The 57,671-nt window shown below is 63.4% G+C and carries 43 protein-coding genes (2 of these 43 running past the window's edge); 27 read left to right on the forward strand and 16 right to left on the reverse strand.

What is annotated here, in order from left to right; genetic code table 11:
- The 6 genes from JAO73_RS06805 to JAO73_RS06830 all read right to left on the reverse strand — a co-directional run.
- Nucleotides 1-853 carry the start of a SusC/RagA family TonB-linked outer membrane protein gene (locus JAO73_RS06805; protein ID WP_198976341.1) on the reverse strand. The gene continues 2,390 nt to the left of window position 1, outside the view, so 853 of the gene's 3,243 nt are visible here — the first part of the coding sequence; its start codon is at nt 851-853; its stop codon lies off the left edge, out of view.
- 683 nt (nt 854-1,536) lie between these two features.
- The gene (locus JAO73_RS06810) at nt 1,537-3,174 is read right to left on the reverse strand and encodes a glycosyl hydrolase family 28-related protein (protein ID WP_198976342.1); all 1,638 of its coding nucleotides are present in this window, start codon (nt 3,172-3,174) and stop codon (nt 1,537-1,539) included.
- Nucleotides 3,175-3,195: 21 nt separating this feature from the next.
- Nucleotides 3,196-4,272, reverse strand: a complete 1,077-nt coding sequence (locus tag JAO73_RS06815; protein WP_233168725.1) for a glycoside hydrolase family 88/105 protein — start codon at nt 4,270-4,272, stop codon at nt 3,196-3,198.
- 76 nt (nt 4,273-4,348) lie between these two features.
- The gene (locus JAO73_RS06820) at nt 4,349-5,395 is read right to left on the reverse strand and encodes a hypothetical protein (RefSeq protein ID WP_198976344.1); all 1,047 of its coding nucleotides are present in this window, start codon (nt 5,393-5,395) and stop codon (nt 4,349-4,351) included.
- 262 nt (nt 5,396-5,657) lie between these two features.
- Nucleotides 5,658-6,554, reverse strand: a complete 897-nt coding sequence (locus tag JAO73_RS06825) for a polysaccharide lyase (protein WP_198976345.1) — start codon at nt 6,552-6,554, stop codon at nt 5,658-5,660.
- A 116-nt stretch (nt 6,555-6,670) separates the two neighbouring features.
- Nucleotides 6,671-11,392: a DUF8693 domain-containing protein gene (locus JAO73_RS06830; protein ID WP_198976346.1), complete on the reverse strand. Its 4,722-nt coding sequence runs from the start codon at nt 11,390-11,392 to the stop codon at nt 6,671-6,673.
- A gap of 751 nt (nt 11,393-12,143) precedes the next feature.
- Between JAO73_RS06830 and JAO73_RS06835 the strand changes: the two genes are divergently transcribed.
- The 5 genes from JAO73_RS06835 (at nt 12,144) to JAO73_RS06855 (ending at nt 19,567) form a co-directional block, all read left to right on the forward strand.
- A complete protein-coding gene (locus JAO73_RS06835; RefSeq protein ID WP_198976347.1) occupies nt 12,144-13,388 on the forward strand; it encodes a BT3233 family polysaccharide utilization protein in 1,245 nt (414 codons plus the stop codon).
- Nucleotides 13,389-13,425: 37 nt separating this feature from the next.
- Entirely contained in the window at nt 13,426-15,705 is a 2,280-nt protein-coding gene (locus JAO73_RS06840; protein ID WP_198976348.1) for a glycoside hydrolase family 3 C-terminal domain-containing protein, read from the forward strand.
- Between the two features lie 64 nt (nt 15,706-15,769).
- Entirely contained in the window at nt 15,770-16,534 is a 765-nt protein-coding gene (locus JAO73_RS06845) for an SDR family NAD(P)-dependent oxidoreductase (protein ID WP_198976349.1), read from the forward strand.
- 87 nt (nt 16,535-16,621) lie between these two features.
- Complete coding sequence (kduI, locus tag JAO73_RS06850) at nt 16,622-17,452, forward strand: 5-dehydro-4-deoxy-D-glucuronate isomerase (protein WP_198976350.1); 831 nt, start codon at nt 16,622-16,624, stop codon at nt 17,450-17,452.
- A gap of 87 nt (nt 17,453-17,539) precedes the next feature.
- Nucleotides 17,540-19,567: a polysaccharide lyase family 8 super-sandwich domain-containing protein gene (locus tag JAO73_RS06855; protein WP_198976351.1), complete on the forward strand. Its 2,028-nt coding sequence runs from the start codon at nt 17,540-17,542 to the stop codon at nt 19,565-19,567.
- Between the two features lie 147 nt (nt 19,568-19,714).
- On the opposite strand, the gene JAO73_RS06860 is transcribed toward JAO73_RS06855, so the two are convergent.
- Nucleotides 19,715-20,947: an NADP-dependent isocitrate dehydrogenase gene (locus JAO73_RS06860; protein WP_198976352.1), complete on the reverse strand. Its 1,233-nt coding sequence runs from the start codon at nt 20,945-20,947 to the stop codon at nt 19,715-19,717.
- Nucleotides 20,948-21,191: 244 nt separating this feature from the next.
- Here JAO73_RS06860 and JAO73_RS06865 point away from each other — a divergent pair, with 244 nt between their 5' ends.
- Nucleotides 21,192-22,097 (forward strand): histone deacetylase family protein, encoded by a 906-nt coding sequence (locus JAO73_RS06865; protein ID WP_198976435.1) that lies wholly within the window; start codon nt 21,192-21,194, stop codon nt 22,095-22,097.
- 20 nt (nt 22,098-22,117) lie between these two features.
- Here JAO73_RS06865 and JAO73_RS06870 read toward each other — a convergent pair whose 3' ends face one another.
- The 3 genes from JAO73_RS06870 to JAO73_RS06880 form a co-directional block, all read right to left on the reverse strand.
- Nucleotides 22,118-22,819: a methyltransferase domain-containing protein gene (locus JAO73_RS06870; RefSeq protein WP_198976353.1), complete on the reverse strand. Its 702-nt coding sequence runs from the start codon at nt 22,817-22,819 to the stop codon at nt 22,118-22,120.
- Nucleotides 22,820-22,839: 20 nt separating this feature from the next.
- The gene (locus JAO73_RS06875) at nt 22,840-24,054 is read right to left on the reverse strand and encodes a type III polyketide synthase (RefSeq protein WP_198976354.1); all 1,215 of its coding nucleotides are present in this window, start codon (nt 24,052-24,054) and stop codon (nt 22,840-22,842) included.
- Nucleotides 24,055-24,207: 153 nt separating this feature from the next.
- Nucleotides 24,208-25,326: an NAD(P)/FAD-dependent oxidoreductase gene (locus tag JAO73_RS06880; RefSeq protein ID WP_198976355.1), complete on the reverse strand. Its 1,119-nt coding sequence runs from the start codon at nt 25,324-25,326 to the stop codon at nt 24,208-24,210.
- Nucleotides 25,327-25,533: 207 nt separating this feature from the next.
- Here JAO73_RS06880 and JAO73_RS06885 point away from each other — a divergent pair, with 207 nt between their 5' ends.
- Nucleotides 25,534-25,887, forward strand: a complete 354-nt coding sequence (locus tag JAO73_RS06885) for a T9SS type A sorting domain-containing protein (protein WP_198976356.1) — start codon at nt 25,534-25,536, stop codon at nt 25,885-25,887.
- Nucleotides 25,888-26,182: 295 nt separating this feature from the next.
- Here the strand turns inward: JAO73_RS06885 and JAO73_RS06890 are convergent, their stop codons facing one another.
- Nucleotides 26,183-29,065: a PAS domain S-box protein gene (locus tag JAO73_RS06890; protein ID WP_198976357.1), complete on the reverse strand. Its 2,883-nt coding sequence runs from the start codon at nt 29,063-29,065 to the stop codon at nt 26,183-26,185.
- Nucleotides 29,066-29,131: 66 nt separating this feature from the next.
- Nucleotides 29,132-30,493 (reverse strand): sigma-54-dependent transcriptional regulator, encoded by a 1,362-nt coding sequence (locus tag JAO73_RS06895; RefSeq protein ID WP_198976358.1) that lies wholly within the window; start codon nt 30,491-30,493, stop codon nt 29,132-29,134.
- A gap of 542 nt (nt 30,494-31,035) precedes the next feature.
- Between JAO73_RS06895 and JAO73_RS23335 the strand changes: the two genes are divergently transcribed.
- Nucleotides 31,036-33,081: a T9SS type A sorting domain-containing protein gene (locus JAO73_RS23335; protein WP_198976359.1), complete on the forward strand. Its 2,046-nt coding sequence runs from the start codon at nt 31,036-31,038 to the stop codon at nt 33,079-33,081.
- 81 nt (nt 33,082-33,162) lie between these two features.
- Here JAO73_RS23335 and JAO73_RS06905 read toward each other — a convergent pair whose 3' ends face one another.
- Complete coding sequence (locus JAO73_RS06905; RefSeq protein WP_198976360.1) at nt 33,163-34,767, reverse strand: hypothetical protein; 1,605 nt, start codon at nt 34,765-34,767, stop codon at nt 33,163-33,165.
- A gap of 276 nt (nt 34,768-35,043) precedes the next feature.
- Between JAO73_RS06905 and JAO73_RS06910 the strand changes: the two genes are divergently transcribed.
- The 13 genes from JAO73_RS06910 (at nt 35,044) to JAO73_RS06970 (ending at nt 50,347) form a co-directional block, all read left to right on the forward strand.
- Nucleotides 35,044-35,931: a DNA/RNA non-specific endonuclease gene (locus JAO73_RS06910; protein ID WP_198976361.1), complete on the forward strand. Its 888-nt coding sequence runs from the start codon at nt 35,044-35,046 to the stop codon at nt 35,929-35,931.
- A gap of 654 nt (nt 35,932-36,585) precedes the next feature.
- Nucleotides 36,586-37,434: a dihydroorotate dehydrogenase gene (locus JAO73_RS06915; protein ID WP_190928069.1), complete on the forward strand. Its 849-nt coding sequence runs from the start codon at nt 36,586-36,588 to the stop codon at nt 37,432-37,434.
- Nucleotides 37,435-37,483: 49 nt separating this feature from the next.
- Complete coding sequence (gene pyrF, locus JAO73_RS06920) at nt 37,484-38,263, forward strand: orotidine-5'-phosphate decarboxylase (protein WP_198976362.1); 780 nt, start codon at nt 37,484-37,486, stop codon at nt 38,261-38,263.
- A gap of 52 nt (nt 38,264-38,315) precedes the next feature.
- Nucleotides 38,316-38,945: an orotate phosphoribosyltransferase gene (gene pyrE / locus JAO73_RS06925; RefSeq protein ID WP_198976363.1), complete on the forward strand. Its 630-nt coding sequence runs from the start codon at nt 38,316-38,318 to the stop codon at nt 38,943-38,945.
- Between the two features lie 153 nt (nt 38,946-39,098).
- A complete protein-coding gene (locus JAO73_RS06930; RefSeq protein WP_198976364.1) occupies nt 39,099-42,164 on the forward strand; it encodes an AIR synthase-related protein in 3,066 nt (1,021 codons plus the stop codon).
- Between the two features lie 41 nt (nt 42,165-42,205).
- Nucleotides 42,206-43,141: a phosphoribosylformylglycinamidine synthase subunit PurQ gene (locus tag JAO73_RS06935; protein ID WP_198976365.1), complete on the forward strand. Its 936-nt coding sequence runs from the start codon at nt 42,206-42,208 to the stop codon at nt 43,139-43,141.
- Between the two features lie 43 nt (nt 43,142-43,184).
- The gene (locus tag JAO73_RS06940) at nt 43,185-44,591 is read left to right on the forward strand and encodes a phosphoribosylaminoimidazolesuccinocarboxamide synthase (protein ID WP_198976366.1); all 1,407 of its coding nucleotides are present in this window, start codon (nt 43,185-43,187) and stop codon (nt 44,589-44,591) included.
- 15 nt (nt 44,592-44,606) lie between these two features.
- The gene (locus JAO73_RS06945) at nt 44,607-44,990 is read left to right on the forward strand and encodes a nuclear transport factor 2 family protein (protein ID WP_198976367.1); all 384 of its coding nucleotides are present in this window, start codon (nt 44,607-44,609) and stop codon (nt 44,988-44,990) included.
- Between the two features lie 18 nt (nt 44,991-45,008).
- The gene (gene purD, locus JAO73_RS06950; RefSeq protein WP_198976368.1) at nt 45,009-46,301 is read left to right on the forward strand and encodes a phosphoribosylamine--glycine ligase; all 1,293 of its coding nucleotides are present in this window, start codon (nt 45,009-45,011) and stop codon (nt 46,299-46,301) included.
- A gap of 23 nt (nt 46,302-46,324) precedes the next feature.
- Nucleotides 46,325-46,993 carry a phosphoribosylglycinamide formyltransferase gene (purN, locus tag JAO73_RS06955; RefSeq protein ID WP_198976369.1) on the forward strand — a complete coding sequence of 223 codons (669 nt, stop codon included), beginning with the start codon at nt 46,325-46,327 and terminating at the stop codon, nt 46,991-46,993.
- Nucleotides 46,994-47,004: 11 nt separating this feature from the next.
- A complete protein-coding gene (gene purF / locus JAO73_RS06960; RefSeq protein ID WP_198976370.1) occupies nt 47,005-48,501 on the forward strand; it encodes an amidophosphoribosyltransferase in 1,497 nt (498 codons plus the stop codon).
- Nucleotides 48,502-48,646: 145 nt separating this feature from the next.
- On the forward strand, nt 48,647-49,744 hold the full coding sequence (locus JAO73_RS06965; RefSeq protein WP_198976371.1) for an AIR synthase-related protein: 1,098 nt from the start codon (nt 48,647-48,649) through the stop codon (nt 49,742-49,744).
- A 123-nt stretch (nt 49,745-49,867) separates the two neighbouring features.
- On the forward strand, nt 49,868-50,347 hold the full coding sequence (locus JAO73_RS06970) for a hypothetical protein (RefSeq protein ID WP_198976372.1): 480 nt from the start codon (nt 49,868-49,870) through the stop codon (nt 50,345-50,347).
- Between the two features lie 35 nt (nt 50,348-50,382).
- Here JAO73_RS06970 and JAO73_RS06975 read toward each other — a convergent pair whose 3' ends face one another.
- Entirely contained in the window at nt 50,383-51,873 is a 1,491-nt protein-coding gene (locus tag JAO73_RS06975; protein WP_198976373.1) for a nicotinate phosphoribosyltransferase, read from the reverse strand.
- An 82-nt stretch (nt 51,874-51,955) separates the two neighbouring features.
- On the opposite strand from JAO73_RS06975, the gene JAO73_RS06980 reads away from it, so the two are divergent.
- The gene (locus JAO73_RS06980; protein ID WP_198976374.1) at nt 51,956-52,717 is read left to right on the forward strand and encodes a DUF1345 domain-containing protein; all 762 of its coding nucleotides are present in this window, start codon (nt 51,956-51,958) and stop codon (nt 52,715-52,717) included.
- Nucleotides 52,718-52,776: 59 nt separating this feature from the next.
- Here JAO73_RS06980 and JAO73_RS06985 read toward each other — a convergent pair whose 3' ends face one another.
- Nucleotides 52,777-53,442, reverse strand: coding sequence for a response regulator (locus tag JAO73_RS06985; RefSeq protein WP_198976375.1), 666 nt, complete (start codon nt 53,440-53,442; stop codon nt 52,777-52,779).
- 254 nt (nt 53,443-53,696) lie between these two features.
- Between JAO73_RS06985 and JAO73_RS06990 the strand changes: the two genes are divergently transcribed.
- Nucleotides 53,697-54,347 (forward strand): LuxR C-terminal-related transcriptional regulator, encoded by a 651-nt coding sequence (locus tag JAO73_RS06990; protein WP_198976376.1) that lies wholly within the window; start codon nt 53,697-53,699, stop codon nt 54,345-54,347.
- A gap of 51 nt (nt 54,348-54,398) precedes the next feature.
- On the opposite strand, the gene JAO73_RS06995 is transcribed toward JAO73_RS06990, so the two are convergent.
- Nucleotides 54,399-54,902: a KdsC family phosphatase gene (locus JAO73_RS06995; protein WP_198976377.1), complete on the reverse strand. Its 504-nt coding sequence runs from the start codon at nt 54,900-54,902 to the stop codon at nt 54,399-54,401.
- A gap of 161 nt (nt 54,903-55,063) precedes the next feature.
- Between JAO73_RS06995 and JAO73_RS07000 the strand changes: the two genes are divergently transcribed.
- The 4 genes from JAO73_RS07000 to JAO73_RS07015 all read left to right on the forward strand — a co-directional run.
- Nucleotides 55,064-55,996: a DUF4440 domain-containing protein gene (locus tag JAO73_RS07000; protein ID WP_198976378.1), complete on the forward strand. Its 933-nt coding sequence runs from the start codon at nt 55,064-55,066 to the stop codon at nt 55,994-55,996.
- Between the two features lie 179 nt (nt 55,997-56,175).
- Nucleotides 56,176-56,934, forward strand: coding sequence for a DUF1223 domain-containing protein (locus JAO73_RS07005; RefSeq protein ID WP_198976379.1), 759 nt, complete (start codon nt 56,176-56,178; stop codon nt 56,932-56,934).
- A gap of 85 nt (nt 56,935-57,019) precedes the next feature.
- Nucleotides 57,020-57,598, forward strand: coding sequence for a sigma-70 family RNA polymerase sigma factor (locus tag JAO73_RS07010; RefSeq protein ID WP_198976380.1), 579 nt, complete (start codon nt 57,020-57,022; stop codon nt 57,596-57,598).
- Nucleotides 57,599-57,607: 9 nt separating this feature from the next.
- A protein-coding gene (locus tag JAO73_RS07015; protein WP_198976381.1) for an anti-sigma factor family protein crosses the window boundary here: on the forward strand, nt 57,608-57,671 show its beginning. Its footprint extends 191 nt past the window's final position; the window shows 64 of its 255 coding nt (coding positions 1-64); its start codon is at nt 57,608-57,610; the stop codon falls past the right edge of the window.

The following is a 57,671-nucleotide window of genomic DNA, read 5'->3' on the forward strand; positions in this document are numbered from 1 at the left end:
CGCGGTGTAGCACGTCCAGCTTTTTGGAAATGCGCTGAATGCCCGTGTAGCTCGACAGGGTGAACTGCGTCTTGCCCGACTTGCCGCGCTTCGTGGTCACAATCACCACCCCGTTGGCCGCCCGCGAGCCGTAGATGGCCGTCGAAGCGGCATCTTTCAGCACCGAAATGGCGTCGATGTCATTCGGGTTGATGAGGTTAAACTGCGATGCGTCCTGCAGCGGGTAGCCGTCCACTACATACAGCGGGTCGGAGGAAGTGCCCAGCGACGTTCCGCCCCGGATGACGATGGTGGGCGGCGCGCCTGGCGCCCCGCCCTGGTCCGACTGCACGGCCACGCCCGGCGCCAGCGCTGCCAGGGCCTCGCCCGGCGTGGCCACCGTTTGCCGGCCAATGGCGTCGCCGTCGATTTGCGTCACGGCCGACGTCAGCGTTTTCTGCGACTGCTCGCCGTAGGCAATCACCACCACTTCGTTGAGTTTCTGCGCGTCCTCGCGCAACGTCACGCTGATGTCGGTGCGGCCGCCCACCGGCACATCCTGCGGCGCAAAACCAATGTAGCTGATGCTCAGCACCGGGTCAGTCACGGTGCTCGGGATGGTGAGGGCAAAGGTGCCGTCGCTGTTCGTGGAGGCCCCAATGGTGGTGCCCTTTACCACCACGGTCACGCCGGGCAGGGCACTTCCTTTGTCATCTACCACGCGGCCTTTCACGGTGATGTCGGCCAGCACCGTGGCCGAGATTGGGCTGGCAGCAGGGGCCGGGCTGGCGGCCAGCGCCGCGCCCGCCACGGGCAGCAGCAGCAGCGAAGCAGCCGCCCCGCGCAAGCGGGCAGACGGTAAAAAATGATTCATAAGGGAAATGAGAATGGGTGGGATTGCAAAAAAAGACGACTGAAACCGGCACTAGCTCAACCACGAAAACCACGGTTTTCAAGACCACTGCGGCATGGGGAAACAGCTCTTGCAGTAGCTGGCTTTTCCATTTCTTCAGCTTGCCTAATGCGGAGTTAGCGTATCAAAGGTCCACGTTGAAGTTTCCATTCTCTTTCTCATTTTTAACAGATGTTGTTCATATGAAATTTATTTGTTAATTTATTGAATAACAATGTTGTGGTTACTATAAATTCGAAATGATGAGGGGTTGATTTTCATTTTTAGCACGTGTCTGTCACAATATTTTTAGAGGCAGCGCCTACTCATAATGGTACTTGTGCACTTTCCAAATGGGAAGTCGAGGAGGGGAAAAGAAGGCGGTGCCCGCGCGAGGAGCACTGAAAGCAGTGGAGCTGCCCCACCCCAAAAAAACTGAAGCATCACTGCTTCGGGGCCTTTCAGTTTTGCAGAACGGCATATTGATTTGTTCCTGCAAGACCTTCTGGCGCACCTGCCTGGTGGGCGCCGCTCTGGTGAGTGTGGGATGACCTTTGACAGGCCTGGCCGGCCAGGGTTGGCGTGCTGGGGCTGCGGGCCCGGGCAAGGTGAAGGCAAGGTCCTGGCCGGCCTTGGGCGCAAGTCAACCAGTTGAGGAGCCTACCTCATTTAAGCAACTTCAGCCTTCTTGCCAGCTGGTCTAAATAAAGGGATTTGGGTAGCAAGGATTCGCCTTTGCCGATGCCTTCCCTGAAGTCTTCAGGGGCTGAATCGTAGTTGTATTCTTTTATCTTACCAGCCGTTGGCGAGGTTTTAACGTCACTGGCCGGGCCACTGGTGCCGATAATGTAGCCCCAGCCAAATTGCTCAGAATCGATTACATAAGGAGACTTCGCCGGGTAGGCTTCCCCCACCGTGTTCCAGTACACACTTTGGGTGGTGGGGTAGCCGTGCATCTCGGGCAAGGTGCCCCAGGGCCGGAATTTGGCCTCTAGAAAATCCTTGTTCAGCGTCGTGTTGTCAAATAGGTTCGACATGCTCAGGTGCATGTGAAAGTCACTGGCCAGCGTCGAGTTTTCGCCCCGGCAGCGCAGAATGACGTTGCCGTTGCTGCGCATCGATTTGAAATCGTAATTGTGGCGGGCATACGCGGCAAAGCAGTTCCGGATAAGGCAATCATTGGAAGCCAGCGTGTACATGTAGCCATTGCCGCCTTCGCCCAGGTACTGGGCTTTCTGAAAGGAACACGCGTCCACCGTTACAAATCTGGAATTCTGCAGCAAAACCCCGCTGGAAACCAAATGGATATCGTCCTTATTCTCGGCCGGCTTGTAAGTGCTAACATTTCTAATCCAGCAATGGATGGCGCTGTTTATCATGAGTAGATGCGCGCTGTGTACTTCGTAAGCAGCGGTGCCCTTGGTGTTAAAGTCCAGCCCTCCCAAGCCCGGCAACGTTGATTGTCGGTTGGCAATGGAAAAATGCTCCATGCCAACCTCGCGCAGTACGGGCTGCACCTTATAGACCCGGGCGTTGTCTCGCTTTTTGAGAAAATACCGGGTAGGGGCGTCCATCTGCAGGGTGTTTGCCTGTGTATCTATCGCCGTGATGTAGCGGTAAAAGATGGTGCCAACCAGCGAGGTTTCCCACAGGTTGTCCATGTTGTGCTCCGTGATAAACTCTTTGGTAACATCGGTTCGCAAAACCACCCAGTCGCCCACTTTGAAATCCTGAACGGATGAAACCGGAATGGTTTGGGTAGGCAGTAACAAGTCTTCCCTTACGCTCACGGCCTTGCTTTCGGGGCTCAGCCAATTGCCTCCGGCGGTAGGCTTGGCCTGGATGACGGCGGTGTTTCGCACATCGGAGTTGTCATTAAAAATAAACGTCTTGCCAGTGCCTGCGCCCCTTAATACCACGTTGCTGTAGCTTATCGTCAGCGGGTTGGCCTTGGCTGCCGAAACGTCAATCCGATATTTTCCCGCCGGCAAATAGACCACCCCGCCGCCGCGCTGGCCCACATCATTCAGCGCTTGTTGAATCGTGGCCGTCGCATCCTCTTTCCCCGAATTGTCTGCCGCATAAGGCGCTTTGGTGACGTCTACGGTGTTCTTTTTTATATCGGGAATTGCCTGCTCACCCCGATGATAGCCGGCATAGGAGAAATCGTGCAGGAACCGGCCTTCGCTGTCCTGCATCCCCGGCTTCCAGTTTGAGGGATATAAGCGGCTTCGCCATTGCTGGGCGAAAGCCGGACCAGCAGCAAACAGGAGAACGGCCAGGAGAACGTAATGCTTATTCATGAACTCTTGTGGCTTAGAAGCTTATTTCATTTTCAGCACTTCGCTGCCCGCCAATAGAAATGCGCCCGTGCCGTAGTTCTGCCAGCTGTCAGCCGTCGCCGGGCGCGGGTCGAAGCCAATGTTTTGGACGAAGCCCACCATGCCGTCGGGTTTTTGCATTTTCAATAAGGCGGGCCAGGCTTTCGCTACCACGGGCCTGAAATCGGCCGGATTTAGCAAGCCGTTGTTGATGCCCCAGGCAATGCCGTAGGTGAAGAAGCCGCTGCCACTGGTTTCGGTGTGGTCGTACGACTCGGGGGAGAGCAGGCTGGTGGTCCACATGCCGTCGGGCTGTTGCAAGCTCTTTACTTTGGTCGCCATTTCTCGGAAGAGCTGTTCGAAAAAGGGACGGTGCGCATCGTCTTTCGGCAGGTCCTGCAGGATTAGAGCCAGGCCGCCCAATACCCAGCCGTTTCCGCGGGACCAGAATATCTTTTTGCCGTTCTTTTCTTTCTTATCCGTGCTCGCGCCCTTCCATAAAAACCGGTCGTCTCGGGCAAAAAGGTGCTCTTCTTTGTCGTAGAGCAGGTCGTAGGTTTCTTTGTAGTGCCGGTACATGTCGTCCAGCAGCGCGGGGTCGTTATTTCGTTTGGCAAGTACCGTGAAAACGGGGGGCGCCATAAAAAGCGCATCGCACCACCACCACAACGGCTTGTTGCGCTGCTGCTCTTGCTGATAAGCTAGATGCTTCTTTATGAAGTCTTCGGTCGGAATCAGGTTGGCCTCCTTGTCGCCAATGGACGCCAAGTACAGGTAAGCGTAGCTGATGGCCACATCGTCGGCGCTATTGATGCGGATATACGTTTGCCATTCATTCTTCCGGGCCATTGCTTGCAGAGCCTGCAAAAATTCAGCGTCGCCGGTGGCCTGATGAGCTTTCACAACTCCCGTGTAGTAGGCCCCGTTGGTCCAGTCTTTGGTCGACTTTTCGACAATTGGGTGTGCCTCTTGCCACGCCAGGGCTCTCAGCATCGCCTTTTTCGTGTCGGAAGCAGTTCCAACTGCGCCTGCGTTTTTAGCGGCCGTACAAGCTTGTGTGAAAAAGATAGCTGCGAACAAGGAACAGATTAGCAGGAGTCTCATTATGATTGGATTCGGCTCGGGTGGACGGGGGAGTTGGTTGGCAAGCGGTTGATTACTGCAGTCTCCCGGCGGCGTTTTCCAAGACCACATTGGAGAGAATGGCGGTATCTACTTTATCCGGAATGTGTGAGCAGAAGCCGATGCCCACGTAAAAAGGCTCCTTGAAGGTGAGCCTAATAGGGTCGCCTAATTGGTGCATGGGTTCTCCATTGAGGCTTATGAACATGGCGTAGTTTTCGCCGCGCTTTTCTAGCCCGATGCGCAGGGCGCTTTTCTCCGGAACTTTCATTTGCAACACCTTCGCGTTTTTCTCCGGTCGCCAGGCCAGGTGCATCAGGCCCGCGCCGTGACGGGCTACCATGGCTTCCTCGGAGTCATCGTCCAGGCTTTGCCGGATAATGACCACCGCCTTTCTGTCGAAAAAGCCTTCGGCATTGGGGAATTTAACATCGGCCGCTAAGGAAATATCACCCGACATTTTCTTCCACAGAAAGCGGAATTCGTCCCGGGTGTACCAAATGTTATAGCCCGCCGAATTAATGGTGTATTCCTTCGTCGTCGGCTCAAAACTGGAGGTTCCGGGCACCAGTGGTGCGCCCACGTCGCTCTGGCCATCGAAAATGCCAATGTGCCGGTTTGAGGTTTTGGTGGCTCGGTGAAAATCTGCCGGCGGCGGTACCTGCTTGTGGGTGGATGAACCCGGCAATGCCCAATCCGGCACTACCGGTTTCGTTGCTGCCACCTGGGAGTCGCTGACCTTGCATGATGCGATGCAGCCCGTCGCAATCGAAGCCAAGATGGCTAATACTGTATTTTTATTGTTATGAAGATTCAAAGCGCCGTTGCGCTTTTTTCTCAGCACATGTATTAGGGTTTTCATGCGTTGCCGATGTTCGTGTGCTGCCTTAATTGGGTGATTAAATTCTTGATTTGCTGAAGCAAATCGTTCAAAAAATAGGCGGTGGTCTAAATCAGAATGGGCTTCGCAGAAAGTTGATGGTAACGGCTCAACATGTGTGCGCCAACTGTGGCAGCGCGCGACTGCATCGCAACGGCCACGACTGTGGGCTTGCCCGCTGCCGCTGATGACGGTAGCCAAACTGGCAAAAAAAGCGCAGGGAACCAGCCCGACATTGCCGCGCCTACGGCTGAAAAAAGCGCAGCAACAGCGCTAGGAAGCCCTTGGGCTGGATAAAATGTGGACGGTTGTGGGCCGCTAAAGGCACAAAGTATGGCTGTGGTTGCCCGTCGAACGGGCCAGCCGACGCGTCGTGGCTTGGGCCTGGACAACCTCCAATTTCACATAGGTTGTAAGCACGAAAATGCTAATAAGGATTTTCGTGCTTACAACCTATGTGAAATCATGGAGCAAGCTGGTTTACTTTTACATCATCGTAAAAAATATCCCCAGCAGGGCCAGACCAACTGGTGTCATCCCCGCCTCTAAATGTATCAAACGATATTCTCGTTATTTTACGATAATTGTGGTCATTGGTCCAGCGAATGTCGGGGATGTTTGCTAACTCGGTCCAGGTGGTGGACGTACTCTTTTTGATGAGTATTTTTAAATAGCCATCCCTATTGCTGTAGGTGTTGCTTGTAACGTGGATATAAACGTTATACCACGCCCCTTTTTCCAGTCCGTCGAATTGTTTGCTTTGTGGATTGTCACCACAATGATATGCAGGGGTATTAGGCATATCATAATAATACACGTATGGCTTTATTGCATGAGTTGTAGTGGATGTTCTTTTCCACATCAGCCTCACACTAGCTCCGTGTCCTGCCGTTGGGACATTGCAGGCACTGGCTCCGTCCCCAATCTCAAATCCCCAGCCTAGTTTCCCTCCTTCCGCAAAGGTAAAGGCGGGGTCAAACTTAAAGCTGTAACTCATATCGTAATCCGTACCATCGGATACATTGTTTGAGGCTACCAACCCGTTGGTATATGAATAGCCGTCATCCAAATGGACGCGCAGGGAATTATCGATAATCCATTGTTTGCCTCCGCGCCAATTATTGGTTTTGGAATTATCCCCAAAATCTGTAGCGTATTCTGCAGCCGTATATTCATTATTTGCAGCAGTAAACGTCTTTAAAGGAATGTTGCTGAAAATAGCATTAGACCGTACGGGGTCGACTTTATAGTCCCCGTTTGTGGTCGTTTGCAGTGGATTGTCTTTTTCGCACGAGACCAGGAGGGCGGTTGCAAACAACAGGCATACAGCCCCTTTTGGGGTGAATTTAGTATGGTTCATGACGCGTTGATTTTGGTTTACGATTGAAATGGGAAAGGAGGGCCAAGCAACCGGCATTGAAGCCCGTTGATGAAGCCAGAAATTGCAAAGCAGCCCATCGGGCAGGCCCCGGCCAGCTATTCGATGAGCACGCGCTTGGTCAGCACCTGCTTATCGGCTTGCATGCGCAAGGTGTACACGCCGGCGGCTAGGCCCGAGGTGTAGAATTCGGCGGTAGCCCCGGCGGCGTTCAGGCCAATGGTGCGGACCTGCACCGTCTGGCCCAGGGCATTGAGCAGGGTGGCGCGCACCGCGTGCTGGCCCGCCAGCGGGGGCAGCAATAAGGTGAAGCGGGCGCGGGCCGGATTGGGGTATAACCTCACGGCTTCGGCGGTTAGCTCGGCACGGGTGGCCGTGACGGTGGCCGAACGGAACACGAGGCTGAAGCGCCCGTTGCCGCCCGTCAGGGTGCCCAACGCGAACGGATAGCTGCTGCCCGCCGCAAGCAGCAACTGGGTTCCGCTCAGCGCATCGCGCAAATACACCGGCGCGTTGAAATTGCTCAGCTGCGCCACCGTGAAGGTGAAAATCCCGGGCTGCGGCACGCGTAAAATGAGCGGAACTACTGCGTCGGTGGTGCCGAGCGGGGCCAAGGCGTTGATGGCCAGCGGCGCGGTGCCGGCCAGCGTGGCCAGGTCCAGCCCGGTCGGGTTGGGCAGCTTGGTGGCGTCAAATTCGGCATCGACGCCGGCCGTGGCGCCTTGCTCGAAGTACACGTAGGCGTCGTCCTGCAAGCCGGCCCCGCTCAGGGCGAGGCGCAGCAGCGGGCGGGCGTCCACGGTGCCGCGGCCGAAGGCCGGCTGCGGGCCGAAGGCGGTGACGCGGTTGGCGTTGGTCAGGTTCACGGCGCCGGGCGTGCCGGGGGCCGACACGCGGGCGAAGTAGCCCGAGCCGGCCACAACCAGCGGGGAGGCGCCCACGCCGTTGGCGTAGCTGCGGTAGGTGCCCGCGTATTGGCCGGTGCTGTGGTACACGTACATGGCGGCGTCCATGCCGGGGCGTTGGGCCGGGGCGACGGTGTTCCAGTCCAGGGGGCTGGGGTAGGGGTTGCCGAGCAACTGCCAGCCGGCGTCGGCGTCAGTGCCCCGGCTGAGCGTGCCCGAATTTTGGGCGCCGTTGTTGAAGGTGCCGGTAAAGGCGATGGGCGCGGCGGTGGCGGGCGCATTCACGGTGTAGCCGCGCGTGGGCTGCATGGTTTCGGTGGCATCGGCAGGCGAAAACCAACCTTTATCGAAAGCCGCATAATTGGAAGCCGCCGTGGCAATGCGGCTTTCATCGTAGCCAAACACCGTGGGGAAGGGCGACACCGAACCCGGTGTGGCGCTGGTGTTGTAGGCCGAATTAAACGTGGGCGCAAAGCCCGGGGTGACCAAGCTGCCAAACGTGGCCCCCGCCACCGGCGAGCTCATGTGGCGGTAGGCCGGCCCCGTCACGGCGCTGGTGATGGCTCGCTGCATGGTGCCGTTGCCGGTGATAACGCCCCCGCTGTTGTCGACCAGCGCTGTTCCATCGACCGTGGAAAGTAGCGTGAACGGCTGGCCGCCGGTGCTCAGGTTGCCGCTTTGCAGGCGGGCTACCTGCGCCACGCTCACGCCCTGGGTCAAGGTGAGGCCGGCGGGGTTGTTCACCGTGAGGCTGCGCACCTGGGCGGGCAGGCCCGAGCCCGTCACCTGGGCCGCCGTGCCGTTGTAGGTGTAGATGCCATCGGTTGAGAAGCTGCGCGTGCCCGCCAGCTGAATGGCGCCGGTGCTGCCGCTGGCCGCAATGCCGGCCGGGTCGCAGATGTGCAGCTCGGCGCCGGCTTGTAGCTCGAAGCTGCCCGCGCCGCCTATTACGGCGCAGTTGGTAACAAGCTTGCCGCCCGTGAGCACCCGTACCGTGCTGGCCACGGTGGTGGTGAGCTGCGGCAGCAGGGTGCCGCCGCTTTGCACCGTAATGCTGTTGTAGCTACCGCCGGCGGGCATGCGCTGGCCGTTGGTCACCACCAGGTCGGGGCCCGTCACGGCGCGGCGCAAGGACTGAATGTAGGTGATGTTGGGCGTGCCGAAACCGTAGCCCCAGTTCGGGGCAGTGCTTTGGGAAATAGCGGCTTTGCCGGCGCCGTTGTAGTCGGAAATGGTTTGGGTGGGGTTCAGGGGGTAATGAAACGAGCTGGGCGCGCCGCCGGCTTCGGCATCGGGCGAGGTCATCTTGTTGCCGGGCACCGACAGGTACAGCGGCGAAGTGCCCGCCGCCGCCGAGCCGGCCAGCCCCAGACGCGTCGCAAACGTGTGAATGGCCCCGGCCACGCCCGCCGGGCTCGAACCGGCCTCCTTAATCATCACCATTTCGTATTGCGTGACGTTGAAGTTGGTGGAGGTGCTGGTCAGGTAAGTGCTGTTGCCGAGCAGCATGTCCACGGTAAAATCGGAGGCGTCGTAGTCGGGCACGTAGCCGGCAGGGCCGGCCAGCTGGCGCAGCACCACGGTGGTGCCGCTGCGCATATCGGCCCAAAACGGCGTGTTGTTGAACGTATACTTGCCGCCCGCGTCGGTGGTGCTGCTGGCGTCGAAATCCTTGACAATCATGCCGCGCATGTCGAGGTGGTCCTGCACCACCAGCAGCTCCACGGCGTCGTTGGTGCCCAGCGCGTCATTCGAACCGTTGTACACGCGGTTCACCACAATGGGCGGCGGGGGCATGGCCGTAAACGTGATTTTGGAGATGTTGAAGCTGCTCGCGACCAAGTCAAACTTCAGCGTCGCGTTCGGCGAAGCATCCAGGTACACGTTGTTGACGACCACGCTCTGGTAGGTGTTGTAGCTGCCCGTGGCGGGAATGACTACCACGCCGGTTTTGTCCACGTCGTTCACACTCAGCCGCAGCGAGCCCGTCGATGTAGCCGGCGTCGACACGCGAAACGCGATGCTGTAGTAGCCACTGGTCTGGATGTTGACGGTGTATTTCAGCCATTCGCCGGCGGCCGAGTAGCCGATGTTGCCGTAGCCGGCGTCGCCGTTCTGGGTATCCACGCCCTCGTTGGGCCGGGGGGCAGTGGGGTCGGCGGTGGCGCCGCGGTTTTCCATTTCGTTGTCGTGGTAGGCCACGCCCTCGCCGCCGAAATCGTATTCGATGGACTTCACCACGCCCGGAATCAGGGCTGGCGTGCCGTTGTAAGGCGTGCGCTGGCAGGGGTTTACCTGCACGTAGGCCGGCTTGCTCACCACGATGGTTGTGTCAGGGTTCACCAGCGTCATGGTCACGTTTTTAGCGCCGGCCGTGGTGTAGGTCACGGCGAAGGGCCCGCGGCCGCTGGCCGTGGCCGGCGTGGCGCCCGCTCCAAAAGTCCAGGTGAGCGAGGTGTAGCTGCCCACCACCGCGCCCGTGTACGTCACCGCATCGGGGGCTAGGCAGGTGACGGTTTTATCGGCCGAAAAATCCGCCAGCGTCAGCGTCTGGCCGGGCAGTAGGTAGGTGGGAGGCAGGGCGCCCTGCGCGTGCTGCAGCGAGTACACAATCTTGCGCGTGAGCGCGCCCTGCGCGTCAAACAGCAGCACCAGCGTCGACTGCGCTGGAATCCGGTCGTTGTAGGCCGCATTGATGCCGGCCGGCACGTTGATTTTGAGGGCATTCGTGCCTGGCACCGCGGCCGTGTTCAGCTGCACCGTGAAGTCGTAGTCTGTCACGTCGCTTTCGTTCAGGACCATCACCGCGGTGGTGCCGTTGTCCTGGCTGCAGACTTCCTTCACCAGGCTCTGATTATCAGTCGCGTTGAGGTTGGTGCCGTGCATGTTTTCCGAAATCAGCATCTCGTGCCAGTAGCAGGAGCGGGGCTTGATGGTGGCCACCGTGGCGCCGTCGAGGTAGCCCTTGTCGCTCACGATGCGCGAGCCGTTGCTCTCGTGAATGCACCAGGGCTGCATCGATACGGCCTCGTACTTCATGCCCACGCCAAACACCTCGGCCCAAAACTGGCCGTTGATGAAGGAGTGAGCACCCAGGCCCTCCACCGTGTTCACGGCGGGGTTGGCGTAGTCGAGGTTGAATTCGGTGAGGGCCCAGCGCAGGGCGTTGGCGCCGGTGCGGTTGTTTTTGGTGTTGGCCGCGGCCATCAGGCCCAGCAGGTTGGTCACGGTGTTGGCCACGTTCTGGCCGGCGGCCACCACCTGGGCCCGCGTCTGGTTGCCCGAGAACGGGTAAGTGTGGAAGGAAATGATGTCGATGTAGTAGCGGCCGTTGGCGTCGGTGCCGGTCACGTCGTTGGCTCCCCCCAGCAGGGCGGGGTAGTAGGCGTTGTAGCCGGCGTTTTCGGGCCCCACAATCAGGATGCTGGGGTCCACGGCCTTCATGGCCGAGGCGAAGCCTTTGATGTAGGCTTCCACGCCTGCCACCGGCACCACGTTGGGTTGGGCCGCCAAATCGGGCTCGTTGCCGATAATCCAGTACTTCACGTTGCGGCCCATGGTGATGTTCACATGGTTCACCACCTGCGCCGCCTGCGTGGCCGTGAAGCGGCCCCGGCCTTCCGACACCTGCACCATGGGCTCGGCCCCGATGCGGCGAATGGAATCAATCAGGGCGATGTACTGGGCGTTGGTTATCAGATTGGTGTTGGCGCCGTTGCCGCCGATGCGAATCATCTTCACCTTCGACTGCTTCACCACCGGCCACAGCCGGTCGAGCAGGCCGCCGTAGTTCGTGGTGCCCAGGGCGGTGGGCAGCCAGGCGTTTTGGCCCGCGAGGTAGGGCGAGATGGCCTGGCCGTGGCCGGCCCCGATGGCGAGCCAGCTCAGCAACAGCAGGGATAGTAGTCTTTTCATGCGTGGGAATTTTGGGGTTGGTTCAGAAGTGACAAGCGGCGGAAACGCGGCCAAGCGGGGCAGGCGGAGTTGAGCCTAACAAGGACCATGGCGCTTCGACCAACTACCTCCGCCGCGTGACTGGTGTGCCGGGTTAGGGCCATGAGGCTGCTGGCGCTGGCAAGGGCCGCTGGCTTGGGCAACTTAGAGGCAGTGGCCCGTCCGGAGCGGCTAATGGCTGAGGGACTCTACAAATGTCTGCGGAAGCCGACACTACCACTTTCTCATTTAGAACCATCGTGGTTCATTTTGTGAATATTGTTCAAAGTATTGTTGTTCAGTGTTTTGTTAAGTCAAAAATGAAATTGTAATCAGCTGTTGTTTCATTTTTAGTACGGGACTGTCACAATCCTTTTAGTGAAAAGCGCAGTCAGCCCAACCAGCACCGCCCTTGGTGCAGCGAAGCCGGAAAAAAGCGAAAAGCCGAAAAGTTGACAGCTGAAAACGGCGTGTATATTTCCGCCGCAATCGCAACATCGGCTTCTGCCGCGGGCCTGCGAACGGGCTCATGTACTTGCACCAGCCCAGGCCGCCAGCCCTTCGTTCTGCAGGGCTGCTCACCTCACGGCTTCGGCTAATTGACCCGCCCAGGATGCGGAAATGAAGGAGTTGCGCGGCCAGCCCGCTACGATATATCCACGAAAACGCACGACTGCTGCCGCAGTCGGAGCGTCGCCTTTTTGCCACGTCACTTTTAAGCCCTTCTTTAGCAATGGCCTGTCCCTGGCTGCATTTTACCAGCGCAATAGGGGGTGCGCTGCTCTTGTCCCCGCTGGCGCTGCACCCGGTGGGAGGCAGCAGCACCGCGCCCAAGCCCCCGGCCGCGCTGGCTTTCAGCGTGCGCAACCGGCTGGCGGTGGCCCGGCCCACCGAAACGGTGAGCTTGCCAGCGGCCCGGCTATCAGGACTCATCAAGGCCTACGGTGCCGACAACCTGCTGGTGCGCAATGCGGCCGGCACGGTGCTGGTGAGCCAGGCACTCGACAACAACGCCGACGGCCAAGCCGATGAGCTGCTGTTCCAGACCGCGCTGGCCGCCAATGAAACCCGGAAATTCACCGTGGCGGGCGCACCCAACGGAGCCGCCCAGCGCCCGAAAAGCCCCTATGCGACCTTCTCCCGCTTCGTGCCCGAGCGCATTGATGATTACGCTTGGGAGAATGAGCGGGTGGCTTTCCGCACCTACGGCCCCGTGGCGCAGCAGCTCACCGAGGCGGGCCGCAAAGACGGCACCCTCACCAGCGGCATGGACTGCTGGCTGAAGCGGGTGCCTTACTCGGTCATCGACAAGTGGTACGCCAGCTACCAAACCGACCCGAGCTACTACCACCACGACCGCGGCGAGGGCTACGACCCCTACCACGTGGGCGACAGCCGCGGCTGCGGCGGCACCGGCATCTGGGACGAGGGCCGGCTGTGGGTTTCCCAAAACTTTATCAGCTACAAAACGCTGGCCATCGGCCCCATCCGCACCGTGTTTGAGCTTACCTATGCGCCCTGGCAGGCCAACGGCCGCACCATCACCGAGCGCAAGCGCATTTCGCTGGACCTGGGCAGCAACCTGACCCGCTACGAAGACTACTGCAGCAGCCCGCAGGCGCTGCCCAATTTCGTAGTCGGCATCACCCTGCACGAGAAAAAGGGGGCGGTGCAGACCGACCTAAAAGCCGGCTGGTTCCGCTACTGGGAGCCCGTTGATGACGCCGAAATCGGTACCGGCCTGGTGCTCGACCCGCGCGCTGTGACGGAAGTGCGCGACCACCGCGTGGAGCAGCCCGACCAGAGCAACCTCCTGGTGTTCATGCGTCCGGCCGCCGGGCCTTTCGCGTTCTACGCCGGCTTTGGCTGGACGAAGAGTGGCCAGTTTCGCACCGCGCAGGAATGGGATGCCTACCTGGCTCAGTTTGCTCAGCGCCTGGCTTCTCCGGTAGAAATAAGCTGGGCGAAAACCCGGTAGAAAACGACGTCATACAACCTTTTTGCTCATTCACTCTATGAATTTCGCTTCTCTACGCTTGGTGGCAGTAGCCGGCACGGCCCTCTGCGCCGCCACCGCCTTCAATCTGGCTTCACCTCCCGCCAAGCCCAAACGCGCCGCCGGCCCGCCGAACCGGCAGGCCGCCCTCATGGCCAACGAGGCGGCCGTGAATGCGCTGCTGAAACAGCTCACGCTGGAAGAAAAAATCAAGATGGTGCACGCCAATTCGGCGTTTGCCGCCGGCGGCATTTCGCGGCTCAACATTCCCGAACTGATGACTTCCGACGGCCCCCACGGCGTGCGCCCCGAGCAGGGCCGCGACTGGAAAGCCGTGAAAGACCCCAACAACGCCGGCACCTACCTGCCCACCAACAACACCCTGGCCGCCACCTGGAACCCCGAGCTGGGCTACGCCTACGGCACCGTGCTGGGCCAGGAAGCCAATTTCCGGGGCAAAGACATTATTCTGGGCCCCGGCATCAACATCATCCGGGCCCCGCTCAACGGGCGCAATTTCGAGTACCTCAGCGAAGACCCCTACCTGGTGGGGCAGATGGCGGCGGGTTACATCCGCGGGGTGCAGGACCAGGGCGTGTCGGCCTGCGTGAAGCACTACGCGGCCAACAACCAGGAATGGCAGCGCAACAAAATCGACGTGAACATGAGCGAGCGGGCGCTGCGGGAAATCTACCTGCCCGGTTTCCAGGCGGCCGTGCAACAAGGCGGCGCGCACGCCCTGATGGGCTCGTACAACAAGTTTCGGGGCCAGTTCGCCACCGAAAACGCCTACCTGATGAACGACATTCTGAAAGGCGAATGGGGCTTCAAAGGCTTGGTGATGAGCGACTGGGGCTCCAACCACAACACGATGGACGCCCTGCGCAACGGCACCGACCTGGAAATGGGCACCGACCTGGTGCTGAAGCGCAACAGCGTGGACCAAAGCGCCACCGCCAGCACCGGCGCGGCCACCCCGGCCGCGACCAAAAACATCTACGACCGTTTCTACCTGGCCGACGCAGCTTTGGAAGCCATCAAGCAGGACCCCAAGCTGGAGCCCCTGCTCGACGACAAAGTGCGCCGCATTCTGCGGGTGATGTACGCCACCAACATGCTGGACGGCAAAAAGCGGCAGCCGGGCTCGCACAACACCGCCGCGCACCAGGCCACCGCCCTCAAAGTGGCCGAGGAAGGCATGGTGCTGCTCAAAAACAACGGCCTGCTGCCGCTGAAGAAAACGGTGAAAACCGTGGCCGTCATCGGGGCCAATGCCACGCGCGAAAACGCGGGCGGCGGCGGCAGCGCACAGCTGCAGGCCAAGTACGAAATCACGCCCTTGCAGGGCATCAAGAACGAATTGGGCGATAAGGTCACCGTCACCTATGCTCCCGGCTACAAAGTTGCCAGAGGCCAACAGGCCGACCCGACCTTGATGGCCGAGGCCGTGGCCGCCGCCAAAGCCGCTGACGCGGTAGTTTATGTAGGCGGGGCCTTCCACGGGTACGACTACAGTAAATGGAGCGAAAACGCCTACGATGCCGAAGGCATCGACAAGCCCGACCTGAAAATGCCCTTCGGCCAGGATGAGCTGGTGAAGGCCGTGCTGGCCGCCAACCCCAACACCGTGGTGGTGCTGCTGGGCGGCGGGCCCATCGAAGTGGCGCCCTGGGTGGGCCAGGCCAATGCGCTGGTGGAAGCCTGGTACCCCGGCATGGAAGGCGGCAACGCGCTGGCCCACATCCTGTTCGGCGACGTGAATCCCTCGGGCAAGCTGCCCTTCACGTTTCCGGTGAAGCTGGAAGACGCACCGGCGCACAAGCTGGGGGAGTACCCCAGCACGCCCGGCGACCCGCTCAAGCAAACCTACAAGGACGATATCTGGGTGGGCTACCGCTACTACGATACCTACAAGGTGGCGCCTCAGTTTGCCTTCGGCCACGGCCTGAGCTACACCACCTTCAAATACAGCAACCTGACCGTGACGCCCGGCGCCAAAAGCGCCAGCGTGAAACTGACGGTTACCAATACCGGCAAGACGGCCGGCGCCGAAGTGGTGCAGGTGTACGTGCACGACGAGCAAGCCTCGGTGAAGCGGCCCGAAAAAGAGCTCAAAGGCTTCAAAAAGGTATTCCTGCAGCCCGGCCAGGCCCAAACCGTAACCGTGCCCCTGAACGCCGAAGCCTTTCAGTTCTACAGCGAAGCGAAGAAGCAGTGGGTGTTGGAGTCTGGCAAATTCGACGTGCTGGTGGGCAGCTCCTCGCGCGACATCCGCCTGAAAGGCAGCGCGACGCTCTAAAAGCATGCTTCACTCGCTGGCTTGCTGCTGCCTCATTTTATGTTCCTCTGTATAACGAGCTTCAATGGCTTCTCTTTTTGATTTAACGGGTAAAACGGCGCTGGTAACGGGCTGCACCCGCGGCATCGGCCAAGCCATGGCGCTGGGGCTGGCCGAAGCCGGGGCCGACATCATCGGCGTATCGGCCACGGCGGAGCCAGACGGCGGCGAAACCGGCCGACTGGTGCGGTTGCTGAGCCGCCGGTTCCACAGCTACCAAGCCGATTTTGGCCAGCGTGCGCAGGTGAATAGCTTCCTTAGCCGGGTGCAGCAGGACTTTCCGGTCATTGACATCCTGGTTAATAATGCCGGCATCATCCGCCGCGCGCCGGCCGCCGAGCACTCCGACGAGGACTGGGACGCCGTGCTGAGCATCAACCTCGACGCGCCCTTCCGCCTGGCCCGCGCCATCGGCGGCCAGATGCTGCAAAACGGCTCGGGCAAAATCGTCTTCACGGCCTCGCTGCTCACCTTTCAGGGCGGCATCAACGTGCCGAGCTACGCGGCCAGTAAGGGCGCCATCGGCTCCTTGGTGAAGGCCCTGGCCAACGAGTGGGCGGGCCGTGGGGTGAACGTGAACGCCATTGCGCCGGGCTACGTGGCCACCGACAACACCGCCGCCCTGCGCCGGGACGAGGAGCGCAGCGCCGCCATCCTCGCCCGCATCCCAGCCGGCCGCTGGGCCGAGGCCGCCGACTTCAAAGGACCAACGGTATTTCTGGCCTCGGCCGCTTCGGACTACGTGCACGGCACCATCCTCACCGTCGACGGCGGCTGGATGGGGCGGTAACATCAGTGAACAGTTATCAGTGAACAATTTTGCTTGATTGTCTTCTGAAAAACTGTTCACTACTCACGGCTCACTGCTCACTGAAATATGACCCAACGCTTTGCCATCGGCCCCCGCGAAACCGCTGCCCTGAACACGAGCGGCCTGCGCGAGCACTTTCTGATTGAGAACATCTTCACGGCCGGCGCCATCGAGCTGACCTACACGCACTACGACCGCCTGATAGTGGGCGGGGCCCAGCCCACCGGCGCGGCGCTCACGCTGCCCTGCCCCGAGTCGCTCAAGGCCAACTTCTTCTTGGAGCGCCGCGAGCTGGGCGCCCTGAACGTGGGCGGCGCCGGCACCATCACGGTGGACGGCACGGTGTACGAGCTGGGCCACCAGGACTGCCTCTACGTGGGCCTGGGCGCGAAAGAAGTGGCGTTTGCCAGCGCGGACGCGGCCGAGCCGGCCAAGTTTTACCTGCTCTCGGCCCCGGCCCACGCGGCGCACCCCACCGCGCGGCGCACCCAGGCCGAGGCCACGCCCGTGGAAATGGGCGCCCGGGAAACGGCCAACGAGCGCACCATCTACAAATACATCTACCAGGAAGGCATCCAAAGCTGCCAGCTGGTGATGGGCCTCACGCAACTCAAGGTGGGTTCGGTGTGGAACACGATGCCGAGCCACACCCACGACCGCCGGATGGAGGCCTACCTCTACTTCAACCTGCCCCAAGGCCAGCGCGTGCTGCACCTGCTGGGCGAGCCCACCGAAACCCGCCCGCTGTGGGTGAGCACCGAGCAGGCCATCCTCTCGCCGCCGTGGTCCATCCACACCGGCTGCGGCTCGAGCCACTACGCCTTCGTCTGGGGCATGGCCGGCGAAAACCGCGAATACACCGACATGGACGCCGTGCCCCTCGACGCGCTGCGCTAACTGTAACTGTTCAAATACCTGTTGGCGTCAACGGCAAAGAAAATGAAAGCTGCCCTCATACTTATCGGTTTAGTTATCTGCGGCGCGATGACCAGCGTTTGGGCACAGCAGCCGGCCGCGCAGTTGCGAGACGTGGAAACGGCGCGCACCCGCTGCGTGCGGCTCTTGCTTTCTGATACCGCTTATGCCAGCGAGCGGAGCTACCAGCTAAGCGGCGACATCAGCTACGCGCAGGACGGCGCGGGCTACTACGCCTCCCTGACGCCGGCGGGCGCCTGGCCCGACATCGACTACCACTCCACGCTGAGCAATGCCTGGCCGCCCTCCTGGCACCTCTACCGCCTGCTGCTGGTGGCCCGGCGGTACCACCGCAACCACGACCCGCAGTACATAGCCGCGCTGCACCGCGGGCTGGCCTATTGGACCAGCCACGATTTTCGCTGCCCGAACTGGTGGCAAAACCAAATCAATACGCCCTTCGCCTACGCCAGCCTGCTACTGATGCTGGGCCCCGAGGCCACGGCCCCCGAGCGGGCGTTTCTCGACGACGTGCTACGCCCGCGCATTGCGCAGAAGAACCCCACGGGGCAAAACAAAATCTGGCAGCACGACATCGAGGCCCGCGTGGCACTGCTCCACAACGATGCCGTCGGGCTGGCCCAGGCGTTGAACAACATGGCCTCGGTCATTGTGGTCAGCACGGGCGAAGGCATTCAGCCAGACTACTCGTTTCAGCAGCACGGCGCCATGCTGCAGTTTGGCAATTATGGCCTGCACTTCGTGAACAGCCTGCTGTTTTGGCTGGCCGTGACGGAGGGCACGAGCTACGCCTTCGCGCCGGAAAAGCAGCGCGTGCTGTTCGACTATTGCGCCAACGGCTTGCGCTGGACGGTGTTTCGGGGCAAAATGGACATGACGACCCGCGGCCGCCAATTGCGAGCCGGCGCCGACACCAAGCGGGGGCAGGTGCTCTACGATGACTTGCGGCTGGTGCGCGCCCTCAATCCGGCTCAGGCCTGCCGGTATTTTCTCGATGGCTTCGCCAGTCCGGCCGACGCCGCCTGCGAGCTGCGGGGCAACCAGAACTTTTGGCGCAGCGGCTACCTGGTGCAGATGGCCCGGGGGCAGTATTTCACGAGCGTGAAAACGCACGGCCCTTTCGTGAAAAAAATCGAATCCATCAACGGGGAAAACCTGCTCGGGGCCTATTTGAACGACGGCGTGAGCCTGGTGCAGCGCACGGGCCGGGAGTACCACGACATCGAAGCGTACTGGAACTGGGCCCTGCTGCCTGGCACCACCACCGATACCACCCTGGCGCCGGGCGACGCCCAAGTGCTGAAATCCAACAACGAAGCGGCCTTTGTGGGCCAGGTGTCGGACGGCGCCGCGGGCCTGAGCACCATGGCCTACGACCGGCTCGGCCTCCAGGCCCGCAAAAGCTATTTCCTGGTCGGCAATACGCTCGTGGCCCTGGGGGCAGGCATTGAAGCTAAAAACGCCAAAAGCGTGGTGACAACGGTCAATCAAACCTATTACAAAGCCCCGCTGATAAGCACGGAGGCAACCCCACTCAGCCTGCGCTGGCTTTGGCACGACAGCATAGCCTATTTCTTCCTGGCCCCCGGCAGCCAGCCCAAAACGCTGGTGCGCACCCAAAAAAGCAACTGGCCGGCCGTCGACGTAGCCTCGCCGCCGGCCGGCGCGGCCGATGTGCGCAAGACCTGCACCATCCTGCTGCCCCACCGCCAGGCCTCGGAGTACGCCTACGCCGTGCAAACCGGCCTGGGCCAGGCACAAGCTCGTGACGCGGCCCGCCGTTTTCCGGTGCAGGTGCTGGCCAACACCCGCGCCGTGCAAGCCATCAACGCCCCCGACCGGGTGATGGCCGCCTTTTACCAGCCCGGGAAGCTACGCGTGAATGCCACCACCAGCATGGAGGCCGGCAGTCCGTGCCTGCTGGTGTATAAGCGCACCACTGCGCGGTCTGAAGTGTGGGTTTCCGACCCCACCCGCACCTTGCAAAGCGTCCGGCTGTGCATTAACGGCACCTGCCGGACCATCGCGCTGCCCCAGGGCGACCTGGCGGGTAGCACCATCAAAGCTAGCTTTTGAGCTAGCTGAAACCCATTGGTTTTAGAGGGCTCACGGTTGATGCCCGTCACGCAACTGCTCCCGCAGCGAGTGGAGTGTTAAGAAAAAAGCAAAAAGCCCGCCTGGTCACCAGGCGGGCTTTTTGCAAGTGGTTTGAAACCTGGCGAATTACGCGCCCAGTTTCTTTTTCAGGTTGGTGTCCAGCGCTTCCAGAAATTCCTCGGTGTAGAGGTAGTCGCGGCCGTGTTCCACTTTGTTGCCGTGGATGCAGACGGCCAGGTCCTTGGTCATCTTGCCGCTTTCTACGGTTTCGATGCACACTTGCTCCAGGGCGTGGCAGAAGTTCACCAGCTCCTGGTTGCCGTCGAGCTTGCCGCGGAACTCCAGGCCGCGCGTCCAGGCGAAGATGCTGGCAATGGGGTTGGTGCTGGTGGGCTTGCCCTTCTGGTGGTCGCGGTAGTGGCGCGTCACGGTGCCGTGGGCAGCTTCGGCCTCCATGGTGTTGCCGTCGGGCGTCACCAGCGTGCTGGTCATCAGGCCGAGCGAGCCGAAGCCCTGGGCCACGGTGTCGGACTGCACGTCGCCGTCGTAGTTTTTGCAGGCCCACACGAAGTTGCCGTTCCACTTCAGCGCCGAGGCCACCATGTCGTCAATCAGGCGGTGCTCGTAGGTGATGCCGGCAGCCTGGAACTTGGCCAGGTAGTCCTGCTCGTAAATCTCCTGGAAGATGTCCTTGAAGCGGCCGTCGTACTTCTTCAGGATGGTGTTTTTGGTGCTCAAATACAGCGGCCAGCCCTTCATCAGCGCCTGGTTGAAGCAGGCGTGGGCAAAGCCACGGATGCTTTCGTCGGTGTTGTACATGGCCAAGGCCACGCCGTCGGACTTGAAGTTGAACACCTCAAACGACTGCGCCTCGCCGCCGTCTTCGGGCTGGAAGGTGATGGTGAGCTTGCCCTTGCCCTTGGTCACGAAATCGGTGGCGCGGTACTGGTCGCCGAAGGCGTGGCGGCCGATGCAAATCGGAGCCGTCCAGTTGGGCACCAGGCGGGGCACGTTCTGCATCACGATGGGCTCACGGAACACCGTGCCGTCCAGAATGTTGCGGATGGTGCCGTTCGGCGACTTCCACATCTGCTTCAGGCTGAACTCCTTCACGCGCTCCTCGTCGGGGGTGATGGTGGCGCACTTGATGCCCACGCCGTACTGCTTGATGGCGTTGGCCGCGTCGATGGTCACCTGGTCGTTGGTTTCGTCGCGGTACTCAATGCCCAGGTCGTAGTACTTGATGTCGAGGTCGAGGTAGGGCGTAATCAGCTTGTCCTTGATGAATTTCCAGATGATGCGCGTCATTTCGTCGCCATCGAGCTCCACTACGGGGTTGGCTACTTTGATTTTGGTCATGAACTTGGGAGGTGGTTGAGAAGAATTGGTGGTCTGTTGCCGCGCCGCTGCGCCGGGGCCGCCCACCTGGCCCGGAAAGGGGCTTCAGGGGAAGGCAACGGCTTTAGGCGCGACGCGACAGCACCCAAAGGTAGCAGCGCCCGTAGGCTCTTGCTGCCTGTTTGCCCCGAAATCACACAATGGTTTGTGTAGAACGAGGCGGCCCGGCACCGGGCCAATGCGGTGCTTACTTTGTTGCCGCATGTTGCTGCCCATTGCCTTCGCGTCCATCTACGCCCACCCGCTGCCCAGCGGCCACCGCTTTCCCATGCTGAAGTACGAGCTGCTGCCCGAGCAGCTCCTGCGCGAAGGAACGGCCACCGAGGCCGACTTTTTCACGCCCCAGCCGCCGCCCGATGCCGACGTGCTGCGGGTGCACGACGCCGACTATTACCAGCGCCTGCGCCGGGGCCAACTCACGCGGCAGGAGGAACGAGCCACCGGCTTTCCGTGGTCGGCGGCGCTGTTTGAGCGCGAAGTCACCATCCTGGGCGGCACCATCGAGGGCGCCCGCCGGGCCCTGCAAACGGGCGTGGCGTTCAACATTGCGGGCGGCACGCACCACGCTTTCCGGGCGCGGGGCGAGGGCTTTTGCCTGCTCAACGACCAGGCCGCGGCCGCGGCCTGGCTGCTGGCCCACGTGCCCGCGGTGCAGAAGGTCCTCATCGTCGACCTCGACGTGCACCAGGGCAATGGCACGGCCGCCATTTTTCAGCACGAGCCGCGGGTGTTCACGTTCTCCATGCACGGCGCCCGCAACTACCCCGCCCGTAAGGAAGCCTCCGACCTCGACCTGCCCCTGCCCGACGGCACCGACGACGTCACTTACCTCCGGCTGCTGGCCGACACGCTGCCGCGCCTCCTCGACGACGTGCAGCCCGATTTTGTGTTCTACCTCGCCGGCGTCGACGTGCTGGCCACCGACAAGCTGGGCCACCTCGCCCTCAGCCGCGACGGCTGCCGCCAGCGCGACGAATTCGTGCTCGGCCTCTGCCATCGCCACCGCTTGCCCGTGGTGACGTGCATGGGCGGCGGCTATTCCGAGCGCATCATCGACATCGTGGAAGCCCACGCCAACACGTTTCGCGTGGCGGCCGGGTTGTGGGGCTGACAGCCGTCCGCGCTGCCTGCCTATTTCAATAGCACCAGCTGCCAGCGGAAAGCCCAGCGCCAGCGCAACTCATAGCGCGTGATGCCGGCGCGCTGCAGCAGCGCGACCCAATCGGCGCGCCGGAACGCGCGGGCCACCGACAGCGGCGCATCGTGCCGCACCAAATACGAGCCGCCCAGTAGCCGCGTGAGCCACTTAATGCTGTGGTAGGCCAGCCAGTGCCGGTGCAGGTCGTTGATAACCACTGCCACGGCCGCTTGCTGCTGCCATTGCCGCAGCAGCGTTACCAGCTCCTCGTTGCTGAAATGGTGGCAAAACAGGCTGCACGTAAGCACATCGAAGTCCTGCGCCTGGAATTCGGGCGAGAAAATATCGAACTGGCGGTAGCTGATTTCGGGATAGTTCCGGCTTTTGGCAGCCGCGTAGTCCAGCATAAACTCATTGGCATCAATGCCCACCAGCTCGACCGGAAACCCCTTTTTGCGGGCCCAGCGGGCCACTTGCCGCAGGGTGTCGCCGCCGCCGCTGCCCAGGTCGGCCACGCGCAGGGGGCGCCCGTGAGGGAAGCGGGGCCGCAGGCGATGCAGCGCGTTCAGCACCGGCGCGTAGCCGCCCAGCCAAGTGTTGATGGTTTCGAGCTCGTCGAGGTTCTGGCGCAGGGCGTCGGTGGCCAGCGTCAGGTCGTCCATCAGCTCCGGGCCGGAAGCGCGTTCTGCAAACATCTTCAAAGAGCAGGGAACAGTTAGCAGTTAGTAGTTAACAGTTTTGCTGCCCGGCTCATCTTTTCCTGTGGCAGGTGCGCCGTAATGCCTAGTTGCTCACTGCCTGCTGCTAGCTGCTCACTGCTAACTGTTAACTGCAACAGCATGGCCTCCATCGTCAGGCCCGGCCCGAAGGCAAAGCTGAGCACCGGCGCACCGTTGTCGGCGGGCGTGGCGTGGGCCAGCACGTCGCGCAGCACAAACAGCACCGTGGCCGACGACATGTTGCCGTAGTCGCGCAGCACGCGGTAGGCGTGGCGGTTGTCGGCGCGCGTCAGGCCCAGCTCGGTTTCGATGGTTTCGAGAATCTTGCGGCCGCCGGGATGGATGGCAAAGTGCCGCACGTCGCCGAGCTGCACGGGCAGGCTGTTCAGCAGCCCGTCGGTCAGGCTGCGGATGCCGCGCTGAATGAGTTTGGGCACGTAGCTGCTCAGCGTCATCTCAAAGCCGAAGTCGTTGATGTGCCAGGCCATGTCGTCGTGCCCGTCGGGTTCCAGCCCGCAATGGAAGGCCTGCAGCGCCAGGCTGGGCGCCTCGTTGGGCAGCGGCCGGGCCTGCACCAAGCAGGCCGCCGCGCCGTCGCCAAACAGGGCGTTGCTCACCAAGTGGTCTTCCTCCGGGCTTTTTTGGAAGTGCAGCGTGCACAGCTCCACGCTCACGATGAGCACGCGGGCCTGGGCATCGGCCAGGCAAAAGGCATCGGCGAGCTTCACGGCGTTCACGGCGGCATAGCAGCCCATGAAGTTCACGCAGGTGCGGCGCACGTCGGGCCGCAGGCCGAGGGACTGCACCAGCTCAATGTCCAGCCCCGGGGCGTACATGCCCGTGCAGCTCACCGTGACGAGGTGGGTAATGCTGCCCAAGTCCACATCGGGTACCTGAACCAGGGAGTTGCGCACGGCTTCCATAGCCAAAGGCAGTGCCTCGCGGCGGTAAGCGGCCATGCGCTGGCCCACGCTCGGGAACGGCTCCAGGTCGGGCGTGTTGGGGAAAAAGGTGTACTCGCCGTTGGCCCGGCCGTAGTCGGGCAGCACCGAATAGCGGTGCTCGATGCCCGACACGCGGTACAGCGCCCGCAGCTTGCGCGTGTCGGCTTCGCCAAAGCCCAGCGCCTGCGCCATAAATTCCGCAATCTGCGGCTGAGCAATGCGATGAACGGGGTTGGCCGTGCCAACGGCACCTAAATAACTCGGCATTCGGGAAAGGAATTACGGGCGAAAGAGCAGGAGCAAGGCCGGCGCCCGGGCCCTGCCCCGGCATCGACTCGCCTATTTACGGGATAACAACCGGTTTTGCGCCGGACCGGGCCAAAATCGGGCTAATAACTTTTTGGCGTGGGGCGGCCGGTCCTAAAATTCCTGGCCGTGGGTGCGCCGCATCAGCGCCTGCACCGCGCCCGGCCAGTGGCGCAGGCCGCCCACCACCAGCTCGCTCAGCACCGGCCCGCCAAACAGGCGCTGCACGGCGCGACCCACCCGCAGCCGCCCCCCAAACTGGGCCTGCCAGGCCCGGGCATAGGCCGCTTCCATGGCCGGGCGGGTGGTGGTGTGGGTAAGAAAGTCGTGCGCCGCGGCCGCGGCCAGCGCCGCGCCGTGCAGGGCCATGGCCATGCCGTTGCCGCATAGCGGCGTGATGAGGCCCGCCGCGTCGCCCACCATCAGGATGTGCTGCTCCACCGGCTGCTTGGGCGCAAACGAAATTTCGTTGATGACTTCCGGCTGCGGATACAGCACCTCGGCCGTGTCCAGAATCTCGCGCAGGCGCGGGTTGCGGGCCAGCACCGCAGCTTCCATGGCCGGAACGGTGCCGTGGCGGCGCAGGTTTTCGCGGGTGGTGAGGTAGCAGAAGCACAGCTTGTCCTCCTCGATGGCCGAGATGCCCGCGTAACCGTCGGCAAAGTTGTGCAGCGCAATCACATCGCGCGCAAAGCCGGGCAGGCGCAGGTGATACTTCACTCCCAGGTAGGGCGAGCGCTGCGCAAAAAAGCCGCGCTGCAGCTGCCGGTCGAGGTTGGCGCGCTTGCCGTAGGTGCCCAGCACCACGCGGGCCGTGAGCTGGCGGCCATCGGCCAAGGCCACACGGTGCTGGTCGGTGGCGGCGTCGTAGGCCACGTCGGTCACCGTGCTTTTCAGGTAAAACTCGACGCCGCGCGCTTGCGCTCTCTGGTAGAGGAAGTCGTCGAGCCGATAGCGGCTCACCCCAAAGCCGCCCAAATCGAGCGGCGCGGTGAGCGTTCGTCCGCCCGGCGACGACAGCTCAAACCGCCCGATGGCCGCCGGCGCCAACGCGGCCGGGTCGGCCCCAAGGCGGCGCAGGTAGGGGAGGACTTCGTTGCTCACGTACTCGCCGCACACCTTGTGGAAGGGGTAGTGCTTGCGTTCCACCACCGCCACGCGGTGGCCGCGGGCCGCCAGGTCCAGGGCCGCCGCCAAACCGGCTAAGCCGCCGCCAATCAAGAGAATATCCACCTAATTGGTCGGTAAAATGAGAACAATGAGAGCGAAATTACCGTAATTCATCGAGGTTTCTGTATATACGCGTGGCCCTAAAGATTTGGCCGCCGTATCTTTGTCAACTAAAATTTCCCCTTTTCGTTACGCTAGTACCACACGCACTTCCCTTCCCACCTTAAGTTTACTATGATGCAACGCTACTTTCTACCTCTATTGCTGTGTATGTGTTTGTGCTTCGGCCTAGCTCCGGCACTCCGCCTGCCCGCCGCCTCGGCCGCCGCGCTGAGCCGCCCCGGCCAGCAAGGCGCTAAACCCGGCAACGACGAGAAAACCCTGGTGGTGTACCCCAATCCCAGCACCGGCATCGTGCACCTTACCATCAACAACCTACAGGGCAAAAAGGTGGAGTTGAGCGTGCTAAACGTCATCGGCTCGGTGATGTACCGCGAAACGCTCACGGAGCTGAACGACCGGTACACCAAAATGCTCGACCTGAGCAAATTCGCCAACGGCCTCTACTACGTGCGCCTCGAATCGGATAACACCAGCCAGATGTGCAAGCTTGTTATTCGCTAATCTGGTCTTCGCTCTGTAGCCAGACACAAAAAAAGCAGCCTGTAAGGCTGCTTTTTTTGTGTCTGGCTACAGGAGACTATTTCACCCGCACCGGTTCCGGGGCGAGCATCTCCTTCACGTTGTTCACGGTGCTATAGGCCATAATGGCCGTGAGTACCAACAGGCCGAGCATGAAGATAAACATGATGCTGAGGTGAATTCGGGTGGAAAATGGGCGGCCCGGTCAGGGAGCCGCCGCTGAGGTATTCAACCCCGAAACGCCGAAGCGGGTTTCAATAAGATTTCGGCTTTTGCTTCACGTCTGCTCCGGAAACTCGGTGCGCAGCGCGGCCATCACCTCTTCGGTCACGGCGCGCACCTGGGCCACTTTCTGGGCCGCTGCCGCCGGCTCGGGGGCATTTTCGCCGTAGGCCTCTATCTCGCGGATGACCTGGCGCAGGCTTTCCACGCCCAGGCCGTCGAGGGAACTTTTGAGGTGGTGGGCGGCGTCGCCCACGGCTTCCCAGTCGGGCTTGGTCAGGGCCTCGTCGAGGGCGGTGAGGATGGCCGGCGTGGTTTCGATGAACGCCCAGGCCAAGCGGCGCACAATGGCTTCGTCGTGGCGCACCAGCTGGCGCACGTTGCTCAAGTCGTAGAGGGGAGCTGCAGAGGGCATGGAAAATAGAGGTTGATGAGGTGAGGCAGGTTCGGGAGCGGGGCGGTGCCGGGCCAGCACTTCCTGCATGGTTTCGAGGAGTTGTTCTTCGCGGTAGGGCTTGGCCAGGTAGCCGGCAAAGCCCGTGGCTTTGAGGCGCTCGGCCTCGCCGGCCTGGGCGCGGGCCGTGAGGGCAATGATGGGCGTGGCGGCCCGGGCGGCGTCGGGGTGGGCGCGCAGGGCGCGGGCGGCGGTTTCGCCGTCCATGCCCGGCATCTGAATGTCCATGAGCACGAGGTCGAAGGGCCGGTGCTCAAACAGCTGAATGGCCGCCAGGCCGCTGGCGGCGGTGGTCACCTGCCAGCCCCAGTTGCGCAGCACGGTTTCGGCCAGCAGGCTGTTCACCATGTTGTCTTCCACCAGCAGGATGCGGCCGGCCACCGTTTCGGCGGGCGGCGCGGCGGGGGCCGGTGCTGGCTCGGGCGCTGCCGCCAGCACCGGCTGAAAGGGCAGCGTGAAGGCGAAGGTGCTGCCCTGGCCCAGCTCGCTGCACACGCGCAAGGTGCCGCCCATGAGGCGCACCAACCCCTCCGAAATGCTGAGCCCCAGGCCCGAGCCGCCGTATTCGCGGTCGGTGCTGGCCGTGGCCTGCGTGAAGGGCTCAAACACTTTCTCCAGGGTTTCGGGCGCTATGCCCACGCCCGTGTCGCTCACCGCGAATTGCAGCCACACGGTGCCCACGGGAGCGGCGTGCAGGCTCGGGCCGGGCACCGTTCGGCAGCGCAGCCGCACCTGCCCCTCCTCAGTAAACTTGAGGGCGTTGCTGACCAGGTTGAGCAGCACCTGGCGCAGCCGGTGGGCGTCGCCCAGCACCTGGGGCAGGTGAGCGGGCTTGTCGAGGCGCAGGCGCAGGCCCTTTTCGCGGGCCCGGGGCCGCAGCAGCGCCGCGCAGCCGGTCAGAAGCTCGTCGGGGTCGAAGGGCGTGCGCTCGGCGCGCAGCTTGCCAGCGCCCAGGCGGGCGGTGGTTAGCACGTCGTTCAGCACGTTCAGCAGGTGCTCGGCCGACTCGGCCAGCAGGCGCAGGTAGTCGTGCTGGCTGCGGCTGAGCGTGGTTTTCGACAACACCCCGGTCAGGCCCAGAATGCCGTGCAGCGGCGTCCGAATTTCGTGGCTCATGTTGGCCAGAAAGTCCTGCTTGGCCTGAGCATCTACCTGGGCTTCGCCAATGGCCTGCTCCAGGGCCTGCTGCGTGCGCTTCAGCTCGCTGATGTCGCTGTCGACGCCCAGCACCTGGGCCGTGCCGTCGGCGCGCTCAAACAGGCGCTTCACGCTGCTGAACCACGACACCGTGCCGTCCGGGTACGTGTACGATTCCTCCAGGATGAGGTCTTCGCCGGTGGCCAGCACCTGGCGGTCTTGCTCCTGATAGCGGGCCAGCTCGGCGGTGGTCACGGCGGGCACGCCAGCCGCCCCAAACCGCACCAGCTCGTCGGGCGTCAGCCCATACAGGGCGGCCAAAGCGCGGTTGGCCAGCAGGTAGTTGCCGTGCCCGTCCTTGAGGTAGATGGGGTGGGGCAGGGCGTCTATTACCTGCCGGAACAGGCGGTGCTGCTCGGCCAGCCGCTCGCCGGCCGCGCGGCGGTGGGCGTCGGTGGCGCGCCGGTCGGTGATGTCTTCGGCCACGCCAATAATGCTCGTGACGGTGCCGTCGGCATCGCGGGCAAAGGGCGTGTGGCTGCTGCGCAGCCAGCGCAGGGAGCCGTTGCGGTGGCGGGCGGCAAATTCGAGCGTCAGCACTTCGCCCTGGGGCAGGCGGGCCACGGCGGCCCAGTGCTCGCGCAGGCGCTGCTGGGCCTCGGGGGGCATCAGGCCGGGCAGCAGGGCGCCGTCGGGGAAAGCCAGCAGTTCTTCGCTGGTGTAGCCCAGCACCAGCTCAATACGGCGGTTGGAGTAGGTGTTGCGCTCCAGGCGCAGGTCGTAGATGTAAATCAGGTTGGGCACCAAGTCTACCACTTGGCGCAGCAGGTGGCGGTTATGGCGCAGCTCTTCCACCGCGGCGCGGTGGCGGCTCACGTCTTCGGCGCTGCCCATCAACTCGCGCACCTGCCCGTCGGGCGACCAAGCGCTGGCGCGCACCCGGATGCGGAGCCAGCGCCAGTCGCCGTCGCGGTGGCGCACGCGGCAGTCCCAGGTCAGGTCACGGTCTTGGTCGAGCAGCACGCTCAGGTTGGTGCTCTGCACACGAGCCAGTGAAATGGGGTGCAGCATGTTGGGCCCCAGCAGGTGTCCCTGGCTCACCAGGTCGCGGGGCGTGAAGCCGAGCACGGTTTCGCAGTGGCGATTGCAGTGTAGCAGCCGGCGGCGCTGGGCATCGTAGCTGAACAGGATGAGCGGGACCTTGTCGGCCAGCCCATTGCCAAAGAGGGGCGCCTCGGGCACCGGCCGAAGTGGGCCCTCCGAATGGGTTTCTCGCGCCGCCGCGCGCCGGGCGGCCGGTACCGGGGTGCGGCGGGCCAGGCGAGGAGAACGGGAGCGGCGCATCATCGGAATAGCAGAAGGAAACGGGGCCAACGGAAAAGCAAAGTACGATACGGGCGGCGCGCCCGTCGGCTAGCTCACGCGCAGCTCCTGTTGCTGAATCATGCGGTAGATGGTGGACTTGCCGATGTGCAGGCGCGCCGCCACCGCCAGTACGTCGCCGTCCATTTCGTCGAGGCAGCTTTGCACGATGGCCGTGGTTTGCTCGCGCAGCGAGAGCTGGCTGCCGGGCCCGATGGTGGTGGCCCGCCCGGCGCGCAGGGGCAGGTCGTCGCCGTCAATCAAGTCGCCGTCGGCCAGCACCGCAGCCAGTTCCACCACGGCCTTCAGCTCGCGCACGTTGCCGGGAAAAGGGTGGGCGCGCAGCCGGTCGCGGGCGTCGTCGCTGAGCTGGCGCGGCGGCAGGTTGTTCACCTGGCAGAAGTCGCGCACAAAAGACTCGGCCAGCAGCAGCACGTCGGTGCCGCGCTGGCGCAGCGGCGGCAGCGCAATGGGCAGCCCCAGCAAGCGGTAGTAGAGGTCTTCACGGAAGCGGCCGGCCTGCACTTCGGCCAGCAGGTCGCGGTGCGTGGCCACTATCAGGCGCACATCGAAGGCGATGGCTTGGTTGCCGCCCACGCGCGTCACTTCCCGCTCCTGCAGCACGCGCAGCAGCTTGGCCTGCAGGCTGAGGTCCAGGTCGGCGATTTCGTCCAGAAACAGGGTGCCGCCGTTGGCTTCTTCGAGGCGGCCCACGCGGCGGGCCACGGCCCCCGTGAAGGCCCCTTTTTCGTGACCAAACAGCTCGCTCTCCACCAGCTCGCGCGGGATGGCCGCCATATTAACGGCCACGAACGGCAAGGTGGCCCGGCTCGATTGGAAGTGAATGGCCTTGGCCACCAGCTCCTTGCCGGTGCCGGTTTCGCCGCTTACGCTCACGGTAATGGTGGTGCGGGCAGCTTTGGCAATGAGCGTTTGCACGTGCTGCATGGTGGGGTGCTCGCCCAGAATGGGCTGCCCAGCGCCGTAGCGCGCGCCTATTTGCCGGCGCAGCTGGTTGTTTTCGCGGCGCAGGCGGGCTTGCTGCTCCACCTTGCCCACAATGTTCCAGAGGCGGTCGAGGGTGTTTTCGTCCTTCACCAAGTAGTCGTAAGCGCCTTGGCGGAGCATGCTCACGGCCGTGCCCACGTCTTCCTGCCCCGAAATGACGATGACCTCCACGCCGGGCAGCCGCTCCTTTATCTGGCGCAGCACTTGCTCGCCCTTGGCATCGGGCAGGGAATAGTCGAGGGTGATGAAATCGGGCTGTTCTCCCAGTTGCTCGAGGCAGGCCTTGGCCGTAGCAAAGCGGTGCACGCTGTGGTTGGGGTTCTGGCCCAGGCGGTGCACCAGCAGCTCGCCGTACCACTCGTTGTCTTCCACCACAAAAATCTTAAACGGTAGAGTAGGCATCATAGAAGAAAGAAAGTGTGAAAGAAGCGAGGCTTGGCTACTGCCTGGCTAAGCACTTAAGCAAAGCAGCAGCTTTCCTGTACGGACGGCATTGGAAAAGTTATATTGCAAAAATAAGCCGAAATTAACATTCTTGTTAAAATAACTGACAAAATGAGGCATATACGAAGTGAAATGGCCTCCGGATTGCACATGATTTTTTCTTATATTCTAGTTTTAGGAACAAAATCCCAAATTGAGACAGGCGAAAAGCAAGCCGAAAAAACTATGTAGTTGATACTTAGGCAGAGAGTGCGGCAGCAGCTTGATGGCCGCGGAATTGCATGAAATGGAGCGGCAGGGTGCCAAACTTTCAAATATTTTCTACGACTATCATGCAATTCTTTACTCCCACTGCTACATCGTTGGTCCGGTTGCGGACGTGGTTGCTGGCCGCCCTGGTCTTATCACTGGGCACAGGCGCGGCGCTGGCTTCCCCGTCGCCAGCTTACTCGACTTCCAACGTATACTCAAACTACACCCCTTACCAAAGGACTTTTCTGGGGGTGGAAAGCGGAGTGCAAAACCCGGGGTTTGCCGCCGACGCGGACCTCACCAATTACGCCGTTCTCAACACTTTCCTGAGCGTGGCCTCGACGGCCGGCATTCGGCTGGGGCTGAGCGGGACAGGCGGTGCGGCCGGCGACCGCGCCGGCGTGGTGGTGAGCAACGCCACCACGTTTTCCAACCCGCTCAATCTGAGCCTTGTGAACGTGATTACCCTCTCTACTTATAACGGCACGCAATGGCAGGAATCGTGGCTGGTATCGGCCGAAGTGGCGCACGACTTGCTGCTGGGCAGCACGCGGCCCACGCAACTGGAGTTTGTGGCCAAGGCGCCGTTTACGCACGTGCAGCTTGAAGTGGGGGGCCTGACCTCGTTGTCGTTCAAACTCAACGTGCACTACGCCTACGCTGTGCCGTCGTTGGTGCAGCCGCAGGCTAAGGGCGTGATGTCACAGTTTAACGCCAGCGGCGCGGCCTTGTCGCAATACTACGGTGCGGGCACTTCGAATGCGGGCGTGATTAGCGCCTGCGTGGGGGCCGGGGTGAGCAACCCCGAGCGGGCCGTAGACAATGACCTGACCAACTATGCCACCTTCAACAGCCTGGCCACCGTGTCGTGCCCGGCGGCGCTCTCGGTGAAGCTGGCCAGCAACCTCGACGCCCCGGGCGGCTATTACGCCGGCTTCGTGATTGGCAACGACGACCTGCTGGACCTGAGCATCTTGTCGGGCCTGCGCCTGAGCACCTACCGCGACGGCCTCCCCACCGGCGAAACCGCCACCGGCGCCGAACTGCTGGAACTGCACGCGCTGCCCGACGGCAAATACCAGGTAAGCTTCCGCACCAAGCTGCCTTTCGATGAGGTAAAGATTGAGCGCATCGGCCTCGTGTCGGTGCTCGACGACCTGAAGCTGTATTATGGTTTTGGCGTCGAACCCCGCGCCTTTGAGGGCACCACGCATGTGCAATCGGACTTTCCGGTGGGCCAGACCTCCGGCAAGTATGCCACCAGCACCGCCGGCGTCTGCGTCCTCGGGCCCTGCGGCGTGACCAACCCGCAAGGCGCGGCCGACAACGACCCCAGCACGGTGGCCACCATGAACATTCCCACCGGCCTGCTCACGACTGCTGAACTGAAGCTGGCCCTGAACGGCACCGGTGCCGCCGGCAACCGCGCCGGCATGGTAGTGGGCAACGGCTCCGGCCTGCTCGATGTCGCCGTGCTCGACCAGCTGACCCTGACTACTTACGACGCCGACGGTAAGGTGCTCGAAAGCGCTTCGGGCAGCTCCTTGCTCTCACTGACCTTGCTGCCCGACGGCCGCCAGGAAATTTCCTTCCTCACCACCCGTCCCTTCGCGTCGGTGCAAATCACCGCCTCGGCTGGCGCCTCGGCGCTCACCAGCTTCCCCATTCACTACGCCTTCGCCGACGACAAAACCGGCGGTATCCCGTCCATCATCACGCCGCTGCCGGTGCAGCTGACGTCCTTCGGCGCCAAGTGGACCAACAACACCGCCGAGGTAGTATGGACCACGGCGGCGGAGAAAAACAGCAGCCACTTTGTGGTGGAGCGTTCCACCGGCGTCGGTGTGCCGTTTACGGCCGTGGGCCAGGTGGCCGCTGCCGGCAGCAGCACCCGCAGCCTGAGCTACAAGTTGCGCGATGCCGAAGCCGGCGCCCAGGGCGTGGCCGTGGTGTACTACCGCCTGCGCCAGGTAGACTACGACGGCAGCAGCACGCTGTCCTCCATCGTGTCGGTGGCCGTGGGCAAATCGGCCGCTGCGGCCCCGCAGCTTGAAGTATATCCCAACCCCGCTGCCGATGCCCGCGCCGTGCTGGTGCATTGCCCCAACCTACCCGAAACGGGCGGCGTGGTGCAGGCTTACTCGCAGCTAGGCCAGTTGGTGGGCCAAGTGGCCGTGCCCAATGCCGCCGCCAACGTGGCCCTGCCGGCCCTCGCGCCCGGCCTCTACCACGTGGTGCTGCGCGGCGCAGCCGGCCAAGCGTTGGCCACCCAGCGCCTGGTAGTCGGGGCTCGCTAATCACACCTGACCTTTCTGCAAAAAAAGCCCTGCCGATACGAATCGGCAGGGCTTTTGAATTTTAACAAGCAATGCTGCACGCTATTGCGCAGCGCTGCGGAGCAGGCGCACGGCCGGGCCTCCATCGGCAGGGCGGGCCAAGTAGAGGCCGGCGGGCAGTTCGGCGGCGGGCTGCCAGCGCACCGAACCGTCGGGCTGGCTGCGCACGGTGGCCACGGCGCGGCCCAACTGGTCGCAGATGGTGAGGGTTTGGGCACCGGGCGTGCTCAGCTGGAAGCGCACCTCCTGGGTGAAAGGAGTGGGGTATGCGGCGATGTGCGGCGCGGCGCTTGCGCGGCTGGCCAGCGGCCCGCTGGCTGACACCCGGAAGGTGAGCAACTGCGTCTCGCTGCCTTTGATGGGGCAGGCGTCGTCTTCGGCCGTCACGGCCACGCGGTACAGGCCGGGCGTGGTGTTCAGCGGCGGGGTGAACGTGAGGCGGGCCTGGCCGTTGCCGAGGTTTTGCAGCGTGGTGCCGGGCATCGCATTGTAATCCAGGGTGAGGGCGAGGGTTTGGCCGGCGTTGCGGTCGGTGGCCGTTATCAGTACCGAAACCGGCTCGCCGGCGAGGGCCGGGATAACCTGGCTCAGCGTCTGCGTGGTGGTGCGGGTGCCGTTTTGCACCGTGAGCAGCGGGCTCACCACGGGCAGTAGGTTGGTCCCGCAATCGTACACCATGAAGTACAGTTCGCGGCGCGTGGTGCCAATGAGCACATAGCTGCCGTTGAGGCGCCGGTATTCGCTGATTTTTACGGCCGCCGCGTATTTGTTGACGCCGGTGGCTGGGAGCGCCGTGCTGTTGTAGATGCTGGGCTGCAGGCTGATGGAGCCCGTGCGGGCGTCGAAGCGGAAGCGGGGGTTTACGCCGGATTTTTGCGGGCAGGTACCCACCGTGTCCATGTCCACCGCAATGGGCAGCGTGGCGCTATACATGGCGATGGGCATGGGTTGATACACGCACAAGGGGTTGCTGCTGAGCACAGTAGCCGTAGAGGCCGGGTAGGGATTGAACGTGATGGGCGTGTTGCAAGCCTCCAGGGGCGTTTCAAGCGAATACACCAGCGAGTCGCCGTCGGGGTCGAAGGCGTTGTTGCTGAGGGTGGAAAGGCGGTGCACCGGCACAAAGAAGGCCGGCTGCACGCTGCTCACCGGCGAGTTGTTGGCAATGGCCAGGCCGGTGGTGCCGGGCACGGGCACGAGGTTGCTCAGTGTGGCCTCAAAGTAGAGGTCGCCGGGGTTGGCGATGTTGGCGGTAGCAGGGCGGGCGTTCTGAGCGGTGCTCAACACCCAGCGCGCGGCCGGCGGCAGGGTCACGGTGGCGGTGTAGGTGAAGGCTTCGGTGTTGGTGATGGTGCTGTTGCACACGCCGCTTAGAGTGGCGCAATACTGCCGGGCCGCCACCCCGGGCCCCACCTGCACAAACGGCGCCGTGACGGTGGCCGCGGTGTTGCAGCCGCCCGAGCGGCATTCCAGCGTGAAGGGCGACAGCGTGATGCCGGAACAGTCGCGGTAGATGTGCAGCGTGACGAGGTAGCGGTTGTTGCCCAGCGCGGCGTAGGTGAGGTCGCCGCCCTGCATGTGGCTGGCGGCCGCCGGCCGGGCCCACAGCAGCCCAATGAGGGCCAGAGCCCAGGAGAAACGTAGCATTGTATGCATGTGAAAGAGGAAAAAGGGTGAAAGAATGAAGTACTGCGGGGCCGCCCCCAGCGCAATGGGCTGGCACCTCAACGTTATTAGTTTGCAATAATACAGGATTGATATTCTCAAACATCATTCCAAAAAAGCTGAATATCAAGGCCAAAATCTTGTGGATGCGTCCCCTCGGATAATGATAACCGAGACGTAACATTGCGACGGTGCCCCCGCAATGCCGGCGTCGGAATTTTGTGGTCACCATTCACCATCTCACCCCACCATCTTTTTATGAAGCAAAACTTTTTACGCATGGGCAGCATGGCGCTGCTCGCGGCCCTGGCGGTTTCGTGTTCGCGCGATGCACAGGTGGCTCCGGCCGCTGGTCCTACCGCGGCCGTGGTGAACCAGGACGCTACCCGCGACAACAACCTGGCCATGGGCAACCCCAGCGGGGCCGTGACCGACGCCACCAACTACCCCAACAATTACCTGATGACCAAAACCCAGTACAGCCTGTCGTATAGCCGCGACAAGGGCAAGCCGAACTGGGTGAGCTGGCACCTGAGCAGTGCCTGGCTGGGCAGCACCCCCCGCCAAGACAACTTTGCCTCCGACGGGACCTTGCCCAGCACTTGGTTTCACGCCACCAGCAGCAGCTACACCGGCTCGGGCTTCGACCGCGGCCACAACTGCCCCTCGGCCGACCGTACGGGCTCGGTGGCCGACAACTCGGCCACGTTCCTCATGACCAACATGATGCCCCAGGCCGCCAACAACAACCAGCAAACCTGGGCCAACCTCGAAAACTACGAGCGCACCCTCGTGAGCCAAGGCTACGAACTCTACGTCATCTGCGGCAGCTACGGCAGCGGCGGCACCGGCGTGAACGGCTACGCCACCACCATTGCGAGCGGCAAAATCACGGTGCCGGCCCGCTGCTGGAAAGTCGTGGTGGTATTGCCCGAAGGCAGCTCCGATGCCAGCCGCGTCACCACCAGCACGCGCATCATCGCCATCGACACGCCCAACACCACCAGCATCAGCTCCAGCTGGGGCAGCTACCGCACCACGGTCGACGCCATTGAGCAGGCCACCGGCTACAACATTCTCTCGGCCGTGAACAGCACGGTGCAGGCCACCATCGAGTCGCGCGTCGACACCGGCCCCACGAGCTGATAGCGCGCTCAACTACCGGGTACGGTTTCCGCCTCACCAACTCACCGGAAAGTAGTCCGGCAACAGAAAAGGCCATGCAATACCTTGTATTGCATGGCCTTTTCTGTTGCCGGACGGGAGAAATGCTTTGCAGCTTTCTGCACGCGAAAGCTAAAGGTACGGCGGCTTGTGGCTGCAAAGCAATGCGTTACGAAGTAGCAAGTTTTTTTTAAAGTGAAAAAAACAGTCCGAAATATCCGCTGATTAGCCAGTTAGGGCGAAAACGCCGGCTGAAAATTTTCGCACAATTTAAAGTTAACATTACCTGAGGTTGGCCGGGTGTAATGCTTTCTTAATTTTGCATCGTGCTTCACCCCAAACACCCGTTGATGAAGCGCGGGACCTTGCTCAGCAGCAGCCCGCGAGAAGACCGGAAGGTCTGCGCTGCCATCGGTTTCCACGATTTTTCTGCTGGTATTGCCGCTGTTTTTTTGGGTTATTGCCCCGTTACCGTTTCGGATTCCGAAACGGTTTTTTTATGCACGTCTGGTTTGGATAGATAAGGTATTCCGGCGCTTCGGCGCTGTTCCCTCACTCATTAAATGCAAGCGGCTCGGCCCGCGGTCGGCATCCGGCCCGACAACCGCCAACGAGCCGTCGATAACTACAAGAAGCATGAAACTCGGCGCCATTACGTTACAAAATCCGGTGTGCCTGGCCACCGCTCCCTGGGACCTGGCCGGGGACGGTTGCGAGCACCTGGGCGCGATTTTTACCAAAACCGTGACCATGGAGCCCCGCCCGGGCCTGCCCGGCGACGAAGGTATCCTGCAAGTGGCCGACCAAACCCTGCTCAACCGCACCGACATCCGCACCGAAGGCGCCGAAGGGCTGGTGCAGGAGCACCTGCCGCGGCTGCGCCGCTTCGGCGTGCCGGTGTTTGTGAGCGTGACCGCGCCGGGCGTGCCGGGCTTCCGCAAAATTGCGCGCTACCTGCAGCGCGAAGCCGGCGAGCAGATTGCCGGCCTCGAAGTGTACATCACGGCGCCGCACTCCGGCGCGGGCCCCGACATCACGGCCCGCTACGTGCGCGAAGCCACCGAGGCCGTGCGCAACGAGCTGCGTCCCGACGCGGCCGTGATAGTGAAGCTGCCGCCGTGGCCCGACCACATCCGGGGCCTGGCCCTGGGCGCCCAGGAAGGCGGCGCCACCGCGCTGGCCGCCACCAACACCCTGAAAGTGCTGCACCTGCCCGCCGACTCCGGCGCCGCGCCCCTGGTGGGCGGCCTCTCGGGCGAGGCGCTGCGGCCGCTGGCCCTGCGCTGCGTGTGGGAGCTGGCCAACGACGCCAACCTGCACCTGCCCATCTTCGGAACGGGCGGCATTTTCACGCTGCGCGACGTGCAGGACTACCTGCGCGTGGGTGCCCAGGCCGTGCAGGTGGCCAGCGGCGAATGGCTCTCGCCGGGCCTCACGGCGCGGCTCGCGGCCGAGGTGGCGAAAATGGCCCCCGCAACTCGATAAACTGCTTCACACCCTCCCTCCCAAAATTCCTACAACCGACCACGCCGCCATGCAAAAGCTCATCACCCGTGTTCAGACTGCTAATTCCCTGCTGTGCGTGGGCCTCGACCCCACGGGCGACGATGCCGCCGTGGCGCAGCGCATGCACGAAGTAATAACCGAGACGGCCGCCTACGCGGCCGCCTTCAAGCCCAATCTGGCCTTCTTTCTGAGCCGTGAAAACGGAGTGGCCCTGCTCCAGCAAACCGTGCGCAGCATCCCCACGGACATCCCCGTGATTCTGGATGGCAAATTCGGCGACATCGCCAACACCGCCGAGCAGTACGCCCGCTTCGCCTACGACGTGGTGGGCGCCGACGGCGTGACCGTGAACCCCTACATGGGCGACGACACCATCCGGCCCTTTGCCCGGCCCGGCAAAGTAGTATTCTCCCTGGCCAAAACCTCCAACAAGCCCGTGCACGGCCTGCAAGACGCGGCCATGACGCGGGGCGGCTCCATCAGCGACTGGGCCGCCCGCCTGGCCCGCCTGATGGACGAAGAACTGACCGAGTCGACGGTGGGCTTGGTGGTGGGTGCTACGGAGCCCGCCACCGTGGCCAAGCTCCGCGCCGCCTGCCCCGAGCAATGGTTCCTGGTGCCGGGCATTGGCGCCCAGGGCGGCGACTTGTCGGCCACGCTGCGGGCGGGCCTGCGCAAAGACGGCAGCGGCCTGCTGATAAACTCTTCGCGGGGCATCTGGCAGGCCAAAGACGCCGGCGCCGCCGCCCGCGAACTGCAAGAAGAAATCAACCACTACCGGGCCGTGACGAGCCCCCAGCATGCCTGACCCCTAAAGCCGCTTCACCGCGGCTTTTTGCGTTTTTACCTCTCCTCAGCCAATGACTTCACCCCCCGACAACCCGCTTTCCGCCATTGCCCTCGACGCCGAGCTGCTGGAGCAGCAGCTGCGGCAGGAAGACGCCCTGCTGCGCGGGCACTTCCGGCTGTCGTCGGGCCTGCACTCCGATACTTACGTGCAGTGCGCCCGCTTCCTGCGCCGCCCCGACCTGGCCGCCCCGGCCGCGGCCGCGCTGGCCGGCCAGATTCAGGCCGCCGACCTGCAGCCCGACGTGGTGGTGGGCCCGGCCATGGGCGGCGTGGTGATAGGCTACGAGCTGGCCCGCCAGTTGGGCGTGCCCGGCATCTTCACCGAGCGCGACGCCGAAGGGCAGATGACCCTGCGCCGCGGCTTTGCGGTGGCCCCGGGCGAGAAAGTCATCATTGCCGAAGACGTGGTGACCACCGGCAAAAGCACGCTGGAAGTGGCCCGCGTGCTGCGCGAGCTGGGCGCCGAGGTGCTGGGCGTGGCCTCCCTGATTGACCGCACCGGCGGCACCGGCGGGCTCGACTTTCCGCACTTCGCGCTGCTCTCGGTGCAAGCGGCCACCTACCAGCCCGATGCCTGCCCGCTTTGTGCGGCCGGCGTGCCGGTGGTGAAGCCGGGCAGCCGCCCAGAGAAAGCGTTTTAATAGGAAAGTTGAAAAGAACGTCATGCAGAGCGCAGCGAAGCATCGCGCGTGCCACCACTACCCAGTGTTGTGCTGACGAATGGATAACCACCCCAGGCGAGATGCTTCGCTGCGCTCTGCATGACGTCCCTTACTGACGTTCTGATATCAGCAATGTCCGACAACACCCCCCAAAGCACCCACACCATCCAGCTCACGCTGAAACCCGGCCAGCACGACGGCGACGGCCAGCGCGTGGCCGAAGCCGCCGCCCGCCACCTGGGCCTGCGCACCGGCCGCGTGCGCAGCGCCGCCCTCTACACGGTGCGTTACCCCCTCAGCGAAACCCAACTGCGGGACTTTGCCAGCCGCTGCCTCGCCGACCCGGTGCTGCACGACGTGCGCCTGAACGAGTTGAGCGGCGCCGAGGGCTACGCCACCTACATCCTCGTCGCCCGCCGCCCCGGCGTGACCGACGACGAAGGCACTTCGGCCCAAAACGCCCTGGCCGACCTGCTGAATGAGCCGCTGGATGTGCACACCCAGCACATTTTTAGCAAGAAGCTCTACCTGCTCGAAAACGACCTGCCGGCCGACGACCTGCGCCGCATTGCGGAGGAACTACTTGGGAACAAGCTCATCAACTGGCTGGAAGTGGGCCGCGTGGCCGACGGCATCCGCGACTACACGCCGCGCCCCGGGGGCGGCGCCGAAGCCATCACCGAGGTTGTTTCGCTGACGGGCCTGAGCGACGCGGAGCTGCTGCAGCTCTCGAAGGAGAACATCTACGCGCTGAACCTGGAGGAAATGCGCGCCGTGCGCGACTACTTCGCTGCTGCTGAGACACAAGAGGAGCGGAGGGCCGCCGGCCTGCCCGCCGACCCCACCGACTGCGAGTTGGAAATCATTGCGCAGACGTGGTCGGAGCACTGCAAGCACAAGGAGTTTGCGGCCATTATCAATTACAAGGACACCGAAACGGGCGAGGAAAAGCAGATTGACTCGCTCTTCAAAACCTACATCAAAAACGCCACGTCGGAAGTGGACCGCCAGCTGCGCGCCAACGGCAACGACTGGCTGATAAAGGTGTTTTCGGACAACGCCGGCGCGGTGCGCATCAACCCCGACTCGCTGTTTGTGTGGAAGGTGGAAACGCACAATTCGCCTTCGGCCATCGACCCGTACGGCGGGGCCATCACGGGCATTCTGGGCAACAACCGCGACCCGTTGGCTACTGGCATCGGCGGCGCGCGGCTGCTGTTCAATACCAACGTGCTGTGCTTCGGCAACCCGCAGTACGACGGGCCGCTGCTGACCGGGCAGTTGCACCCGCGTCGCATTCTGGAAGGGGTGCGCAAGGGCATTGAGGACGGTGGCAACAAGTCGGGCGTGCCGACGGTGAACGGCGCCATTGTGTTCGATGACCGGTACGCGGGCAAGCCGCTGGTGTATTGCGGCACCGGTGCGGTGATGCCCATGCAATTTGCGGGCAAGGACTCCTGGGAGAAAATCATCGATGCCGGCGACCGTATCATCATGGCCGGTGGCCGGGTGGGCAAAGACGGCATCCACGGCGCCACGTTTTCGAGCATTGAGCTGGACGAAACCGCGCCCGCCACGGCTGTGCAAATCGGCTCGCCTATCACCCAAAAGCTGGCGATGGATTTCCTGCTGCTGGCGGCCCGGCGCGGCCTGCTGAAATGCAGCACCGACAACGGCGCGGGCGGCCTCTCATCGTCCGTGGGCGAGCTGGCCGGCATCTCGGGCGGTGCGGTCGTGGAACTGGAGCGCGTGCCGCTGAAGTACCCTGGCCTGCGCCCCTGGGAGATTTTCGTGAGCGAATCGCAGGAGCGGTTTACGCTGGTGGTGGAGCCCGGCAAGATGGCTGACCTGCTGGCGCTGGGCCAGGAAATGGAAGTGGAGCTGACCGACATCGGCTACTTCACCGCCGACGGTTTCCTGGACGTGCGCTTTGATGGCACCCCGGTGGCGCGGCTGAACATGCACTTTCTGCACGAAGGCGTGCCGCGCAAAACCCTAGAAGCCGAGTGGACCAAGCCCGCCGCCGCCGAGCCGGAGATTCCGGCCGCTACCGACTACACCGCGACGCTGGGCCAGCTGCTGGGCTCGCTCAATATCTGCTCGCGCGAGTCGGTTATTCGGCAGTACGACCACGAGGTGAAGGGCCGCACCATTGTGAAGCCGCTGATGGGCGCCACCGGCCAGGCCCCGCAGGACGCGGCCGTGGTGCGCTTCAATTTCGAGAGCTGGGAAGGCGTGGCTGTGAGCAACGGCATCCTGCCACGCTACGGCGATTTGGACGCCTACCACATGTCGGCTGGCTCATTTGACGAGGCCGTGCGCCAGATTATTGCGGTGGGAGGGAAGCTGCCGAACCTGACGCCCGGCGACGGCATTTTCTGGTCGGTAAACGACAATTTCTGCGTGCCCGATTCGGTGTACGACGCCACGACGAACCCCGACGGCAAGCAGAAGCTGGCCAAGCTGGTGCGCATGTGCGAAGCCCTGCGCGACGCCACGGCGGCTTACTGCATCCCGCTCACCAGCGGCAAGGACTCGATGAAAAACGACTTCAAGGCCGATGGCGTGAAGATTTCGGTGCCTCCCACCGTGCTCTACTCGATGACGGCCAAGATGGAAGACGTGCGCCGCGCCATCACCTCCGATTTCAAGCAGGCCGACGACGTGGTGTACCTCCTCGGCGAGACGTACGACGAGCTGGGCGGCTCCGAATTCTACGCCCTGCACGGCCAGCTGGGCGCCAACGTGCCCAAAGTTGATTTCGAGAAAGCCAAGGCGCTGTACACCCTCGTGGGCCAGGCCAACGACCAACACCTGATTCAGTCCTGCCACGACCTGAGCGACGGCGGCCTGGCCGTGGCCCTGGCCGAGTGCACCTTCGGCTACGACTGCGGCGCCAGCATCGAGCTGCCCGCCACGGGCCTGCCGCTGCCGGTGCAGCTGTTTTCAGAGTCGCACTCGCGCTTCCTGGCCACGGTGGCGCCCGCAGACGTGGTGGCGTTTGAGCAGCTGCTGGGCCAGCGGGCCACCCGCCTGGGCCTGGTAACCAAAGAAGCGCGGCTGCTGGTGCGGCACGCGGGCAGCACGGTGATTTCGGCCGATGCGGCCACCTTGCGCAGCATCTGGAGCAATGGGCCGGTGAATCAGCTGCTAGGCGTGGGTGAAGTGGCCCATCTCAACCACCCGCCCGCTGTGTAATGGCACAAGACGACAACCCATCGGCCCAAAACCCTTTAGAAATGGTACAAGAAGCCCAGGAGGCAGCACATAAAGTTCAATCGGAAGCACAAACCCAGGCCGGCGGTGCTTCCGCCGCCGTGCGCGCCCTGATTCTGACCGGCTTTGGCATCAACTGCGAAGAAGAATTTGCGGCCGCCTACCGCCTGGCCGGCGCCGAGCCCACCATCGTGCACCTCAACCAGGTGCTGCACGGGCAGGTGAGCATCCACGATTTTGATGTTTTGAACTTCCCCGGCGGCTTCTCCTTCGGCGACGACCTGGGCTCGGGCGTGGTGCTGGCCAACAAGCTGCGCTACCGCCAGACCGGTGCCAATGGCCGCACGCTGCTCGACGACATCCGGCAGTTCATCGCCGACGGCAAGTTTGTGCTCGGCATCTGCAACGGCTTTCAGGTGCTCGTGAAGTTGGGCCTGCTGCCCAACCTGGGCGGCAACGTGACCCCCGAAGTGACCCTGACCCACAATGCCAGCGGCCGCTACGAAGACCGGTGGGTGACGCTGCGCGTGAACCCCAACACCACCACGCCCTTCCTCGCAGGCATCGACACGCTGGAGGTGCCCGTGCGCCACGGCGAAGGCCGCCTCGTGATTCCGGACGCCGCCCTGCAGCAGCGCATCGAAGCCAGCGGCCTCAACTGCCTGAGCTACCTCGACGCCAACGGCGACGGCACCCACGTGTACCCCTTCAACCCCAACGGCGCGGCCCTGAACTGCGCCGGCCTGACCGACCCCACGGGCCAGGTGTTTGGCCTGATGCCGCACCCCGAGGCGTTTTTGTCGGCCTACAACCACCCGGACTGGGCGCGGCGCCGGCGCCAAAACCCCCACGCCGGTGAGGAGGGGGAGGGGCTTCGCATTTTTAAGAACATCGTGGCGCACATTGCCCACGCGCGCACTGCCGCCGCACCCGCTGCGGAATTAGCCACTCAGAAGTAGTCCCCTTTCTCGCCCAGAACCAGCCCTGCAGAAACGTCGCTCAATGAACACCCTCACCCACTTCGCCACTCCTCAACTTCCATTGCTACACCGGGGCAAAGTGCGCGACAGCCTGCGCGCGCCCAGCGGCGACCGCCTCATCATCGTGACGGACCGCCTTTCGGCCTTCGACAGCGTGCTCGAAACGGCCATCCCGCACAAAGGCGCCGTGTTGAATGGCCTGGCCAACTTCTGGTTTGAAAAGACGGCCCACATCATTCCGAACCACGTCATCAAGCTCGTGGACGCCAACGCCATGCTGGTGAAGGAGGCCGCGCCCATTAAGGTGGAAATGGTGGTGCGCCAGTACCTGACGGGCTCGATGTGGCGCGGCTACCAGGCCGGCCAGCGCACGTTTTCGGGCGTGACCGTGCCCGATGGGATGACCAAGCACCAGCCCTTCCCGCAGGCCATCGTGACGCCAACGACCAAAGAGGAATCGGACCGCGAAATCACGCCCGACAACCTGGTGAGCGAAGGCTGGGTGACGAAGGAGCTGTACGACCAGATGGCCGTGAAAGCCCAGATGCTGTTTGCCGTGGGCTCGCAACTGCTGGCCGAAAAGGGCATCATTCTGGTCGATACCAAGTACGAGTTTGGCCTGCTGAACGGCAAGCTGATTCTCATCGACGAGATGCACACGCCGGACTCCTCCCGCTTCTGGGCGGCGGCAGACTACGCCAAAAATCCCGAAACGGCCGAGCAAATGGACAAGGAGTACGTCCGTCAGTGGCTCATTGCCAACAAAAAAGACGGCCAGTACCCGCGCGCCCTCACCCCGGAAGTAGCGCAGGAAGCCAGCCGCCGCTACCTCGACATCTACCAGCGCATCACCGGCGAGGCCCTGCCCACGGCCGACACCCACGGCCCCGACGCCCCCCACACCGGCCGCCAGGACGCCCGCGCCCGCATGCTGGCCAACCTCGTGCAGGCCGGCCTGATGAAGGACGCCTGGGTGAACATTGTGATGGACTCGCCGGCCGGCAAGGAGCACTGCGAGCAACTCCGCCGGCAGTTCGACGGCTACGACGTCTTCACTCAGTTGCGCGTGGCTTCGGCCCTCAACTTCGGCGAAGCCCTTGCCGGCATGGCTGAAATCTGGAACAACAGCCTGGAGCCCGGCGTCGTCCTCGCCGTGGCCGGCCTCGGCGGCGCCCTGGCGGCCGCCGTGAACGTGCCCGTGATTTCGTGCCCGCCCTACCACGACTACGCCGAGCTGGCCTTGAGCCTGAGCTCGTTGGCCCTCGTGCCCAGCGGCACGCCCAGCCTTACCGCGGTGCGCCCCGACAACGCCGCCCAAGCCGCCCTGCGCGCCCTGAACCTGCCCCGCCTCCGCGAGCGCCTCACCCAGGAACTCAACGCCACCAAAGCCCGGCTGAAAGCAGCGGACGAGGAACTGCGGGCACTTTAAGCAACCCCACCCCTGATGAACGCCACGGAACAGAAGCAGCTGGTTGAAGCCTACATCGCAGCGTACAACCGCTTTGATGTGGACGGCATGCTTGCGCCCCTGCACGACGACGTGGTGTTTCAGAACATTGCCGACGGCGCCGTGAATCTCACCACCACCGGCAAAGAGAGCTTCCGGCAACAAGCCGAACAGGCGTTGCCGTATTTCTCGCAGCGGGAGCAGCGGGCCTCCGAGTGGCAGGTGACCGATGGCTGGGTGGAAGTGGCCATTGACTACACCGGCGTGGCAGCCCTTGCATTTCCGAACGGCTTGAAGCCTGGTGACACCCTGCGCTTGCAGGGCAAGTCCGTCTTCCGCTTTGCCCACGGCCAGATTATTTCCATTCAAGACATCAGCTAAGCCGCTACAGGCTTCCCCATGTTGACCACCTCAAAAAACGTTTTGCTCCTTGGCTCCGGCGCGCGCGAGCACGCCTTGGCCGAAAAGCTGACCCGCGACGGGGCCACGGTGCACGTGCTGCCCGGCAACGCCGGCATCCCGAACAGCCAGCTGGGCTTCAACCCACTGGATTTTGAAGCGGTGCGGGCCTATGCCCAGGCCCAGGACTCCACGCTCATCGTGGTGGGCCCCGAGGCGCCGTTGGCGGCCGGCATCGCAGACTTTTTTGCCGGCTCCGACATCCGGGTGTTTGGCCCGACCCGCTCGGCGGCGCGGCTGGAAAGCTCGAAGGTGTGGAGCAAGGAGTTCATGCGCCGCCACGGCGTGGCCACGGCGCAGGCCTGGCCGTTTCGGAGCGACAACATTGCCGCCGCCCGCGCCAAAGCGGCCGAGCTGGGCGGGCACGTGGTGGTGAAGTACGACGGCCTGGCCGCCGGCAAGGGCGTGTACGTGTGCTCGTCGCCGGCCGAAGCCGAGGCCGCTTTCGATGACCTGCAAGCGAGCTATTCGGGCTGGTTTTCCTTTTTGCTCGAAGAAAAGCTGACCGGCCCCGAAATCAGCATCATCGGCCTCACCGATGGCATCACCATCCGCCTGCTGGCCACTTCGCAAGACCACAAGCAGCTGCTGGCCGGCGACCAGGGCCCCAACACCGGCGGCATGGGCGCCTACTGCCCCGTGCCCTTCGCCGACGACAACGTGCTGGCCGCCGTCCGCCGCGCCATTGTGGACCCCACGCTGCGAGGGCTGCAACGGGAGCAGTTTGCATTCCGGGGCTTTCTCTATTTCGGCATCATGCTCACGCCCAGCGGCCCCAAGCTGCTGGAGTACAACGTGCGCCTCGGCGACCCCGAAGCCGAAGTCCTGCTGCCCGCACTGGACAGCAGCCTGCTCACGCTCATCGAATCGACGCTGGATGGCAGCCTGGCCCAGCAGGGCGTGCGGCAGCGGCCGGGTGCGTTTGTGGGCGTGGTGCTGGCTTCGGGCGGCTACCCGGCGCCGACGTTTCCCACCGGCTTCCCCATCTCCGGCCTCGACCACCTGCCGGCCGACGTGCGCGCCTACCACGGCGCCACCCGGCGCAACGACGCCGGCCAGCTCGTGACCAACGGCGGCCGCGTGCTCGTGCTCACCGCCCACGGGCGCGACCTGGAAGAAGCCACCGCCCGCGCCTACGACGCCTGCGCCCGCGTCACCTTCGAAGGCGCCTACTTCCGCCCCGATATTGCCCAGCGCCCCGCGCCGGTGCTAACCGCCAGCGCCGTAAATTGAGACCAGAAGCCCAACTGAAACTGATGCAGCTCCTCGCCTCTTTTGAGCAATTCAAGCAGTCGACCCTGTCGTTTGGCGAGGGGGCGGGGGGGAGGAAGGTCCGCCTGGCCATCTTGCTGTCGGGCCGCGGCTCCAACATGCTGGCGCTGGTGGAAGCCACCAAAACCGGGGTGCTGAAAGACCTGGCCGAAGTGGTGGTGGTCTTCAGCAACAAGCCCGATGCGCCCGGCCTGGCCTTTGCCGCCGAGCAGGGCTGCCCGGTGGCCTCGCTGCCCAGCCAGGGCCGCAAGCGCGAAGCGTTCGATGCCGAAGCAGCGGCGCTGCTGCAGCAGTACCGGCCCGATGTGGTGGTGCTGGCGGGCTACATGCGCATTCTGTCGCCGGCCTTCATTCAGCCCTTCGCGGGCCGCATTCTCAACATTCACCCCGCCGACACCCACCAGCACCAGGGCCTGCACGCCTACGAATGGGCGTTTGAGAACCAACTGTCCGAAACCAAAATCACCGTGCACCTGGTTGACGAAGGGCTCGACACCGGCCCCATCCTCGCCCAACAAACCGTGGATTTGCGTGGGGCCGACACCCTGGCCGAGGTGGAGCGCCGCGGCTTGGCGGTGGAACACGAACTGTACGCCCGAACGCTGGCGTGGCTCATTACCAGCAAGCAATACGGCTTAATTGACCAGAAATAACTCCCTTTGATATGTGCGGAATAGTAGGTTTTCACGGTCCTGATGATGTAGTGGCCGACATGGTGGTGGGCCTCACCGCCCTGCAGCACCGCGGTCAGGACGCGGCCGGCATCGCCACCTTCGACGGCATGGCTTTCCACCTGCACAAGGGGCAGGGGCTGGTGAACGACGTGTTCAAGAAAAAGCACGTGAAGAAGCTCAAGGGCAACAGCGGCATCGGCCACGTGCGCTACACCACGCAGGGCGCCAACGACTCGAACCTGGCCCAGCCCTTCACCACCAGCTACCCCTTCGGGCTGGCCATGGTGCACAACGGCAACGTCATCAACTTTCGCGAGGTGGCCAAGCGCCTGCACGACCAGTACCACGTGCTGCCCAAAACCACCAACGACCTGGAGCTCATCATGTACACCTTCGCCTCGGAGCTGCGCGTGAAAGACCTGGACCACCTCTCCGTGGTCGACATTTTCGACGCCGTGGAAACCACCCAGGAGCTGGTGAAGGGCGCCTACGCCACCATTACGCTCATTGCCGGCCACGGCCTGCTGGCCTTCACCGACCCGCTGGGCATCCGGCCGCTGGTGCTGGGCCGGCGCGACACCGCGGCCGGGCCCGTGTACGCCTTCGCGTCGGAAAGCACCTGCTTCGATTTCCTGGGTTTCGAATTCATTAAAAACGTGGGCCCGGGCCAGGCCGTGTTCATCGACAACAACTTCCAGGTTCACTTCAAGAACCCCTACGCCCTGCCCAAGGCGTTTTGCGCCTTCGAGCAGATTTATTTCGCCCGCGAAGATTCCACCATTCACGGCCGCCTGGTGGCCCGCGAGCGGGTGCGCCTCGGCAAGCGCTTGGCCCGCAAAGTGGCCGACGCGGGCCTGCGGCCCGACATGGTGATTGACGTGCCCAGCTCCGGCTATTTCGCCGCCTCCGGGCTGGCCGAGGCCATCGGCGTGCCCTACCGCCGCGCCCTAGTGAAAAACAACCACATGGGCCGCTCCTTCATCGTGGCCACCCAGGCCGGGCGGGAGGACGTGGTGAAGAAGAAGCTGAACCCCATCCGGGAGTTTGTGGAGGGCAAGAAAGTGGCCGTGGTCGACGACAGCATCGTGCGCGGCACCACGTCGCGCCGCATCGTGCGGCTGCTGCGCGACGCCGGCGCTTCGGAGGTGTACTTCATTTCCAGTGCGCCGCCCATTGTGTCGCCCTGCATCTACGGCATCGACATGGCCATGAGCACCGAGCTCATTGCGGCCAACTACACGGAGGACGAAATCTGCCGCTACATCGAGGCCGACCGGGTGATTTACCAGGATTTGGCGGATTTGGAAGAGCTGTTTGCCGAAGAAAAAGGCCACGGCGGCAGCTGCTTCGCCTGCTTCTCGGGCAAGTACCCCACCGGCGACGTGACGCACTACCTGCGCCACATTCAGGAGGAGCGCGCCAGCCACCGCAACAGCAAAAAAGGCCAGTCGGTGAGCGCGAAAGCGCCGGCGCCCACGGAACATTAACGGGCGCCTCACCCCCGGTCCTGTCTCCTCAGGGAGAGGGGGCGCCAGACGAAGAAATCCAGTTAATCAAGCTTACCAATACTCCTGCGCCACCTCGGCACCTCCTCTCCCTTCGGAGAGGGGACCGGGGGGTGAGGCGAACCGCATGAACGACACCACCAACAACCCCGCCGGCTACTCCATCGAAGAAGGCAACGCCGCGTCCCGCAACGCCTACGGCTGGGCCAAAAAAACTTTTGCCAACCGCGCCGGCAAGCCCGGCGAAGCCGCCCAGGACCTCGACGGCGGCTTTGCCAACGAAATTCGCTTCGGCAACGCCCGCCTCGGCATCAGCTCCGACGGCATTGGGACCAAGATTGAGGTGGCCGAGCGCACCGGCCGCTACGACACCCTGGGCTTCGACCTGGTGGCCATGACCGCCGACGACCTCATCGTGGCCGGCTTCGTGCCCACCAACCTTTCCAACATCATCGACGTGAACCACCTCGACTACGACGTGGTGGACCAGATGATGCGCGGCCTGCACGACGCCTGCAACTTCGCCCAAATCGCCATCACCGGCGGCGAAATTGCGGAACTCGGCAACCGCATTGGCGGCTGGCCGGGCGCGAAGATGAACTTCAACTGGTGCTCCACGGCCATCGGCAGCCTGCACCCGAGCCTGGAGCGCCCCCTGAGCGGGCACACGGCCCAGGCCGGCATGGCTGTGGTGGCTTTGCAGTCGCCCTCCTTCCGCTCCAACGGCTACTCGCTGGCCCGCAAAACGCTCACGCGCCTTTTCGGCGACAACTGGCACGAGGCGCCCTACGACGGCGCCGACGCCGACCAGTACGCCACCTGGGGGGAGGCCCTGCTCGCCCCTTCGCTCATCTACTCGCCTGGGGTGGCGGCCCTGCTCGATGCCGGCCTGCCGCTGCACGGCGCCGCGCACATCACCGGCGGCGGCGTGGCCGATAATTTCCAGCGGGTGCTCAAAAACGGCCTGGGCGCGGTGCTGGATAATCTTTTTGCACCGCTGCCCGCCATGCAGCGCCTCTGCGAAATTGGCGCCATCGACACCGAAACGGCCTACCTCTACTGGAACATGGGCACCGGCATGCTGCTCGTGACCGAGCAAGCCAGCGCCGCCGCCGTGGTGGCCTCGCTGCAGGAAAATGGCTACGCGGCGCAAGTGGCCGGCCACCTCACGGCCGAGCGCGGCGTGACGCTGCGCGTGCGGGCCGGGGAGCTGCGCTACGCCTAGGCCTGGTACCTGATTGCACCGGCCTGCCTCGCTTTCGGGGCAGGCCGGTGCAATTATATATTGTTGTTTGAGTAATGCGGGGCGCGGTTTGCCGTTATTTGTGCTAAACGGCATCTCTTCTGCATGAATAGGAAACGACTCCTCAACGGCGCGGCGCTGGTATGTGGCTTGGTGGGTGTGTATTTCAAGCTCAATTGGTGGGCTGGTGCCGATGCGCTATTGCTGTCCGGCTTTGGGGCCTTGCTGGGTTCGGTGCTAGGCTTTACGGCCCGCGCCAATGCCGAAGCCGGCACCTCCGACGTGCTCAACTACGTCATGGTGGCCACCCTCACGCTGGGCATTCTGACCGTGGTGTTCCGCCTGATGCACTGGGCCGGCGACGGCCTCCTGGTCTGGGCTTCCGATGGCCTGCTCCTCGTGCTGGTCGTCATGCTCATCTTCTCCAAAAACCGCGTGGTGTCCCATCAGTTCGTCACCGTGCTGGCCATCTTTTTCACGCTGGTCATTGCGCTGCTCAGCTTTGTGCCGGGCCACCGGCCGGCGCCGCGCACCCAGCCAGAGCGTGCGGCGCCACAGGAAGAGGCCTGGCTGGAACTCGACTAAACCGGCAGCGCCTTGTCGCCGCGCGCGCGCCGCGGCTACGCCCCGCGTACCGGCTTTTTCTCCAGAATCAGCTCCGTGCGGTACTCGCAGAGCGTTTTTTCGAGGCCCACCGGGAAAATGTGCGGGTTGAGGAAGCGGCGGATGCTGGGGTCGAGGCTTTGCACCTCGCGCTGGGCATGGGCGCGGCTTTCGGCCAGCGTGGGCAGCTCCAGCACGCGTTTGCCCTGGCGGAAAACCGGCTCCAACAGCTCCTTGAACTTGGTTTCGGGCTTGATGGCCAGGCGGCGCGTGAGGTCGGCCGGGTCGATGAGGATGAGCTGGTCGGGTAAGGGCTGGGCGGTGTTGTAGAGCATGTCGGCGCGGGGCTTGCCGTGCTCGTTGAGGTAGCGCCGCACCTGCAAAATGCCCGGAATGCTGGTCTTGGCCACCTGCTCCGAGAGCTTGATGGTGAAATCCCAGCCCGAGTCGTCGGCTTTGCGCAGCGCGGCCAGCTTGTACACGCCGCCCAGCGCGGCTTGGTTGTAGGCCGTCACCAGCTGGGTGCCCACGCCCCAGGTGTCGATGCGGGCGCCCTGCTGCTTGAGGCTGGTGATGAGGTTTTCCTCCAGGTCGTTGCTGGCCACGATGCGCGTTTCCGTAAAGCCAGCTTCGTCGAGCACTGCCCGCGCCTCGCGGCTGAGGTAGGCCAGGTCGCCCGAATCGAGCCGAATGCCGGCCAGCTCGTGGCCCTTCGCCCGCATGTCGCGCGCCACCGAGATGGCCCGGCGCACGCCCTCAATGGTGTCGTAGGTATCCACCAGAAACACCGAGTCGTCCGGAAACGCCTGCGCGTAGGCCGAAAACGCCTGCGTTTCGTCGCCGAAGGCCTGCACCCAGCTGTGGGCGTGCGTGCCCTTCACCGGAATGCCGTAGCGCTGCCCGGCCAGCACGTTGCTGGTGGCGTCGGCGCCGCCCAGGTAGGCCGCCCGGCTGGCCCCCATGCCGCCGTCGAAGCCCTGGGCGCGGCGCAGGCCAAACTCCAGCACCTGGTCGGCGGGCCCGGCGGCCTCGCGGATGCGGGCGGCCTTGGTGGCAATCAGGGTCTGGAAGTTGATGAGCGTAAGCAGGGCCGTTTCGAGCAGCTGGGCTTGCAGCAGCGGCCCGCGCACGCGCATCAGCGGCTCGTTGCCAAACACCACCGTGCCTTCGGCCACGGCGTCGATGTCGCAGGTGAACTTCAGCTGGCGCAGGTAGTCCAGAAAGTCAGCCGGAAACATGGCCGCGCCTATGCTGCCGAGCAGGCTGCCCAGGTAAGCCAGGTCGTCTTCGGAGAAACGCAGGTTTTCTACCCAGTCCACGGCCAGGGCCAGGCCCGCCGCCACCGCGTAGCCGCCCTGGAAGGGCGCCTTGCGAAAGTAGAGATGAAACACGGCCTCGCGGTCTTGCATGCCCTGCTGCCAGTAGCCATAGGCCATGGTGAGTTGGTACAGGTCGGTGACGAGGGCGAGCGAGGGCGCGTAGAGGCCGGAAAGGGGGGCTGTGTTCATACCGCGAAGTAACAGCGGGGCGGGCCTTTTTGCTTTTGGGGGCTGGGCGCAACGGCCCGCGCGGCCCTACCTTGGCGGCCCCATGAGCAAGAAACGCGCCGCTGCCCCCGCCACCACGCCCGAGAAAACGTCCCCCGAACTGGTCCGCTCGCTCGATGTGCGCTGGCGGCTGGGGCTGGCGCTGCTGGTGGGCGGGCTGGCGGCCTGGCTGCTGCCCTACGCCCTGGCCCCGTGGATGCCGACGGCCGAAATCGGCCCGCTGGCCCGCACCGTCATGGGCTGGGTCGCGTTTGGGGCGGCCGATTTGGTGCAGGTGCTGCTGGGCATGTGGGAGGCCGATACCGAAGACATTCGCTGCGTGGCCGCTACCGAAGACCTGCCCCGCACCTTGGGCTTCGTAATGGTGCTGGTGGCGGCCCTGGCCAGCCTGGGCGCGGTGGTGGGCCTGCTGCATTCGCTCGACAAGCTGCCGCCCCGCGTGAGCACGCTGCACGTGGCGCTCAGCGTAGCCGCTGTGGTGCTGGCCTGGCTGCTGGTGCACGTGGTGTTCACGCTGCGCTACGCCCACACGTATTACGACCAGGACGAAGAAACCGGCCGCGACGTGGGCGGCCTCGTGTTCCCCGACGACCAGGGCGACGCCACCCGGCCCAAACTCAAGCCCAACTACATCGACTTCGCCTATTTCTCCTTCGTCATCGGCATGACGGCCCAGACCGCCGACATCGCCATTGCCAGCCGCGAGCTGCGCGGGGTGGCGCTGCTGCACGGCTGCGTGTCGTTTCTGTTCAATACCGTCATCGTGGCCCTCACCATCGGCACCGTGGGCGGCCTGCTGAATTAGTGATTAGTGATGAATGTCTAGTAACGCAGTACCCACCATTAATCACTAACCATTTATCATTAAGAAATCAGCCCCCGACTCACGGCCAGCTTGATAAGAGCGGCGGTGTTCTTGGCCTGGGTTTTGGCGATGATGTTTTGGCGGTGGGTTTCGATGGTGCGCTTGCTGGTGAAGAGCTTGTCGGCGATTTCGCCGTTGGTGAGGCCTTCGGCGATGAGCTTGAGCACTTCGAGCTCGCGGGCCGTGAGGTCGGCGCCGGCGTGGGCGGCGCCGTCGTCGGAGGAAGCACTGCCCACGCCCGAGGAATTGGCCACGGCCTTGTAGAGCATGTTCAGGCCGATTTCGGTGCACAGAAACGGACTGCCAGAGGCCACCGTGCGAATGGCGTAGGTGATTTCGCTGATGGCCGCATTTTTAAGCACGTAGCCCAGGGCCCCGGCTTCCAGCATGCGGGCCACGTAGTTTTCGTGGTCGAGCATGGTGAGCACCAGCACGTGCACCTCCGGAAAGCGGCGGCGCAGCTCCGGCATGGTGGCAAAACCGTCCATGACGGGCATTTGCACGTCCATCAGCACCACGTCGGCGGGCGTGGTTTCGAGCATGGCCAGGACCTCGGCGCCGTTGCCGGCTTCGCCCACCACGTCGAGGTCGGCATCGGCAGAAAGCAACGCCCGGATGCCGTCGCGCAGAATGGTGTGGTCGTCAGCTAGCAGGATGCGGGTCATAGCAGGGAAGGGGTTAGCAGTGTCGGAACGGGCATTGGCCAGCAAAGTTGGGCCCACAAGCGTATACGGAAAAAAGGGCTCCGTATTTGTACCATTTCGGCGCCCCGCATCCTGCTTTTTTAAGGGATTAATACGGCTTTTATTGCCATATTTAGGGTTCAGCTTCGCGCACCCAGTATTTTCGGGTTGCTTAAAACCAATTTTTTAGTGGCCGGTTCTGCCAACGGCTTACTACGGTTCCCCGCTTTATTTCTATGATTCGCTTGCTTCTCACCGATGGCCACGCTCCTGTGCGCGCGGCACTCCGCTTGGGTTTGGTGGCGGCCGGTAGCATCGAAATAGTAGGCGAAGCCGGCCACGGCGATGAGCTATTGGCTTTGCTGGCCACCGCCGCGCCCACCGTGGTGCTGCTCGACCTGAGCCTGCCCGGCCCCGACGCCTTTGCTCTGCTGCCGGCCCTGCGCGGCCAATACCCGCAGCTGCGCGTGCTGGCCCGCGGCGAGCTCACCAGCGAGCAATACGTGGCCCGGGCTTTCGACCTCGGCAGCCACGGCTACGTGCTCAAAAATGCCCTAATGCCGGAGTTGGTCCACGGCTTGGCGGCCGTGGCCGCCGGCCGGCCCTTCTTGTGCTCAGCCATCGGACTGGCGCTGCTCGGCCGCCTCTACACCGGCACGCCCGCCGACGGCGACGCCGCCCGCCTGGCGCTGGGCCTGAGCAAGCGCGAAATGGAGGTGCTGAGCCTGGTGGCCGAAGGTTTCACCAACGCCGAAATTGCTATCAAGCTTTTCACCAGCAAGCGCACCGTCGAAACCCACCGCCAAAACATCATGGAAAAGACCCAGACCCGCAACACGGCCGCCCTCATCCGACTGGCTGCCATTCAGGGCCTGCTGCCGGAATAGCCAGGGTAATGCGTAAGTGAGTAAATCACGACACTTCACTCATTTACCAGCTTACCCATTACTCTGCGCGGCGATGATGAACTCGGCCAGCTCGCGGAAGCAGCCGTGGCCGCCGGCGGTCTGGCAATGAAAATTGGCCGCCGCGCGGGCAAACGACGTGGCATCGCCGGGGCAGGCCGAAAAGCCCACCATGCCCAGAATCTCCAGGTCGTTGGTGTCGTCGCCGATGAAGGCAATTTCGTCGGCCGCCAGCCCGGTGCGGGCCATGATTTCGCGCAGGCAGGCGGGCTTGTCCTTGATGCCCAGATGTAGCTCTTCGATGCGCAGCTTGGCCGCCCGCGTGCGCACCGACGGCGACACTTCGCCCGTGACGATGCCCGTGGCAATGCCGTGGTGGCGCAGGCGTTCCACGCCCATGCCGTCGCGGATGTTGAAGCGCTTCATTTCCTCGCCGCGCTCGGAATAATACACGCCCCCGTCGGTGAGTACGCCGTCGCAATCGGTGAGCACCAAGCGCACGCGGCGGGCACGGGCAGTGAGGTCGGCTAGTTTCATAAAAACAAGAAAAAGCAAGGAGAGGAAACGGACAAAAAGCGCAGGCCAGGCGCAATGCGAGCGCAAGAACGGCACAGAACCGTAAACCAGCACCGCCCACGAATTGGGATTATCCCGCAGTGCCTATCTTAGCTCTAGTTAACTTATCCAGCTTGTATCATATGAAGAATTACTTGACTATCGTGGCCCTGACGGGCAGCTTGCTACCGTTTCAGTGCCTGGCGCAGCACCGCGAGGCCGTGATTGCCGCCGAAAACGCTTTTGCCGCGCAGGCCGCGCAGGCCGGCACCCGGGCCGCTTTTTTGGCCAATAGCGCCCCCACCGCCCTGGTGGCCGAAAACGGCCGCCTGGCCAACGCCCAGGAGGTGTGGCAGGCCCGCCCGGCCCAGGCCAACACTCGCTTGCTGTGGTATCCCGTGCTGGCCGACGTGGCCCAGTCGGGCGACGTGGGTTACACCACCGGCCCTTGGAACGTGCTGAAAGACGGGCGGCCCCAGGCTAGCGGCGAGTACGTGACGGTGTGGCGCAAGCAGCCCGACGGCACCTGGAAATTTGCCGTTGATATGGGCATCGAGCGCATCGGCAGCGCACCGGCCAAGGCGGCCACCGTGCCGCAGCCGCGCTTGCAAGTGGCCGTGGCCACGCCCAGCATGGCCCCCTCCAGCGTGGTGCTCGACGTAGACCGCCGCTTTGCCGAAGCCGAGCTGTCGAAGCCCGGCGCCACTTACCAGCAATACCTCAGCGCCGAAGCCCGCCTCTACCGCCCGGGCCTGTCGATGATGCAGGGCGCCGCGGCCGTGGCCAACATGAAAAACCTCGATTCCGGCTACGCGTTTGCCCCCACCACCGGCTATCTGGCCGCGGCCGGCGACCTGGGCTACGTGGTGGGCACGCTGCGCCGCTTCGCCACGGCCAAGCACCCCGAAGAAAACGGCAGCTACCTGCGCATTTGGCGCCGCGAGGCCGTGGCCGGCTGGCGCCTGGTGCTAGAAGTGTTCAACCTGACCAATCCCCCGGTAGACGCGGCCGCCGTGCCCGTGCCGGCACCCGAAAACGTGAGCGGCAGCGCCGGCCCATCTAAGCGGGCTCAGTAAATAAAAGCTTGCATGTAAAAACCCTCGCTGCATCTGCAGCGAGGGTTTTTTGTAACTTTTGGGAAGCCCCCGCCGGGCCGCTAGCAACGGGCGCGTAAGGCTCGGCGAACCGGTGCGTCTAGCCCGGCACGGCGCCGATTTCGCAGGGCCCCGTTCCTTCCTCTCATAATTTCCAGACCATGAAGAATTACATGCTGCTTGCGCTGCCACTCGGCGGCATTGTGCTGGCGCTGGCGTCGGCGGTGCCTGCGCCGGACGTCGCGGGCCGGGTGCCGGTGGTGGTGGAGCTGTTCACGTCGGAAGGCTGCTCCAGTTGCCCTAGCGCCGACGCGGCCCTGCGCGAGCTGGAAAAGTCCCAGACGGTACCCGGCGTCGAGGTTATCGCCCTCGGCGAGCACGTGGACTACTGGAATCGGCTGGGCTGGAAGGACGTGTTTTCTGCGCCGGCCTACACCGAGCGCCAGCGGCAGTACGCCAGCGGCTTCGGCACGGGCTCCTACACGCCCCAGGCGGTGGTGGCCGGCCGCTACGAGTTTGTGGGCAGCCGCAGCGGCGAGCTGGCCGCCACCGTGGCCAAGGCCGCCCACGCGCCGCAGGCCGCGCTGAGCGTGGCCGTAAGCGGCGGCCAGGCCCGGGTGGAGGTGCGCAGCCTGCCCGCCGGCACCCCTGCGGCCGAGGTGTTGCTGGCCATCACGGAAAAGGGTTTGGCGTCGCAGGTGGGGCGGGGCGAAAACTCGGGCCGTCTGTTGCGCCACGCCTCGGTGGTGCGCCGGCTGCTGCCGCTGGGCCGCGTGCGCGCCGATGGCACCTTTGCCGCCACCGCCGAGCTGCCGCTGGCGCCCGACTGGAAGCGCGCCAACCTGCGGGCCGTGGTTCTAGTGCAAGAAACGGCCTCGCGCCACGTGGTGGGCGCCGCTTCGGCCACCTTGCAGGACTGATGCGAGGCGCACTAGCCGTGCGTATGGCCCAATCAATCCGGGCGCTGGCGTAATCTTGCAGCGCAACCTGTGCCCCTTTGCCTGCATGACCCCAGTCACCCCCGTTCCGGCGCTTTGGCCCGACCGTTTTGGCGACGAGCTGTACCGCTTCGCCCTCAGCCGCGTGAGCGACGCCGATGTGGCCGAAGAGCTGGTGCAGGAAACGTTCCTGAGTGCCCTCGACGGCTTGGCCACGTTTCGGGCCGAGGCTTCTGAGCGCACCTGGCTGTTCGTCATCCTGCGCCGCAAAATCATCGACCACTACCGGCGGCAGGCGCGCGCCACCCAGGTCAGCTTAGATGAGCTGAGCGAAAACGGCACCACCGAAGCCGACTTCTTTGTACCCGAAAACGGCCATTGGACGGGTCCGCAAGCACCCGCCAGCTGGCTCAACGCCGACGCGGCCCTGGAGCAGCAGGAACTGCACGAAATCCTGCAGCGCTGCCAGGAGCGCCTTTCGCCGCAGCAGGGCGCCGTGTTTGCCATGCGGTTTGTGGAGGAATTATCGGCCGAAGAAATTTGTCAGGAGCTCGGCCTGAGTTCGGCCAACTACTGGGTCATCGTGCACCGCGCCAAGCTGCAGCTGCGCCGCTGCCTCGAAAAACACGGCCTCGGCAAGAAGTAAGAACTGATTATGCTACGACTCATTACCTGCCAACACGCCACGCTGCTGCTAGAAAAGCGCGCCGACGGCGCAT

Origin of the sequence: Hymenobacter miniatus (assembly GCF_016427455.1) — a bacterium.
Lineage (GTDB): Bacteria > Bacteroidota > Bacteroidia > Cytophagales > Hymenobacteraceae > Hymenobacter > Hymenobacter armeniacus.

Coding starts and splice junctions, on each gene's coding strand:
- JAO73_RS06810 (WP_198976342.1), bottom strand. CDS start 3,174: ATGAATAAGCATTACGTTCTCCTGGCCGTTCTCCTGTTTGCTGCTGGT.
- JAO73_RS06825 (WP_198976345.1), bottom strand. CDS start 6,554: ATGAACCATACTAAATTCACCCCAAAAGGGGCTGTATGCCTGTTGTTT.
- JAO73_RS06830 (WP_198976346.1), bottom strand. CDS start 11,392: ATGAAAAGACTACTATCCCTGCTGTTGCTGAGCTGGCTCGCCATCGGG.
- JAO73_RS06835 (WP_198976347.1), top strand. CDS start 12,144: ATGGCCTGTCCCTGGCTGCATTTTACCAGCGCAATAGGGGGTGCGCTG.
- JAO73_RS06840 (WP_198976348.1), top strand. CDS start 13,426: ATGAATTTCGCTTCTCTACGCTTGGTGGCAGTAGCCGGCACGGCCCTC.
- JAO73_RS06845 (WP_198976349.1), top strand. CDS start 15,770: ATGGCTTCTCTTTTTGATTTAACGGGTAAAACGGCGCTGGTAACGGGC.
- kduI (WP_198976350.1), top strand. CDS start 16,622: ATGACCCAACGCTTTGCCATCGGCCCCCGCGAAACCGCTGCCCTGAAC.
- JAO73_RS06855 (WP_198976351.1), top strand. CDS start 17,540: ATGACCAGCGTTTGGGCACAGCAGCCGGCCGCGCAGTTGCGAGACGTG.
- JAO73_RS06860 (WP_198976352.1), bottom strand. CDS start 20,947: ATGACCAAAATCAAAGTAGCCAACCCCGTAGTGGAGCTCGATGGCGAC.
- JAO73_RS06870 (WP_198976353.1), bottom strand. CDS start 22,819: ATGTTTGCAGAACGCGCTTCCGGCCCGGAGCTGATGGACGACCTGACG.
- JAO73_RS06875 (WP_198976354.1), bottom strand. CDS start 24,054: ATGCCGAGTTATTTAGGTGCCGTTGGCACGGCCAACCCCGTTCATCGC.
- JAO73_RS06885 (WP_198976356.1), top strand. CDS start 25,534: ATGTGTTTGTGCTTCGGCCTAGCTCCGGCACTCCGCCTGCCCGCCGCC.
- JAO73_RS06890 (WP_198976357.1), bottom strand. CDS start 29,065: ATGATGCGCCGCTCCCGTTCTCCTCGCCTGGCCCGCCGCACCCCGGTA.
- JAO73_RS06895 (WP_198976358.1), bottom strand. CDS start 30,493: ATGATGCCTACTCTACCGTTTAAGATTTTTGTGGTGGAAGACAACGAG.
- JAO73_RS06905 (WP_198976360.1), bottom strand. CDS start 34,767: ATGCTACGTTTCTCCTGGGCTCTGGCCCTCATTGGGCTGCTGTGGGCC.
- JAO73_RS06910 (WP_198976361.1), top strand. CDS start 35,044: ATGAAGCAAAACTTTTTACGCATGGGCAGCATGGCGCTGCTCGCGGCC.
- JAO73_RS06915 (WP_190928069.1), top strand. CDS start 36,586: ATGAAACTCGGCGCCATTACGTTACAAAATCCGGTGTGCCTGGCCACC.
- pyrF (WP_198976362.1), top strand. CDS start 37,484: ATGCAAAAGCTCATCACCCGTGTTCAGACTGCTAATTCCCTGCTGTGC.
- pyrE (WP_198976363.1), top strand. CDS start 38,316: ATGACTTCACCCCCCGACAACCCGCTTTCCGCCATTGCCCTCGACGCC.
- JAO73_RS06930 (WP_198976364.1), top strand. CDS start 39,099: ATGTCCGACAACACCCCCCAAAGCACCCACACCATCCAGCTCACGCTG.
- JAO73_RS06935 (WP_198976365.1), top strand. CDS start 42,206: ATGGTACAAGAAGCCCAGGAGGCAGCACATAAAGTTCAATCGGAAGCA.
- JAO73_RS06940 (WP_198976366.1), top strand. CDS start 43,185: ATGAACACCCTCACCCACTTCGCCACTCCTCAACTTCCATTGCTACAC.
- JAO73_RS06945 (WP_198976367.1), top strand. CDS start 44,607: ATGAACGCCACGGAACAGAAGCAGCTGGTTGAAGCCTACATCGCAGCG.
- purD (WP_198976368.1), top strand. CDS start 45,009: ATGTTGACCACCTCAAAAAACGTTTTGCTCCTTGGCTCCGGCGCGCGC.
- purN (WP_198976369.1), top strand. CDS start 46,325: ATGCAGCTCCTCGCCTCTTTTGAGCAATTCAAGCAGTCGACCCTGTCG.
- purF (WP_198976370.1), top strand. CDS start 47,005: ATGTGCGGAATAGTAGGTTTTCACGGTCCTGATGATGTAGTGGCCGAC.
- JAO73_RS06965 (WP_198976371.1), top strand. CDS start 48,647: ATGAACGACACCACCAACAACCCCGCCGGCTACTCCATCGAAGAAGGC.
- JAO73_RS06970 (WP_198976372.1), top strand. CDS start 49,868: ATGAATAGGAAACGACTCCTCAACGGCGCGGCGCTGGTATGTGGCTTG.
- JAO73_RS06975 (WP_198976373.1), bottom strand. CDS start 51,873: ATGAACACAGCCCCCCTTTCCGGCCTCTACGCGCCCTCGCTCGCCCTC.
- JAO73_RS06980 (WP_198976374.1), top strand. CDS start 51,956: ATGAGCAAGAAACGCGCCGCTGCCCCCGCCACCACGCCCGAGAAAACG.
- JAO73_RS06985 (WP_198976375.1), bottom strand. CDS start 53,442: ATGACCCGCATCCTGCTAGCTGACGACCACACCATTCTGCGCGACGGC.
- JAO73_RS06990 (WP_198976376.1), top strand. CDS start 53,697: ATGATTCGCTTGCTTCTCACCGATGGCCACGCTCCTGTGCGCGCGGCA.
- JAO73_RS06995 (WP_198976377.1), bottom strand. CDS start 54,902: ATGAAACTAGCCGACCTCACTGCCCGTGCCCGCCGCGTGCGCTTGGTG.
- JAO73_RS07000 (WP_198976378.1), top strand. CDS start 55,064: ATGAAGAATTACTTGACTATCGTGGCCCTGACGGGCAGCTTGCTACCG.
- JAO73_RS07005 (WP_198976379.1), top strand. CDS start 56,176: ATGAAGAATTACATGCTGCTTGCGCTGCCACTCGGCGGCATTGTGCTG.
- JAO73_RS07010 (WP_198976380.1), top strand. CDS start 57,020: ATGACCCCAGTCACCCCCGTTCCGGCGCTTTGGCCCGACCGTTTTGGC.